The 55,903-nt window shown below is 72.0% G+C and carries 53 protein-coding genes (1 of these 53 only partly in view); 28 read left to right on the forward strand and 25 right to left on the reverse strand.

Features of this window, described 5'->3' with window-relative positions:
* Nucleotides 1–378 precede the first annotated feature (378 nt).
* The 9 genes from ACIGXO_RS05030 (at nucleotide 379) to ACIGXO_RS05070 (ending at nucleotide 10,948) form a co-directional block, all read left to right on the forward strand.
* Nucleotides 379–909 (forward strand): EF-hand domain-containing protein, encoded by a 531-nt coding sequence (locus ACIGXO_RS05030; protein ID WP_399780405.1) that lies wholly within the window; start codon nucleotides 379–381, stop codon nucleotides 907–909.
* A gap of 194 nt (nucleotides 910–1,103) precedes the next feature.
* Entirely contained in the window at nucleotides 1,104–2,252 is a 1,149-nt protein-coding gene (locus ACIGXO_RS05035; protein WP_399780408.1) for a DegT/DnrJ/EryC1/StrS family aminotransferase, read from the forward strand.
* Nucleotides 2,249–3,373 carry a DegT/DnrJ/EryC1/StrS family aminotransferase gene (locus ACIGXO_RS05040; protein WP_399780411.1) on the forward strand — a complete coding sequence of 375 codons (1,125 nt, stop codon included), beginning with the start codon at nucleotides 2,249–2,251 and terminating at the stop codon, nucleotides 3,371–3,373. The genes ACIGXO_RS05035 and ACIGXO_RS05040 overlap by 4 nt, the downstream gene beginning before the upstream one ends.
* Nucleotides 3,370–4,347, forward strand: coding sequence for a UbiA family prenyltransferase (locus ACIGXO_RS05045; protein WP_399780414.1), 978 nt, complete (start codon nucleotides 3,370–3,372; stop codon nucleotides 4,345–4,347). The genes ACIGXO_RS05040 and ACIGXO_RS05045 overlap by 4 nt, the downstream gene beginning before the upstream one ends.
* A complete protein-coding gene (locus tag ACIGXO_RS05050) occupies nucleotides 4,344–5,702 on the forward strand; it encodes a protoporphyrinogen/coproporphyrinogen oxidase (RefSeq protein WP_399780417.1) in 1,359 nt (452 codons plus the stop codon). The genes ACIGXO_RS05045 and ACIGXO_RS05050 overlap by 4 nt, the downstream gene beginning before the upstream one ends.
* Nucleotides 5,695–6,663: a class I SAM-dependent methyltransferase gene (locus ACIGXO_RS05055; RefSeq protein ID WP_399780420.1), complete on the forward strand. Its 969-nt coding sequence runs from the start codon at nucleotides 5,695–5,697 to the stop codon at nucleotides 6,661–6,663. Before ACIGXO_RS05050 ends, ACIGXO_RS05055 begins: the two co-directional genes overlap by 8 nt.
* Nucleotides 6,660–8,294, forward strand: coding sequence for a class I adenylate-forming enzyme family protein (locus tag ACIGXO_RS05060; protein ID WP_399780423.1), 1,635 nt, complete (start codon nucleotides 6,660–6,662; stop codon nucleotides 8,292–8,294). Before ACIGXO_RS05055 ends, ACIGXO_RS05060 begins: the two co-directional genes overlap by 4 nt.
* 13 nt (nucleotides 8,295–8,307) lie before the next feature.
* Nucleotides 8,308–9,681: an NAD(P)/FAD-dependent oxidoreductase gene (locus ACIGXO_RS05065; RefSeq protein WP_399780426.1), complete on the forward strand. Its 1,374-nt coding sequence runs from the start codon at nucleotides 8,308–8,310 to the stop codon at nucleotides 9,679–9,681.
* 10 nt (nucleotides 9,682–9,691) lie between these two features.
* Nucleotides 9,692–10,948 carry a nucleotide sugar dehydrogenase gene (locus ACIGXO_RS05070; RefSeq protein WP_399780429.1) on the forward strand — a complete coding sequence of 419 codons (1,257 nt, stop codon included), beginning with the start codon at nucleotides 9,692–9,694 and terminating at the stop codon, nucleotides 10,946–10,948.
* Here the strand turns inward: ACIGXO_RS05070 and ACIGXO_RS05075 are convergent.
* The 3 genes from ACIGXO_RS05075 to ACIGXO_RS05085 form a co-directional block, all read right to left on the reverse strand.
* Nucleotides 10,939–11,994, reverse strand: coding sequence for an FAD-dependent oxidoreductase (locus ACIGXO_RS05075; protein WP_399780432.1), 1,056 nt, complete (start codon nucleotides 11,992–11,994; stop codon nucleotides 10,939–10,941). The two genes, ACIGXO_RS05070 and ACIGXO_RS05075, sit on opposite strands and share 10 nt — an antisense overlap.
* A 274-nt stretch (nucleotides 11,995–12,268) precedes the next feature.
* Entirely contained in the window at nucleotides 12,269–13,069 is an 801-nt protein-coding gene (locus ACIGXO_RS05080; protein ID WP_399780434.1) for a thioesterase family protein, read from the reverse strand.
* Between the two features lie 58 nt (nucleotides 13,070–13,127).
* Nucleotides 13,128–13,787: a TetR/AcrR family transcriptional regulator gene (locus ACIGXO_RS05085; protein WP_399780437.1), complete on the reverse strand. Its 660-nt coding sequence runs from the start codon at nucleotides 13,785–13,787 to the stop codon at nucleotides 13,128–13,130.
* Nucleotides 13,788–13,991: 204 nt separating this feature from the next.
* Here ACIGXO_RS05085 and ACIGXO_RS05090 point away from each other — a divergent pair, with 204 nt between their 5' ends.
* The 5 genes from ACIGXO_RS05090 (at nucleotide 13,992) to ACIGXO_RS05110 (ending at nucleotide 20,321) form a co-directional block, all read left to right on the forward strand.
* Complete coding sequence (locus ACIGXO_RS05090; protein ID WP_399780439.1) at nucleotides 13,992–15,191, forward strand: acyl-CoA dehydrogenase family protein; 1,200 nt, start codon at nucleotides 13,992–13,994, stop codon at nucleotides 15,189–15,191.
* A complete protein-coding gene (locus tag ACIGXO_RS05095; RefSeq protein WP_399780443.1) occupies nucleotides 15,188–16,339 on the forward strand; it encodes an acetyl-CoA acetyltransferase in 1,152 nt (383 codons plus the stop codon). The genes ACIGXO_RS05090 and ACIGXO_RS05095 overlap by 4 nt, the downstream gene beginning before the upstream one ends.
* A 5-nt stretch (nucleotides 16,340–16,344) precedes the next feature.
* Nucleotides 16,345–16,755, forward strand: coding sequence for a Zn-ribbon domain-containing OB-fold protein (locus tag ACIGXO_RS05100; RefSeq protein ID WP_399780445.1), 411 nt, complete (start codon nucleotides 16,345–16,347; stop codon nucleotides 16,753–16,755).
* A complete protein-coding gene (locus ACIGXO_RS05105; protein ID WP_399780447.1) occupies nucleotides 16,752–18,881 on the forward strand; it encodes an acetate--CoA ligase family protein in 2,130 nt (709 codons plus the stop codon). Before ACIGXO_RS05100 ends, ACIGXO_RS05105 begins: the two co-directional genes overlap by 4 nt.
* An 87-nt stretch (nucleotides 18,882–18,968) precedes the next feature.
* Nucleotides 18,969–20,321, forward strand: a complete 1,353-nt coding sequence (locus tag ACIGXO_RS05110; protein ID WP_399780450.1) for an MFS transporter — start codon at nucleotides 18,969–18,971, stop codon at nucleotides 20,319–20,321.
* A gap of 5 nt (nucleotides 20,322–20,326) precedes the next feature.
* Here the strand turns inward: ACIGXO_RS05110 and ACIGXO_RS05115 are convergent, their stop codons facing one another.
* From ACIGXO_RS05115 to ACIGXO_RS05130, 4 genes are all read right to left on the reverse strand, one after another.
* Nucleotides 20,327–20,830 (reverse strand): nucleoside deaminase, encoded by a 504-nt coding sequence (locus tag ACIGXO_RS05115; protein ID WP_399780453.1) that lies wholly within the window; start codon nucleotides 20,828–20,830, stop codon nucleotides 20,327–20,329.
* A gap of 218 nt (nucleotides 20,831–21,048) precedes the next feature.
* A complete protein-coding gene (xdhC, locus tag ACIGXO_RS05120) occupies nucleotides 21,049–21,855 on the reverse strand; it encodes a xanthine dehydrogenase accessory protein XdhC (protein ID WP_399780456.1) in 807 nt (268 codons plus the stop codon).
* 1 nt (nucleotide 21,856) lies between these two features.
* Nucleotides 21,857–24,247, reverse strand: coding sequence for a xanthine dehydrogenase molybdopterin binding subunit (gene xdhB, locus ACIGXO_RS05125; RefSeq protein ID WP_399780459.1), 2,391 nt, complete (start codon nucleotides 24,245–24,247; stop codon nucleotides 21,857–21,859).
* Complete coding sequence (locus ACIGXO_RS05130) at nucleotides 24,244–25,731, reverse strand: xanthine dehydrogenase small subunit (protein ID WP_399780462.1); 1,488 nt, start codon at nucleotides 25,729–25,731, stop codon at nucleotides 24,244–24,246. Before ACIGXO_RS05130 ends, xdhB begins: the two co-directional genes overlap by 4 nt.
* Nucleotides 25,732–26,483: 752 nt before the next feature.
* Here ACIGXO_RS05130 and ACIGXO_RS05135 point away from each other — a divergent pair.
* On the forward strand, nucleotides 26,484–28,310 hold the full coding sequence (locus tag ACIGXO_RS05135) for an AMP-dependent synthetase/ligase (protein ID WP_399780465.1): 1,827 nt from the start codon (nucleotides 26,484–26,486) through the stop codon (nucleotides 28,308–28,310).
* A 172-nt stretch (nucleotides 28,311–28,482) separates the two neighbouring features.
* Nucleotides 28,483–29,316: an aldo/keto reductase gene (locus ACIGXO_RS05140; protein ID WP_399780467.1), complete on the forward strand. Its 834-nt coding sequence runs from the start codon at nucleotides 28,483–28,485 to the stop codon at nucleotides 29,314–29,316.
* Between the two features lie 139 nt (nucleotides 29,317–29,455).
* Here the strand turns inward: ACIGXO_RS05140 and ACIGXO_RS05145 are convergent, their stop codons facing one another.
* The 6 genes from ACIGXO_RS05145 to ACIGXO_RS05170 form a co-directional block, all read right to left on the reverse strand.
* Nucleotides 29,456–29,647 carry an antitoxin gene (locus ACIGXO_RS05145; RefSeq protein ID WP_399780470.1) on the reverse strand — a complete coding sequence of 64 codons (192 nt, stop codon included), beginning with the start codon at nucleotides 29,645–29,647 and terminating at the stop codon, nucleotides 29,456–29,458.
* 97 nt (nucleotides 29,648–29,744) lie between these two features.
* Complete coding sequence (locus tag ACIGXO_RS05150; protein WP_399780473.1) at nucleotides 29,745–30,077, reverse strand: hypothetical protein; 333 nt, start codon at nucleotides 30,075–30,077, stop codon at nucleotides 29,745–29,747.
* Between the two features lie 578 nt (nucleotides 30,078–30,655).
* Complete coding sequence (locus ACIGXO_RS05155) at nucleotides 30,656–31,603, reverse strand: class I SAM-dependent methyltransferase (protein ID WP_399780476.1); 948 nt, start codon at nucleotides 31,601–31,603, stop codon at nucleotides 30,656–30,658.
* 14 nt (nucleotides 31,604–31,617) lie between these two features.
* Complete coding sequence (locus tag ACIGXO_RS05160) at nucleotides 31,618–32,040, reverse strand: hypothetical protein (protein ID WP_399780478.1); 423 nt, start codon at nucleotides 32,038–32,040, stop codon at nucleotides 31,618–31,620.
* Entirely contained in the window at nucleotides 32,037–32,648 is a 612-nt protein-coding gene (locus tag ACIGXO_RS05165; RefSeq protein ID WP_399780481.1) for an Asp23/Gls24 family envelope stress response protein, read from the reverse strand. The genes ACIGXO_RS05160 and ACIGXO_RS05165 overlap by 4 nt, the downstream gene beginning before the upstream one ends.
* Entirely contained in the window at nucleotides 32,639–33,184 is a 546-nt protein-coding gene (locus tag ACIGXO_RS05170) for an RNA polymerase sigma factor (protein WP_399780484.1), read from the reverse strand. The genes ACIGXO_RS05165 and ACIGXO_RS05170 overlap by 10 nt, the downstream gene beginning before the upstream one ends.
* Nucleotides 33,185–33,432: 248 nt before the next feature.
* Here ACIGXO_RS05170 and ACIGXO_RS05175 point away from each other — a divergent pair, with 248 nt between their 5' ends.
* Entirely contained in the window at nucleotides 33,433–34,455 is a 1,023-nt protein-coding gene (locus tag ACIGXO_RS05175; protein WP_399780487.1) for a YihY/virulence factor BrkB family protein, read from the forward strand.
* Here ACIGXO_RS05175 and ACIGXO_RS05180 read toward each other — a convergent pair.
* From ACIGXO_RS05180 to ACIGXO_RS05195, 4 genes are all read right to left on the reverse strand, one after another.
* Nucleotides 34,388–34,699 carry a 4a-hydroxytetrahydrobiopterin dehydratase gene (locus tag ACIGXO_RS05180; protein WP_399780490.1) on the reverse strand — a complete coding sequence of 104 codons (312 nt, stop codon included), beginning with the start codon at nucleotides 34,697–34,699 and terminating at the stop codon, nucleotides 34,388–34,390. The two genes, ACIGXO_RS05175 and ACIGXO_RS05180, sit on opposite strands and share 68 nt — an antisense overlap.
* Before the next feature lie 156 nt (nucleotides 34,700–34,855).
* Nucleotides 34,856–35,326: a type II 3-dehydroquinate dehydratase gene (gene aroQ, locus ACIGXO_RS05185; protein WP_399780493.1), complete on the reverse strand. Its 471-nt coding sequence runs from the start codon at nucleotides 35,324–35,326 to the stop codon at nucleotides 34,856–34,858.
* Nucleotides 35,327–35,390: 64 nt separating this feature from the next.
* Nucleotides 35,391–36,752, reverse strand: a complete 1,362-nt coding sequence (locus ACIGXO_RS05190; RefSeq protein WP_399780496.1) for an amino acid permease — start codon at nucleotides 36,750–36,752, stop codon at nucleotides 35,391–35,393.
* Between the two features lie 191 nt (nucleotides 36,753–36,943).
* Entirely contained in the window at nucleotides 36,944–39,199 is a 2,256-nt protein-coding gene (locus tag ACIGXO_RS05195) for a phage holin family protein (protein WP_399780499.1), read from the reverse strand.
* A gap of 213 nt (nucleotides 39,200–39,412) precedes the next feature.
* Between ACIGXO_RS05195 and ACIGXO_RS05200 the strand changes: the two genes are divergently transcribed.
* Entirely contained in the window at nucleotides 39,413–39,943 is a 531-nt protein-coding gene (locus tag ACIGXO_RS05200; protein WP_399780502.1) for a GNAT family N-acetyltransferase, read from the forward strand.
* On the opposite strand, the gene ACIGXO_RS05205 is transcribed toward ACIGXO_RS05200, so the two are convergent.
* Nucleotides 39,940–41,136, reverse strand: coding sequence for an MFS transporter (locus tag ACIGXO_RS05205; protein WP_399780505.1), 1,197 nt, complete (start codon nucleotides 41,134–41,136; stop codon nucleotides 39,940–39,942). The two genes, ACIGXO_RS05200 and ACIGXO_RS05205, sit on opposite strands and share 4 nt — an antisense overlap.
* A gap of 55 nt (nucleotides 41,137–41,191) precedes the next feature.
* Here ACIGXO_RS05205 and ACIGXO_RS05210 point away from each other — a divergent pair, with 55 nt between their 5' ends.
* Nucleotides 41,192–41,938 (forward strand): AraC family transcriptional regulator, encoded by a 747-nt coding sequence (locus ACIGXO_RS05210; RefSeq protein ID WP_399780507.1) that lies wholly within the window; start codon nucleotides 41,192–41,194, stop codon nucleotides 41,936–41,938.
* Here the strand turns inward: ACIGXO_RS05210 and ACIGXO_RS05215 are convergent.
* Nucleotides 41,935–42,354, reverse strand: coding sequence for an ATP-binding protein (locus ACIGXO_RS05215; RefSeq protein WP_399780510.1), 420 nt, complete (start codon nucleotides 42,352–42,354; stop codon nucleotides 41,935–41,937). The genes ACIGXO_RS05210 and ACIGXO_RS05215 overlap by 4 nt on opposite strands.
* A 90-nt stretch (nucleotides 42,355–42,444) precedes the next feature.
* On the opposite strand from ACIGXO_RS05215, the gene ACIGXO_RS05220 reads away from it, so the two are divergent.
* The 4 genes from ACIGXO_RS05220 to ACIGXO_RS05235 are packed head-to-tail and all read left to right on the forward strand — an operon-like array spanning nucleotide 42,445 to nucleotide 44,948.
* Nucleotides 42,445–43,263 carry a Scr1 family TA system antitoxin-like transcriptional regulator gene (locus ACIGXO_RS05220; RefSeq protein WP_399780513.1) on the forward strand — a complete coding sequence of 273 codons (819 nt, stop codon included), beginning with the start codon at nucleotides 42,445–42,447 and terminating at the stop codon, nucleotides 43,261–43,263.
* Nucleotides 43,260–43,445: a DUF397 domain-containing protein gene (locus ACIGXO_RS05225; RefSeq protein ID WP_399780516.1), complete on the forward strand. Its 186-nt coding sequence runs from the start codon at nucleotides 43,260–43,262 to the stop codon at nucleotides 43,443–43,445. The genes ACIGXO_RS05220 and ACIGXO_RS05225 overlap by 4 nt, the downstream gene beginning before the upstream one ends.
* Nucleotides 43,446–43,488: 43 nt before the next feature.
* Nucleotides 43,489–44,271 (forward strand): MBL fold metallo-hydrolase, encoded by a 783-nt coding sequence (locus ACIGXO_RS05230; RefSeq protein ID WP_399780519.1) that lies wholly within the window; start codon nucleotides 43,489–43,491, stop codon nucleotides 44,269–44,271.
* A 20-nt stretch (nucleotides 44,272–44,291) separates the two neighbouring features.
* A complete protein-coding gene (locus ACIGXO_RS05235) occupies nucleotides 44,292–44,948 on the forward strand; it encodes a DedA family protein (RefSeq protein WP_399780521.1) in 657 nt (218 codons plus the stop codon).
* A 45-nt stretch (nucleotides 44,949–44,993) separates the two neighbouring features.
* On the opposite strand, the gene ACIGXO_RS05240 is transcribed toward ACIGXO_RS05235, so the two are convergent.
* Nucleotides 44,994–46,199, reverse strand: coding sequence for an aminotransferase class I/II-fold pyridoxal phosphate-dependent enzyme (locus ACIGXO_RS05240; protein WP_399780524.1), 1,206 nt, complete (start codon nucleotides 46,197–46,199; stop codon nucleotides 44,994–44,996).
* 227 nt (nucleotides 46,200–46,426) lie between these two features.
* On the reverse strand, nucleotides 46,427–47,203 hold the full coding sequence (locus ACIGXO_RS05245; protein ID WP_399780528.1) for an ANTAR domain-containing response regulator: 777 nt from the start codon (nucleotides 47,201–47,203) through the stop codon (nucleotides 46,427–46,429).
* A gap of 314 nt (nucleotides 47,204–47,517) precedes the next feature.
* Here ACIGXO_RS05245 and ACIGXO_RS05250 point away from each other — a divergent pair, with 314 nt between their 5' ends.
* Complete coding sequence (locus tag ACIGXO_RS05250) at nucleotides 47,518–48,771, forward strand: PAS domain-containing protein (RefSeq protein WP_399780531.1); 1,254 nt, start codon at nucleotides 47,518–47,520, stop codon at nucleotides 48,769–48,771.
* Between the two features lie 261 nt (nucleotides 48,772–49,032).
* Here ACIGXO_RS05250 and ACIGXO_RS05255 read toward each other — a convergent pair whose 3' ends face one another.
* Nucleotides 49,033–49,995, reverse strand: a complete 963-nt coding sequence (locus ACIGXO_RS05255; RefSeq protein ID WP_399781914.1) for a SigB/SigF/SigG family RNA polymerase sigma factor — start codon at nucleotides 49,993–49,995, stop codon at nucleotides 49,033–49,035.
* Between the two features lie 325 nt (nucleotides 49,996–50,320).
* Nucleotides 50,321–50,803, reverse strand: a complete 483-nt coding sequence (locus tag ACIGXO_RS05260) for a GNAT family N-acetyltransferase (RefSeq protein WP_399780535.1) — start codon at nucleotides 50,801–50,803, stop codon at nucleotides 50,321–50,323.
* Nucleotides 50,804–50,918: 115 nt separating this feature from the next.
* Here ACIGXO_RS05260 and ACIGXO_RS05265 point away from each other — a divergent pair, with 115 nt between their 5' ends.
* The 4 genes from ACIGXO_RS05265 (at nucleotide 50,919) to ACIGXO_RS05280 (ending at nucleotide 54,276) form a co-directional block, all read left to right on the forward strand.
* A complete protein-coding gene (locus ACIGXO_RS05265; protein ID WP_399780537.1) occupies nucleotides 50,919–51,353 on the forward strand; it encodes a CBS domain-containing protein in 435 nt (144 codons plus the stop codon).
* 77 nt (nucleotides 51,354–51,430) lie between these two features.
* Nucleotides 51,431–52,912: a bifunctional phosphatase PAP2/diacylglycerol kinase family protein gene (locus tag ACIGXO_RS05270; protein WP_399780540.1), complete on the forward strand. Its 1,482-nt coding sequence runs from the start codon at nucleotides 51,431–51,433 to the stop codon at nucleotides 52,910–52,912.
* Nucleotides 52,913–53,031: 119 nt separating this feature from the next.
* Nucleotides 53,032–53,847: a class I SAM-dependent methyltransferase gene (locus ACIGXO_RS05275; RefSeq protein WP_399780543.1), complete on the forward strand. Its 816-nt coding sequence runs from the start codon at nucleotides 53,032–53,034 to the stop codon at nucleotides 53,845–53,847.
* 75 nt (nucleotides 53,848–53,922) lie between these two features.
* Nucleotides 53,923–54,276, forward strand: coding sequence for a VOC family protein (locus ACIGXO_RS05280; RefSeq protein ID WP_399780546.1), 354 nt, complete (start codon nucleotides 53,923–53,925; stop codon nucleotides 54,274–54,276).
* A 128-nt stretch (nucleotides 54,277–54,404) separates the two neighbouring features.
* Here the strand turns inward: ACIGXO_RS05280 and ACIGXO_RS05285 are convergent, their stop codons facing one another.
* Both ACIGXO_RS05285 and ACIGXO_RS05290 read right to left on the reverse strand, forming a co-directional pair.
* Nucleotides 54,405–55,328, reverse strand: coding sequence for an NADP-dependent oxidoreductase (locus ACIGXO_RS05285; protein WP_399780549.1), 924 nt, complete (start codon nucleotides 55,326–55,328; stop codon nucleotides 54,405–54,407).
* Between the two features lie 103 nt (nucleotides 55,329–55,431).
* Nucleotides 55,432–55,903, reverse strand: partial view of a DUF5107 domain-containing protein gene (locus ACIGXO_RS05290; protein ID WP_399780552.1) — the end only. Its footprint extends 1,586 nt past the window's final position; the window shows 472 of its 2,058 coding nt (coding positions 1,587–2,058); its start codon lies off the right edge, out of view; it ends in the stop codon at nucleotides 55,432–55,434.

Here is a 55,903-nt window from a genome sequence, read left to right on the forward strand (position 1 = left end):
GAAGTGCCGTGTCACCGACCGGACTTGCTGATTCCCAACGGTCCGCATGACCTATTGGCGGGGACGCGTCCCGCCAGGTGAGCGCCGGTCCAAGCGGCGCGGCACGCCCCCGTCGTACGCCTTTGTACGCCCGGGTGCGACCGAACTGCTTGGCGATTTTTACTCGTCAGGTTCAAGCGGAACCATCTCGTTGGGCGGCCCACCGTTGACGGGGCGCGAGGGCGACAAGTACGTTGATCGCGCATTTGGTGATTGACGCCCCGGGGACGCCCCGCGGAACACGCCTCGAATATTTCTACTTCGCGACCGCGTTACCTCTTTCTCTCTCTGCCAATTTTCCCCACGGTATTTCACCAATCAAGGAAGAGAGGAACAGCCATGCCCACCAACGTGCAGGAACAGCGGCTGCGTCGCCGTTTCGAAATGTGGGACCGGGACCACGACGGCCGTATCGAGCGCAGCGACTGGGAAAGCGAAGTGGAGCGTCTCCTGCGCGCGTTCAACCAGCCCGCCGACAGCAAGAAGGGCAAGGACCTCCGCTCGGCGTACCTGGGGATGTGGGACAACCTGGCCAGGCAGGCCGGCGTCAAGTCCGGCGACTCGGTGGACTTTGAACAGTTCAAGAGCGCGACGGCGAAGCAGATGCTCGACCAGGGGCAGACCGGCTTCGACAAGGTGCTGCGCCCCACGATCCAGGCGATCCTCAACCTGGCCGACACCGACGGTGACGGGCAGGTGAGCCGCGAGGAGTTCCGCACCTGGATCAAGGCCGCGGGCGGCGACGAGTCCAAGGCCGACGAGGCTTTCCAGCGCATCGACACGAACGGCAACGGCCAGCTGTCGGTGGAGGAACTCATCACCGCGGTGCACAAGTTCCACACCGGCGACCTGGACGTCTCGCTCTTCTGACCACGGACGGTCCGCCGGCGTCCCGGGCGCCGGCGGGCCGCACCGGTCGGCAAAAACGTTCTCTCTCCCCCCTGTTCGACGGTTGCCGCACCCTCGGCCACCTCGTGAGAGGAAACATGCGCGATATATCTTTCGATCAGAGGTGTGGCACAGCCGGTCAGAGGTGTGGCACAGCAGCCGGACCGTTCCAGCCGGTGCCCTTCTTCAGCCAGGCCAAGACCTTCGAGGCCCTGTGGCCGGACATCCGGTCCCGGGTGAGCGAGGTCCTCGACGACGGCAAGTTCTCGCACGGCAGGCAGGTCGCACTGTTCGAGACGGCCCTGGCGCGGTGGACGGGTGCGCGGTACGCGGTGGGGGTGAACAGCGGTACCGACGCGTTGGTACTGCTGCTGCGCGCATCCGGCCTGGAGCCCGGTGACGAGGTCGTCGTGCCCGCCTTCACCTTTGTGGCGTCGGCGTCCGCCGTCGTACTGGCCGGTGGCCGTCCGGTCTTCGCCGACATCGAGCCGGTCGGTTACGGCCTCGACCCGCGGTCCGCGGACCGTGCCGTCACACCGCGCACCCGGATGATCATGCCGGTCCACCTCTTCCATCAGATGGCCGACATGAGTGGGCTGGCGGACGTCGCCCGCCGCCACGGCCTGACCGTGGTGGAGGACAGCGCGGAGGCCATCGGGATGCGATGGGGTGGCGTGCACGCCGGGCTGCTGGGGGCCGGCGGGGTGTTGTCGTTCTTCCCCACCAAGACACTCGGCGCCATCGGCGACGCCGGTGCCGTACTGACCGACGACCCCGAACTGGCCGAGAGAACAGCGGCGTTGCGCCACCACGGGCGCTACGGACGGACGCTGGCCCACTTCCCCGGCATCGCGAACCGCACCGTGGAGAACGGCGTCAACAGCAAGATGGACGACCTCCAGGCGGCCGTGCTCCTCGCCAAGCTGACGCGGCTGGACCAGGACATCGCCCGGCGGGCCGAACTCGCCGCCGCCTACACCCAACGACTGGCCGGAGTGCCCGGCGTCCTGCGGCTGCCGACACTGGTGCGCCGCGACACCGCCACCCACCCCGTCTACTACGTCTATCTGATCGAGGCCGAGCACCGCGATGAACTGGCCGGTCACCTGGCCGGACACGGCGTGGGCACCGAGACGTACTACCCGGTCCCGCTCCATCTGCAGGCGTGCTTCGCCCACCTCGGCTACCGGCGCGGCGACTTCCCGCACGCCGAGGCGGCCTGCGCACGCACGCTGGCCCTCCCGTTCCATCCGGACCTGAGCATCGATGACATCGACTCGGTGTGCGGGCTCATCCGCCGCTTCTACACGGGGAGGCCGGAGTGACGATTCCCTTCTTCGCCCCGGATCTCTTCGAAGCGGACCGGGAGGTACTGCTCGATCTCGTCCAGGAGATCGGCACGGCGCCGGACCAGAAGTTCATCCTCGGGGAACGCACCGCCCGCTTCGAGGAGGCCCTGCGTACCTCGCTGGGCGCGGCCGACGTCGTGGCCTGCTCCAGCGGCACCTCGGCACTGACACTGGTACTGCACGCGATGGACGTGGGGCCGGGCGATGAGGTGGTGGTTCCGGCCTACGGCTGCGCTCCGCTGGCCAACACCGTGGCCAATCTCGGGGCGACGCCGGTGTTCGCCGACATCGACCCGCTGACCATGGTGGCCGACCCGGAGCGGATGGAACAGGCGGTCACCGGCCGGACCAAGGCCCTGATGCCCGCCCACATGTTCTCGGTGATGGCGGACATGCCCCGGATGCGGGGGATCGCGCAACGCCATGGCGTGCGGCTCGTCGAGGACTCGGCAGTGGCACAGGGCGGCGTTCTCGACGGTATCCCCGCCGGTACGTGGGGAGACGCCGGTGTGTTCTCCTTCGTCCAGGTCAAGACCTTCGGCACCGCCGGTGAGGGCGGGGCCGTCGTCACCATGGACCCCGGGCTCGGGCAGACGGTCCGGACGTTGCGCAACCACGGTCAGGACGCGCGCTTCATCTACGGGCGCACCGGCTACAACAGCCGGTTCGACGAGGTCCTCGCGGCCTTCCAGCTGCACCGGCTCCCCGGCTTCCCCGAGCGGCTGGAGCGCCGGGCCCGGATCGCCGAGTACTACACCGAACGCTTCACCCCGCTGCGCGACCGCGGTGTGACACCACCGCCGCCGGGCCGCAACGGGCGTTGTTACTACGTCTATTCGCTGCTGGCCGACGAGCGCGAGGCGTTGCGGGAGCACCTCGCCGCCCGGGGCGTCGCGAGCCATGTGCACTACCCACTCCCCCTGCCCCACCAGCCCGCCTTCGCCCGGTTCGCCGCCGGCGGCCGCGGCTGGCCGCACGCCGAGAGCGCGGCCCGGCGCCAACTGGCGATCCCCGTCCACCCGCACCTCACCGACGCCGAGGTGGAGCACATCGCGGACGCGGTCTGCGAGTTCGCCACCGGCAGGAGGGACCGATGACCAGCGATGTGGAGTTACCGGCCGGGGTGCGCCCCGCGCCGGCCGCAGCCAAAGTCCGTGCGTATGTGCGGCTGGCCAAGCTCGACATCATCGACTACTACCTGGCGCTGCCCGTCGCGCTGCTGCTGCTCGCGCCCGCGCAGCGGCTGACACCCGGCACTCTGCTGACGCTGGTGCTGTTCGGGCTCGGTGAGCTGTGCGTCATCGCCGCTTCCGTGGCCTTCGACGATGTCACGGGGTACCGCGACGGCAGCGACGCGGCCAACTACGGCCCCGACGCCCCACGCCGCCGCCTCGCCCGGAAACCCCTGCTCGCCGGGACGCTGACGCCCACGGAGGCCATTCGCTTCGGCTGGACCACGGCCGTTGCCGGTGCTCTGCTCTGGGCCGGCGCGGCGGCAGTGGCACCGCACCGGTCCGCCTGGACACTCGTCCTCGCGGCGCTCTGCCTGGTCACCGCCGTGCAGTACTCGTGGGGCCTGAAAATCAGCTATCGCGGCTGGCAGGAGGTCTTCCTCTGCGGCTTCGGTGTGGGCATGGTCCTGGTGCCGTACGGTCTGCTGTCCCCCTCGCTCAGTGGTTTCGCGGTCGTCCAGGCGGTGCTGTTCGGCGCCGGCCCCATGCTCTTCGGGCTGTACTCCAACACGCACGACATCGAGGGCGACGCCCGGGTGGGGCGGCCCACCGTCGCCGTGCTGACCTCCCCGCGCGGCAACGCGGCCTTCATCACCGCCATGACGCTCGCGCAGATCATGTTCGTCGTCGGGTCGGCGCTCGCGGGCGTGGCCCCTTGGTGGTTCCCCCTGGCCATGCTGCCGATGATCGCCCTGCGCGGCACCGAGCTGGACATCGCCTTCCGGCGACGCGACATCCTGCTGGCCCGCCGGACCGCGATCCGCAGCCACCGGGTCACCGTCGTCCTGCTGTGCGCGGTGAACCTCGCACTGCCGTTGCTGGAGAGTGGAAACCCATGACGACTGATCTCGATGTGGCCGTGGTCGGTGCCGGCGCCGCCGGTCTCGCCGTGGCGCACGCGCTGCGCAAGGCCGGACGTGGTGTGCAGGTGCTGGAGTCGTCCGATGCGGTCGGCGGGCGGATGCGTACGCTGCGCCAGGACGGCTATCTCATCGACGAGGGCGCCGAGATGCTCGCGCCCCGCGGCTACGGCGCGACCTGGCGGCTGATCCGCGAGACGGGGCTGACGCCCGCCGAGGTCCCGCGCGTCCCGCAGTCGATCGCCACCTGGCGGGACGGGCGGGTCCGCCCCGACACCGGCCGCGCACGCGGCCTGCTCACCGGGGGCGGCCTGTCCCTACGGGGGCGACTGAACCTCCTCCGGTTCCAGGCGGACACCGCCCGCCGCCGGAAGGAGTACGACCCGGACCACCCCGAACACACGCCCCTGGGCACCAGTACCGTCGCCCAGCTCGCCGACCGCTACGGCAATGACCTCGTCGACTCTCTCTTCCAGCCCCTGGCCAGCGGCTTCTGCGGCTGGGACGCCAACCGTTCGGCAGCGGGGCCGTTCGTCGCCCATCTCCTGGCCACCGGAAGCACCGCGGCCTGGCGTACCTACCGCGACGGCATGGACACCCTCACCCGCAGGCTCGCCGAACGGCTGGACGTGGTGACGGGGCTGCGGGTCGACCAGGTCACCCGGTACCCGGGCGGAGCCCGTCTGGAGTGCGGGGCCGCCACCCTCACGGCGCGCTCGGTGGTGCTGTGTATACCGGCGCCGGTCGCCGGCCGACTGTATCCGGACGCGCCCGAGGACGAACGCGACTACCTCCACGCATCCACCTACACCCCGATGCTGAAGGTGAGCTGCGCCCTCGACCGGCCGCTGTGGCTGCGCAGCCGCCGGCCCGTGTACGCGCTGATCATTCCCGCGGTCCACGACAGCGTGCTCAACGGGATCACCCTCGACCACGTCAAACACCCCGGCCGGGTCCCTCCCGGCGCCGGACTGGTGTCCCTGGTCGCCACGCCGGAGGTCACCCGGGAGCTGCTCGACGCCCCCGATGACCAGGTCATCAGCCGACTGCTGAAACGGGGCGAGCACTATCTTCCCGGCCTGGGCGAGGCGCTGCGGACCGCCCGGGTGCACCGGTTCCGGCACGGGCTGCCCGAAGCGACCCCGCGGGCCCTGCGGCTGCGGACGCCCTTCCTGCGCCGGCCCGCCCGCGCGGTGGAGTACGCCGGGGACTGGCTGATGCAACGCCCCAGCAGCGAGGGCGCCTTCCGGTCGGCGGAGTGGGCGGTGGACCGCGTCCTGGACCACGCGGGACACCCCGGCGTCGGCGCGCGGCCGGAGGTGCGGTATGGCTGAGGAACCGTGGCTGCCGGGCGCGCCCGGCGACGACCGGGATGCCGGTGACCGGTACGTCGGCAGCCGGTATGGCGGCAACCGGTATGGCGGCAGCCGGTATGGCGGCAACCGTCATGTCGGCAGCCGGTATGTCTTCGACACCTTCGACACCGGTTTCGCGAAGGAGGAGGAACGGCTCGCGCTCGGCGAGGCGCTCTGGGACCCGGGCACCACCGAGCGGCTGGCGGCCGCGGGAGTGACACCGGGTTGGCGCTGCCTGGAGGCCGGTGCCGGGCGCGGTTCGGTCGCCCGGTGGCTGGCCGACCGGGTCGGCCCCACCGGCGAGGTGCTCGCGACGGACCTGCGGGTGGACCGGCTGAAGTGGCTGACCGACCACGGAGTGACAGTACGTCAGCTCGATCTCGTCAGCGACGACCCGGACGACGAACTGCCCGCGGCGCACTATGACCTGATACACGCCCGGCTCGTACTGCAGCACATCACCGACCGGCAGAAGGCCGTCGACCGGCTGTGCCGCGCCCTGCGCCCGGGCGGACGCCTGGTCCTCGAAGACACGGACACGGCCGCGCTGTTCAGCCATCCGGAGCGCGCGGACTTCCTCCAGGAGGTCAAGCACGCGGCGTACGAGGTGATGTGCGCGGCCGGATACCACCCGCGCTGCGGCCTGCTCAACGTCGAGCTGGCAACGAGGGCCGGCCTGGTGGACGTACGCGCCGAGGGGCGCTCCACCGTCGTACGCGGCGGCACCGAGGCAGCACGCTGGTACATCCTGTGGATCGAGCATCTGCGCCCCGCGATGCTCGCCCGCGGTTCGGTCACCGACGACCGTATCCAGCAGGCGGTCGACAGTATGGCCGACCCGTCCCAGCACTGGCTCTCGCAGGTGATGGTCACCGTCACCGCCCGCCGGCCGGCAACGGACGCGGGCGGGAGCACCGCAGCCGCGGGGGTCCGCGCATGACCGCCCGGACCGGTGCCACCACACGACGAAAGCCTGCGAAGCCCCCCGAACTCGGCACGCTCTTCGACCTGTTGGCCGACCGCGGCAGCCCCACCACCGTGCACCTCAGCCGCCCCTTCGACATCTGTCCCGACGGCGGCGTCACCTTCGGTGTCGACCGCCTCGCCCGGCTCGTCACGGAGGCCGCCGGGTGGCTCGTTGCGGCCGGCACGCGGCCGGGCGACCGGGTGGCCGTCGTCAAGGCCAACCACTGGGACGTCGTGCTGCTGGCGTGCGCGGCGGCGCGCATGGGCGCCGTCCCCGCCCTGATCTCCGACGACCTTCCCGCAGCAGCGCTGCAGACGCTGCTCAAACGGCTGGAGCCGGCGCTGCTGGTCACGGACTCCCGGACGGTCGAAGCGGTACGCGACGCGGGGACCGAACCGGCGGTCTTCGCACGCCGGACGCTCACCCTGGACGGGAAAACGGCGGGCACGCTGGGGCTCGATGACGTACGCGGTCATCAGCCGCCGCCGGTACTGCGGCGCCACCCCGACGACACCCTGGTGGTGCACCACACCTCGGGGACCACCGGTGTGCCCAAGCTCGTCGCGCACACCACTCACACGATCATCCACCGGCTGGCGCACTTCGAGTGCCACCGCACGCCGGTCGTGGCAGTCCGGCGCGACGACACGGTGGCCGGCGCCGACCCGTTCGTGCACGGCCGGGCCATACCGTGGACCACCAGCGTGTTCCACCTCGAACCGCGCAAGGTGGTCATCCTCGCCGACACCGATCCGGCCGTCGTCGCACGCACCCTGACCGCGCATCCACCGACCACGGTCGAGACGTCACCCGCCACCTACGTGCGATGGCAGGGGCTGGCGGCCGGGCCCGGCAACCCGTTCCGCGCGGTACGCCTGTACATCAGTACCTTCGACTCGGTGCACCCGCCCACGGTGCGCGGCTACCTCAACGCCTCCCGGCGCCGGCATCCGGTATGGCTGCAGGGCTGGGGCCAGACGGAGACCGGGCCGCTGACCTTCCGCCTGCTCACCCGCAGGGCCCTCGCCGCCACCGGCCGGCGCCACCCGACGACCCGCAACCTCGGCCGGCCGGTCCCCGGCCGCACGCAACTGCGCGTCGTCGACCCGGACACCTTCCGCCCGGTCGGGCGCGGCAGGCCCGGCATCGTCCTGGCCCGGACCAAAGCCCGCTGCACCGGCTACGTGGGAGAGCAGGACCGCTGGTCCCGCAAGGCCCTCGGACCGTGGTGGAACACCGGGGACATCGGCTTCCTCACCCGCTCCGGCAGCCTGGTGCTGCTGGACCGGGAGGTCGACGCGGTGCCCGGCACGAGCTGCGTCGAGCTGGAGGACGTGATCGAGGACCGGCTGCCCGCCGTGCTGGAGTGCACCGTCCTGGGCGCGCCCGGACGCACCCTGCTGCCCGTCGTGGTGACGGCCGACGGGCGGCTCGACGCCGCTGCCTGGCGTGCGGCCGTACGGGATCTGCCACCGCTCGCCGAGCCCCTGGTCCGCGGCTGGGCGGAGATCCCCCGCACCGGCACCGGCAAGGTCCGGCGCCTCGAACTGCGCGCTCAACTCCTCCCGGAAGCCACCACTTTCGGTACGGGCCACTGGACGTGAACGGAAGGACAGCATGACCACGGGTACGCAACGGCGGGTCCTCGTCCTGGGCGGGGGAACGGCCGGCCTGCTGACGGCACACGTCCTGGCGGAGTACGCGGACTCGGTGACCGTACTGGAACGCGACGCGCTGCCACCGGGCCCGGAACACCGCCCCGGCGTGCCGCAGGGCCACCACCTCCACGTCGTACTGCCCGGCGGACAGCGGGCCCTGGACGAGCTGCTGCCCGGAGTGGTCCGGGAACTGTGCGCGCACGGGGCCTTCCGGATCGGTGTCCCGCGGGACGCGGTGCTGTGGTCGGCCGGCAGCTGGGCGCGCCGCTTCCCGGCCACCATGCACCTCCTTTCCTGTACGCGGCCGCTGCTCGACTGGGTCGTGCGCGAACGCGTGCGCAAGCACCGGCGGATCCGCCTCGTGGAGCGGACCGCGGCCGTCGCGTTGCTGGGCGACGCGACGCGCGTGAGCGGGGTGCGGGCAGCGCCTCGCGACACGGTTCCGCGAGACCCGTACGATCTGCGCGCGGCCCTGGTCGTCGATGCCACCGGGCGCTCCTCCGCGGCACCGGAGTGGCTGGCCGCGCTCGGCCGCGCCGCCCCGCCCGCCGAATGCGTGGACCCCGGGCTCGCCTACACCACACTGCAGTACAAGGGAGCGCCGGGGAATGACTCCCCGTACCAGGGCGTGCACATCCAGCCCGACCGGGACCATCCGCGCGGTGCCGCGCTCTTTCCGGTGGAAGCCGACCGCTGGCTGCTGACCGTCTACGGTATGCGCGGCCACGAACCGCCCACCGACGAGGCCGGTGTGCTGCGTTTCCTGGGCGGCCTGCCGGACCCGGTACTGCACGAGTGGGCGCGGCGCAACGGACCGGCGGCGCCGCCCCGCGGCTTCCGGGCCACGGCCAATCGCAGGTACCTGTACGAGCGTGCCGGCACAGCGCCGGCCGGCTTCCTCGCCGTGGGCGACGCCTGCTGCACCTTCAACCCCATCTACGCACAGGGCGTTTCGGTCGCGGCCCTCCAGGCCGTCGCCCTGCGCGCCGCCCTCTCCCGCAGTCGGCCGCGCGGGCGGACCACCACCCGTACGCTCCAGCGCGTACTGTCGACCGCCTCCCGTCCCGCCTGGCAACTGGCGACAGGAGCCGATCTACAGTATCCAGCGACCACGGGCAACCGCCCCGGCGTCACGGCCCTCCCCCAGCAGTGGTACCTCGACCGCATCCTGGCGCGGGCCAACGGCAACCGCGTGATCGGCGACGCGTTCCGCGACGTCATCGGACTCACCGCACCGCCGGCCCGGCTGTTCACCCCCAAGGTCGCGGCGGCCGCGCTCTTCGCCCCCGTACCGCAGGCCCTCACCGCACTCCCCCTGCACGCAGAGCCGTAAGGAGCACAATGTGACCAGCGTTGCTGTGATCGGGCTCGGCTACACGGGCCTTCCCCTCGCGCGCGAGGCGTGCCGCGCCGGAATGCGGGTCGTCGGCATCGACGAGAACCCCTCGTTGACCGATGCGCTGATGTCCGGCCGCTCCCATCTCCCCGATGTCACGGACGGCGATCTCACCGCCATGCTGGCCGCCGGGTTCCGGGCCTCCACCGACGTGAGCCTGCTGGCGGAGACCTCGGTGGCCGTGATCTGCGTACCCACTCCGCTGGGCGGGACGGGGCAGCCCGACCTGTCCCACGTCCGCCGGGCCGCCACCGCGCTGGGCGACCACCTCAAGCCGGGCAGTCTGCTCGTCCTGGAGTCCACCTCCTTCCCCGGCACCACGGACGACGTGGTCCGCAGAGCCGTGGAGCGGGCTTCCGGACTCACCGCCGGCACGGACTTCTCCCTCGCGTTCTCGCCGGAACGCATCGACCCGGGCAACGAAACGTTCGGCGTACGCAACACCCCCCGCGTCGTCGGCGGGTACACCCAACGGTGCACAACAGTCGCGGCCGAGTTCTTCCGGCAGCTCTGCGACGAGGTCGTGGAGGCCGCCTCAGCGCGCGAGGCCGAGCTGGCGAAGCTGCTGGAAAACACCTACCGCAGCGTGAACATCGCGCTGGTCAACGAGTTGGCGGTCACGGCGAGGTCGCTCGGCGTCAACGTCTGGGACGCCATCGACTGCGCACGCACCAAACCCTTCGGCTTCCAGTCCTTCCGCCCCGGCCCGGGCGTGGGCGGACACTGCATCCCCGTCGACCCCGCCTACCTCACCCACTGGGCACGCGACGCCGGAGCCCCGCTACGCCTGACCGAACTGGCACAACAGATCAACGCCGACATGCCCACCCACGTCGCCCACCGCGCCGAGACCCTGCTGCGCCACGCGGGAAAGCCTCTCCGCAACGCGCACATCCTCCTCATCGGAGTGACCTACAAACCCAACAGCCCGGACCTCCGCGCCACCCCGGCCGCCCCGCTCCTCCACCTCCTGCGCAACGCCGGCGCGCACGTGAAGTACCACGACCCGCTCGTCGACGCCTGGGCCCCGGACGGCGAACTGGTGGACCGGACCACCGACGTACTCTCCGCCGCCACCGCCGCCGATCTCACCATCCTCCTCCAGGACCACCGCACCATCCCGGTCGACGACCTCCCCGCGCACTCCCCCTTGCTCCTGGACACCCGGGGGCGGCTGCGGGGGACGGGGGCGCATCAACTGTGAAGGGTGGCGGCCTCGGCGCTGCGGGGGAACATGGCCTGCTCGTATGCGGTGAGCGCGGCCTCGGTGTCGTCGGGGTGTGCGGCGAGGGCCTTGCCGAGTTCGGCGCCGTCGAGCATGGCCAGGTTGGCGCCTTCGCCGTTCGGGGCGGAGAGGTGGGCGGCGTCGCCGAGCAGGGTCACGCCCGGCACGCGGTCCCACCGGTGCCCGGTCGGCAGGGCGTAGAGGGGGCGCAGGACCGGCGCGGTGTCGGCGTCGGTGATCAGCGCGGTGAGTTCCGGCGCCCAGCCGTTGAATTCCCGCGCGATCCGCGCGGTGGCCGCGGCTCCATCGGTGAAATCGATGGCGGCGAACCAGTCCTGCGGCTCGGACAGCCCCATGTAGGCGTGCAGTGTGTCGCCCTTTTCCCGGTGAGCGAAGATCTCCCTGCCCGGCGTGACCACGATCATCGACCCGCCGCCGACCGTCTTCGCGGCGGCCGGGTGCCGGGTGCCGGAGTCGAAGAGGTAGGTCTCGACGACCGACTTGCCGGTGTACTCGGGCGTCGCGGCGGAGAGCAGCGGCCGGACCCGTGACCACGCGCCGTCCGCGCCGACCAGCAGGCTCGTGACGAGGGTGCCGCCGTCGGCGAACGTCACCTCGTGGCGCCCCTCGCCGAGGGTGCGGGTGCCGCTGACCTTGTGCCCCCACCGGACGGTGCCGGCCGGGAGCGAGTCGAGCAGGATCTGCCGCAGCTCACCGCGCTGCACCTCGGGGCGTCCCCCCGTGCCGTCGTCGGCCTTGTCGAACAGGACGGTCCCGTCCGGGTCGAGGATCCGCATTGCCTGGCGGCCTTCGAGGATGAGGCCACGGAACTCGTCCATCAAGTCGGCTGCTTCTAGTGCGAGTTGGCCGTTGTAGTCGTGGATGTCGAGCATCCCGCCCTGCGGTCGCGCATGCGGGGAGGGCTCCGCCTCGTAGACGGTGGACGGTATTCCGTGGACGTGCAGGACGCGGGCGAGCGTGAGGCCGCCGAGACCGGCGCCGATGATCGTGATGTCAGTGGCCATGGGGGCTTCCTTCCGGGTCGTGGAGCTGGTGACCGGTGCCGTTGGTGATCGGCACCGGCCGGTTCCACTCTCCCGGCAGCCATCGACAGAGCACCGACAGAGCGCTGGCAGAGCCCGCCCACCGCCGACAATCAACTGACACTGCCGACAACCAACCGACACCGGAGCCCGGCCCCGGAGCCGCCCAGGGTGAGGCCGACCAGGTGGCGGACTCAGTGGCGGACTCAGGGGGCGTGCGCGGCTCGTCGCCGCGGCCACCCGCGGCCACCCGCGGTCACCGGCCCGGGGCCGGGTTCGCGAGCGCCGTGGTGGCGCAGTAGCCGATGGGGCCTGCGGTGTCGTACAGGGTGCAGTGGCCGACGGCGATGCCGTCCTCCGCGGTGTGTGCCGTGGCTTCCAGCCCGACCTCGTCGCTGAGCGGCAGCCGGCTCAGGCACAGGGTGTAGTCGGCGTTGATGTAGCCCAGGCCCTCATCGCTCGCATGGGCCAGCGGGCTGGCGGTGTCCCCGGCGAGTGCGACGCGCACGAGGGGCGACAGGGCCTCCCCGGCGACGAGGGGGTGGCGCTCGCGGATCCAGATCCGGCGCCGCCCCTGGCCCTGCCACTCCCGCACCGGCCGCAACTCCTCGTCGAACCGCCAGAATCCGGTCTTCTCCCCGTGCGGGGAGCGCAGTTCGTCCGGCGGGGGCGCGTCCCACGGGCCGGTCGAGGGGATCCGGCCGGGCGGCGGGGCGCTGGTGCGCAGCAGCACGGCACGTACCTGTACCACCGGTGTGCCGTCGGCGTGGACGACCGCGTCCGCGACGCGGATGCGCCGGCCCTCGCGCACCCGGCTCGTCTCGACCCGGACGGGGGCCTTGGGAGCGGCGCGGAACATGTCGACGGTGAGCCGGGCGAAGTGCAGCCCCTCGGCGGCGTGTTCGCGCTCCAGGGCCCGGGCCGCCAGGCCGCCGAGGAGACGGCTGTGCACCGTGCCGGGCACCCACCAGCCGCGGGCGTGCGGCGCGGGGACGAGGGTGTCGTGGTGGCGGGGATCGGGTGTGAAGTACGCCGTCCCTTCTTCGGTCTGGGCCACGGTTACCCCTTCCGGATCGTGCGGGTGCCGTACAGACAGCGCCGTACAGCCGTGGTGTTCAGCGGATGCCGAGCGGATCGAGTCTGCGGATGAGGGTGAGGGTCGTTTCGGTCAGCGCGTCGGCGTCGCGCTTGCGTGAGCAGGCGGCGATCTCCCGGCCGGCCTCGCCGGTGATCGAGGTCATCAGGCTCACGACGAGCCGGTCGGCGGGGGCGTCGCCCGCCTTGAGCAGAATGGCGTTCTGCCGGACCCACTCCCGGCCGCGCGCCCGGCGCATCAGTGTGAAGCCGGGCGGGGCGTCGCCGTCCATCCACAGCCGGACCAGGTCGCGCCGGCGCCAGCAGTCCTCCAGGAACGACCGGGTGCCGACGAGGAAGAGCTCCAGCGGGTCCGACTCCCCGGCCTTGCGGGCCCGTGCCACGGCGTCGGCGGCGTTGCGTTCGCGGCTGCTCTCGTAGTCGTCCCAGACGGCCACGAACAGCTCCGTCTTGCCGCCGAAGTGGTGGTAGAGGCTGCCCACGCTGGAGCCGGCCCGGCGCACCACGGCCGCGACGCTCGCCTCGGTGAAGCCCTGTTCGCAGAAGACCTCACGGGCGGCGTCGAGGAGCTCTCTGCGCGTCTGCGCCGTACGGCTCCACTGCCATGCGCCCTCCTTGGCCGGGCGCTGCTCCGCCTTGCGCGGCATCGGATCGTCCCCGCCTTCCGGAGTGCGTGCCACAAGTGAGTACTACAAGTGAGTGCCACAAGTGTGTGCCAAAACAGAATCAGATTTTAGAACTGTGCCCCGGCCGGCGCCATACCCAAGACAGAGCCCGTACCGCCTATTGACCGCCCGCAGCGGCGCATGCACATTGAGCCCATTCCTAGATTTCTGTTCTAGGAAGAGTGTGTGCACGCCCCAGCGCCCTGGACGGGCCGGTGCGTGCCCAGCGGCAGGAAGGGACAGACGATGGTCGACTTCTCGCTATCCACCGAAGAGCGCCAGATCCGGGACACCGTCCGGGCGTTCATCACCAAGGAGGTGATGCCGCTGGAGCAGGAGGTGCTGCGCAACGAGCGTGCGGGGCGGCCGGGCGTCGCCCCGGAGGTCATCGCCGAACTCCGCGCCAAGGCCCGCAGGTCGGGCTTCTGGGGTGTCAACACCCCGGAGGAGTACGGGGGTATGGACCTCGGCGCCGTGATGTCGGCGATCATCGCCATGGAGACCGGCCGGACCTTCGTCCCCTTCAGCTTCGGCGGCAGTGCCGACAACATCCTCTATGCCTGCACCGACGAGCAGAAGCGGCAGTACCTCCTGCCCACCATCGAGGGTGAGCGGCGTTCCTGCTTCGCCATCACCGAGCCCGGCGCCGGCTCCGACGCCCGCAACATCCGCACCCGCGCCGTGCGCGACGGCGACGACTGGCTGATCACCGGCGAGAAGACCTTCATCACCGGGGGCAACGAGGCCGACTTCGTGATGGTGTTCGCGGTCACCGACCCGGACAAGGGCGCCGACGGCGGCGTCACCTGCTTCCTCGTCGACCGCGACATGGGCTGGAAGTCCGAGCCGATCGCGACCATGGGCCAGTGGGGCCCGGCCTCGCTCGTCTTCGACGAGGTACGCGTGCCCGGCCGCAACGTCCTCGGCGAGGTCGGCAAGGGGTTCGCGCTCGCCATGCGGTGGATCGGCCAGGGCCGCTACCTCATCCCGGCCCGCGCGATCGGCTCCGCCGAGCGGATGCTGCAAATGGCGATCGACTACGCCCCGACCCGGCACTCCATGGGCCGGCCCATCGCCGACTACCAGGCGATCCAGTGGCAGATAGCCGACTCCCAGGTGGAGATCGAGTCCGCGAAGTGGCTCACCCTCTACGCCGCCTGGCGGGTCCAGCAGGGCCTCGACGCCCGGCACGCCTCCTCCATCGCCAAGCTCAACGGTGCCGTGATGGCCAACCAGGTCGTCGACCGGGTCCTGCAGATCCACGGCGGCATGGGCTACACCAAGGAGCTGCCCATCGAGCGCTGGTACCGCGAGCTGCGGCTGCTGCGGATCTTCGAGGGCACCGACGAGATCCAGCGGCGCACCATCGCCCGCAACCTCCTCAAGGGCCATGTGCGGCTGGGAGGCATCGGCGAATGAGCCCACGGCGCCGCGCGGCGATCGTCGGCGTCGCCGAGTCCGACCTCGGCAGGACGCCGCACCTGACGGTCCTCTCCCAGCAGGCGCAGGCCAGTAGAGCGGCGCTCGCCGAGGCGGGCCTGTCACCCGGCGACGTGGACGGGCTGTTCACGGCGGGGAACTGGTCCTGGGCCCCGGCCCTGACGCTCGCCGAGTACCTCGGTATGCACCCCGACCACCTCGACGGCACCAACATCGGCGGCTCCTCCTTCGAAGCCCACCTCGGTCACGCGACGGCGGCGATCGAGGCCGGACTCATCGACGTCGCGCTGATCACGTACGGGAGTACCCAGCGCAGCGACCGCTCGCGCGGACGTCCGCGGCCCGCGACGCTGACCGAGCAGTACGAGCAGCCGTTCGGCCTGCCGCAGCCCGTGGGCGCGTACGCACTCGCCGCCGCGCGCTACCTGTACGAGTACGGCGTGACCAGCGAGGAGCTGGCCGAGGTGGCCGTGAGCGCGCGGCAGTGGGCGGCCCTCAACCCGCGTGCGTACTACCGCGACCCGATCACCGTCGACGATGTCCTCGCCTCGCCGCTGATCGCCGAGCCACTGCACAAGCTCGACTGCTGCCTGGTCACCGATGGCGGCGGTGCGGTCGTGGTCGCCGCGGAGGACCGCTGGCAGGACGTGGCGACCCGCCCCGTCGTCGTCCGCGGCCACGCCGAGACCACCACCCACGCATCGATCTCTCAGATGCCGGACCTCACCGTCACCGGGGCCGCCCGCACCGGGCCCCTCGCACTGCGACGCGCCGGGATCACCCACGCCGATGTGGACCTGCTGGCGGTCTACGACTCCTTCACCATCACGGTGCTGCTCACTTTGGAGTCGTTGGGTTTCTGCAAGCCCGGCGAGGGCGGCCGCTTCGTCGCGGACGGCCGCACGGCACCCGGCGGCGAGCTGCCGATGAACACCAACGGCGGCGGCCTCTCGTACACCCACCCCGGCATGTACGGGATCTTCCTGCTCATCGAGGCCACCCGGCAGCTGCGCCACGACTACCGGGAGCAGCCGGGCCGCCAGGTCGACGGGGCGGAGCTGGCCCTCGTCCACGGCACCGGAGGCGTGCTCTCGTCCACCTCGACCGTCGTCCTCTCCAGGAGCTGAGGAGCATGCCGGATCTGCCGCCCCTTGTCATCGACGCGGAATCCAAGCCGTTCTGGGACGGTGTCGCGGTGGGCGAGCTGCGCCTGCAACGCTGCCGCGACTGCGCGCGTGCCGTCTTTCCCGCGCGGATCGTCTGCCCGCACTGCTTCGGCGAGGGGCTGGAGCCCCTGCTCGCGGCCGGCACCGGGACGGTGTACTCCAAGACCGTCGTCCACCGCGCCTTCGGGGCCTTCGCGGAGCGGACCCCGTTCACCATCGCTCTGATCGACCTCGACGAGGGAGTCCGGATGATGTCCAGGATCGTGGGCGAGACACCGGTGGCGATCGGCGACCGCGTACGCCTGCGGGTGACGCGGCTCGACGACGCGCCCGATGCGCCCCAACTTCCCTGTTTTTACGCGGAGGTCGGGGCATGACGGCCGGCGTGCGGCCCGGCAGAGCCACCTCGCTGCGGGGCCTGTTCGCCCCGCGGTCGATCGCGCTCGTCGGGGCGACCGACAAGTCCGGCTGGTCGCTGAGCACTTACCAGAACCTGCTCGGCCAGGGCTTCACCGGCCCCGTCCACCTCGTCAATCCCCGCGCACCCGAGGTGCACGGCCGCCCGGCGCACAAGAGCCTGAGCGCCATCGGCGAGCCGGTCGACCTGGCGTACGTCATGGTGCCGACACCGGCCGTGCTCGATGTGCTGCGCGAGGGCGCCGAGCTCGGCATCCGCAACTACGTCGTGCTCACCGCCGGGTTCGGCGAGACCGGCGCCGAAGGACGCAGGCGCGAGGAGGACCTGCACGCCTTCGTCTGGGAGAACGGCCTCAATGTGCTGGGGCCGAACGGGAACGGTTACGTCAACGCGGCCGCCGGCATCACCCCGTACGGCCTCGCCATCACCCAGCCGCCGCCGGCCGGGCCGGTCGGCGTGGTGCTGCAGAGCGGGGCGCTCGCCAGCGCCGTGCTCACCTTCATGCACGCCCGCAACGTCGGCCTGAGCCTGCTCACGTCGATGGGCAACGAGATGTCGCTCAGCGTCACGGACGTCGTCGACCACCTGGTCGACGATCCGGCGACCGAGGTCATCGCCCTCTTCCTCGAAACGGTGCGCCGCCCCGACGAGTTCGCCCGGGTCGCCCGCCGCGCGGCCGGGGCGGGCAAGCCGATCGTCGTGCTGAAGATCGGCGCCAGCCGCCTCGCCTCCCGTACGGCTCAGGCGCACACCGGTGCGCTCGTCGGCGACGACCGCGTCGTCGACGCTGCGTTCCGGCGGCTCGGCGTCCTCCGCGTCCACTCACTGGAGGAGCTGATCCTCACCGCCGGGCTGCTGGCGCACACCGGCCCGCTGCCGGGCGGACGGCTCGGCGTGGTCACCCCCTCCGGCGGTGCCTGCGAGATCATCGCCGACCGCGCCGAGCAGGAGGGGCTGGAGATCCCGCCGTTCGCGCCCGAGACCACGGCCCGGCTCAAGGAGGCCGTGCCGGACTTCGCCACGGTACAGAATCCGCTCGATGTGACCGGGTACGTACTGGTCGACCGCACCCTCCTCGCCCGCGCGCTGGAAACCGTCGCCGCCGATCCCGGCATCGACGCGGTGCTCGCGCTCGCCGACCTGCCCCGCGTTCCACCGGCCGACCCCGAGGCGGCCCGCGCGTACTTCGGGGCTTTCGCCGACCGTATACGGAATACCGACAAGCCGGTCGTGGTCAGCGGCAATGTACTCACCGACGTCACCGAGACCGGCCGCCGGCTGCAGGCGGAGACCGGCTTCCCGTACCTCGCCGGCGGGATCGACCACGCCATGAAGGCGCTGGGCGCGGCTGTGCGCTGGTCCCGGTCGCTGCCCGACGTGCTCCGCGCGGAGCCGCCCGCGCCCGCACCGGCGGACGTCACTCCCGGGCAGCCCGGGGAGGCATGGACGGAGCACCGGGCCGCGCAGCTCCTCGCCGATCACGGGATAGCCGTCGTCCCGTCCGCTCTCGCCGCCGACGAGCACGAAGCGGTCGCCGCCGCCGAGCGCCTGGGCTACCCCGTCGTCCTCAAGGCGGCGGCCGACGGCCTGCAGCACAAGAGCGACATCGGCGGCGTCCGGCTGGGCCTCGCCGGGCCCGATGCCGTACGCAACGCCTTCCGGGACGTGCGCGAGGCCCTCCGGCGCAGTGGTTATGAGGCCGCCCCGGCCGTCCTCGTCCAGCCGCAGCGGACGGGCGGGACGGAACTCCTCGTCGGCATCGTCCGCGACCCGACCTGGGGCCTCACCCTCGCCGTCGGACTCGGCGGCATCTGGGTCGAGGTCCTCGCGGACTCGGCGCTGCGCCTGCTGCCCGTCACGCCGGCGGACGTCCGGAGCGCCCTGGGCGAGCTGCGCGGAGCACGACTGCTCGAGGGCGCGCGCGGCACCGAACCCGCCGACCTCGACGCCGTCGCCGAGGTGGTGGTACGGATCGGCGAGCTCGCCAGGTCGATGGGCCCCCGCCTGGAGTCGCTCGAGGTCAACCCCCTGTGGATCCGCGGTTCACGGGTGGAGGCGCTGGACGCGCTGGTCACCTGGGCCTGAACCGGCCGCGTACCCCGCACCCGGCACACCCTCGTCACCCACCGAGGCGTTCTCGGAGGCCCCTTCACGGAAAGGGCGGGCAGAGCAATGAACCTCTTCCACGTGCGCGAACTCGACGAGTACCCGACCAGCGGCCGGCGGATGCGCATCCTCGCCATGGCGGTACTCGCCGTCCTGATCGCTTCCTACGAGGGGCAGATCGCCCCGGTGGTGCCGCTGCTCCTCGAAGACCTGGACATCTCGCTGAGCACCTACGGCGCGGTCTCGGCGACGGCACTCGTCGCCGGGGCCGTCGCCTCGGTGGTGGGCGGGCGGCTCACGGACGCGGTGGGCCGGGTCCGGCTGATCGTGCCCCTGCTGATGGCCACCGCGGTGTGCTGCTTCCTGATGACCACGGTCCACTCCCCCGGTCAACTCCTCGCCGTGCGGGCCGTGTTGTCCGTCGTCGACGGCATGGCCATGGCCGGTACCGCGCCACTCGTCCGGGACTTCTCACCGCGGATGGGCCGTGCACAGGCATTCGGCTTCTGGACCTGGGGGCCGGTCGGGGCGAGCTTCCTGGCCGCGACGGTCGCAAGCCTCACACTGCCGCTCTTCCACGACTCCTGGCGTTCCCAGTTCGTCATCATGGGAGTGGTCTCGATCGTCCTCTCCGTGGTGATCGCCTTCAACATCGCGGACCTGTCGCCCGGACTCCGGGCACGCATCGTCCGGTCCGAGCGGGACGCGGTGAGCCGGGCAGCGGACCACTCCGCGCCGCCCCGCGCCCGCGACCTGTTCGCCCAACGCGCCATCTGGGCACACGTGGTGGGCATCTCCTGCTGGCTCGTGCTGTACATCACGCTCACCCTCTACGGGCAGACGATGCTCGCGGAGAGCTTCCACCTGGAGGCCGCGAGAGCCTCCCAGGTCATGTCGGCGTTCTGGGTACTGAACATCCTCACGCTCATCGTCGCCGGCCGCGTCTCGGACCGGCTGCAGCTGCGCAAGCCACTGTGCGTGGCCGGCACCGCGGCAGCCGCGGTCCTCGCCGGATACCTCGCGAGCCTCATCGGGCGTGAGGACGTCCCGCATTGGCACATCGCCGTCACCGGCGCGCTCATCGGCGGCGCCATGGGCTGCGCCTACGGGCCGTGGATGGCGAACTTCTCGGAGAACGCCGAGGACATCGACCCACGGCTGCAGGGCACCGCCTGGGGAGTGTTCAGCTTCCTGACCAAGGTCATGGCCGTCCTGGTGCTGCTGGTGGTCCCCCACGTGGTCGAGGCGTCCGGCTGGCGGGCCTGGCTGTTCGTCGCGGTGTGCTGCATGGCCCTCTTCGTACCCGCGTCCCTGCTCTTCCGCGGACCGTGGCGCCGCCCGAAGACGGCGCCCCACCCCCTGCACACCGCGACCACCGAACCTCCCGCCGCGCCGGCCCGCCCCGGCGCCACGGACTGACCTCGTCAGTACGCGATGCGGTCGGCCTTGGCCAGCCACGCGTCGAACGGCGCCGTGCGGTTGGGCAGGTCCAGCCGCTGGACCTCCATGGGCCACGACGAGGACGGCTTCTTCTCGAACAGGTCGTAGAACTTGCGGTCGTCGAAACCGGCCACCGCGGCGTCGTGCCGGTCGGCTGCATACACAATGCGGTCGACGCGCGCCCACAGCGAGGAGGACAGACACATCGGGCACGGCTCGCACGAGGTGACCAGGGTGCAGCCTTCGAGGGAGAAGGTGTTCAGCTCCTTGCAGGCGGCACGCAGAGCGGTGACCTCGGCGTGCGCCACGGGGTCCAGGGTCGCGGTGACCTGGTTGTTGCCGGTGGCGATGACCTCGCCGCCCTTGGCGACCAGGGCGCCGAACGGGCCGCCGCCGTTGGACACGCTGGTGGTGGCCAGCAGGATCGCCTGCTGCATCCAGGTGTTCTCGAGGTCCTGGATGCCGGCTTCCTGGGCGTGAGCGGTCATGGTGGTACTCCTTCGCGGAGAGATGAGGAGGGGGTGTGGGGAGCCGGGCGTTCACGCCCGTACCGCCTCGCGACTTGACGCCAAGTACACAGCCGGCGGACAGAACCAGCCAGGCATGGAAGGCATGAAAGTGCGAGGCGGCCGAAATGCGATCTTCGTAGCTTCCCACAAGAACCGGCCGGGGCCCACGACGTGCGGAAACGCCACTGGGCCCCGCTTCAGCGCTCCTCTTCGAAGGTCCGGAGCAGGTCCGCCGCGACGCTCACCGCGATCGTGGCGGGTTCCTTGCCGGTGATGTCGGGCAGCCCGATCGGGGTCTTGATCCGGTCGATGGCGGCATCGTCGTGGCCGCCCTCGGTGGCCAGGCGCTTGCGGAACCGCGCCCATTTGGCGGCCGAGCCGATCAGCCCGATCGAGCCGAGACCGGTGGTGCGCAAGGCGGCGTCGCACAGTGCGGCGTCCTCGGCGTGATCGTGCGTCATGATCAGGATGTGGGTGCCGGGTGCCAGCTCCTCCAGCACCTCCTCCGGCAGCAGCGGGGTGTGGTGCACATGCACCTCCGCCACCGCGTCCGAGAGCGGCGCCAGCCGCTCGTCGGTGAGCATGTCGGGACGCGAGTCGATCAGGTGCAGGTCGATTTCGTGCCGGGCCAGGATGCGGGCCAGTTCGAAGCCGACGTGTCCGACGCCGAAGACCGCGACCGCCGGGACCACCGGCAGCGGCTCCAGCAGTACGGAGACGGTGCCGCCGCAGCACTGCACGCCGTGCTGGTTGCTGACCTTGTCGTTGAGGGCGAAATCCATCAGCTCCGGCTCCGCCCCGGACGAACCGATCAGCTCGCGGGCCCGGTCGATCGCGACGGCCTCGATGTTGCCGCCGCCGATGGACCCCCAGGTCTCGGTCCGCCCCACCACGAGCTTGGCACCGGCCTTGCGGGGCGCATGACCGCGCACGGTCGCGACGGTCACGAGCACGCCGGTCTCCCGGCGAGCCCGCAACCGCGCGACCGCGGCAACCCACGTCATGTCAGGCATTGCTCAATGCGCTTGCCGCGTCGGCGGCCGGCTCGCCGCCTTCGTTGGTACGAGCACTGCGAGCCGCCTCGATGGCCCAGTACACGGCCTCCGGCGTGGCGGGCGAGGCGAGCTCCACGCTGACTCCGGCCGGTCCGAACGCCGCGGCGGCCTGCCGCAGCGCCTCCCGCACCGAGAACGCCAGCATCAGCGGGGGCTCACCGACCGCCTTGGAGCCGTACACCGCGCCCTCTTCGGTGGCGTTCTCCAGCAGCGTGACGTGGAACTCCTCGGGCATCTCCGAGAAGCTCGGCAGCTTGTACGTGCTCGCGGCCTGGGTCAGCAGCCGGCCGCGGTTCGGCCCGTCACTGGTGTCCCAGCGCAGGTCCTCCAGCGTCAGCCAGCCCGCGCCCTGCACGAAACCGCCCTCGACCTGACCGATGTCGATCATCGGGGACAGGCTGTCGCCGACGTCGTGCACGATGTCGACGCGGCGGATGCGGTACGCACCCGTGAAGCCGTCCACCTCGACCTCGGTCGCGGCGGCGCCGTACGCGAAGTACTTGAACGGCGAGCCGCGGAAGGACTTGGCGTCCCAGTGCAGCCCCTCGGTCCGGTAGTAGCCGGCCGCCGACAGCTGGACGCGCTGGAAGTACGCGGTGCGCACCAGGTCGTCCCAGGCCAGCTCCTTGTCGCTGCCCAGGGCGCGCGCGACGCCCTCGACGATGCGCACGTCGGAGGCGTTCGCCCCCAGCTGGCTGCCCGCCACCTGCAGCAGCCGCTCGCGCAGCTGCTCACAGGCGTTCTTGATCGCCCCGCCATTGAGGTCCGCGCCGGAACTGGCCGCGGTGGCAGAGGTGTTGGGCACCTTGTCGGTACGCGTGGGGGCCAGCCGCACCTTGTGCAGCGGGATACCCAACGTGGTCGCGGCCACCTGCAGCATCTTGGTGTGCAGGCCCTGGCCCATCTCCGTACCGCCGTGGTTGATCAGGACGGAGCCGTCCTTGTAGATCAGCACCAGCGCGCCGCCCTGGTTGAAGGCGGTGAGGTTGAAGGAGATGCCGAACTTGATGCCCGTGATCGCCAGCGCCCGCTTGGTGTTCGGGTGCGCGGCGTTGAAGGCGGCGATCTCGCGCTTGCGGTCGGCGATGCCGCCGTTCTCCTCCACCTGCTGCCAGGTGACGGCGATCCGCTCGGGGTGGTTGACCGGCTGGCCGTACGGGGTCTCCTGGCCCTGGCCAGGCTGGTAGAAGTTGCGCTTGCGCAGCTCCATCGGGTCCAGGCCGAGCTTCGGCGCGACCCGGCCGAGGATGTCCTCGATCACCAGCATGCCCTGGGGTCCGCCGAAGCCGCGGAAGGCGGTGTTGGAGACCGTGTTGGTCTTGGCGATGCGGCCGGCGACGCGCGCGTTGGGAATCCAGTACGTGTTGTCGATGTGGCACAGCGCGCGGGCCAGCACCGGCTCGGACAGGTCCAGGCTCCAGCCGCCGTCGGCGGTCAGGGTGGCGTCGAGGGCCTGGATGCGGCCCTCGGCGTCGAAGCCGATCTTCCAGGTGGCGTTGAAGCCGTGCCGCTTGCCGGACATGGTCAGGTCCTGGGTCCGGTTGAGCCGGAACCGGACCGGGCGGCCGGTGAGCTTCGCGCCGAGCGCGGCGACGGCCGCGAAGCCGTGCGGCTGCATCTCCTTGCCGCCGAAGCCGCCGCCCATCCGCAGGCACTGCACCGTCACCTCGTGGCTCGGCACACCGAGCACGTGCGAGACGATTTCCTGGGTCTCCGACGGGTGCTGGGTGCTGCTCTGGATGAACACCTGCCCGTTCTCGTCGATCTGGGCCAGCGCCGCGTGCGTCTCGAGGTAGAAGTGCTCCTGACCCGCGAAGGTGAATTCGCCGGTGAAGACGTGCGCGGACTCGGCGAAGCCGGCGTCGATGTCGCCGGTCGTCATCAGCGGCTTGGCGCCGTGGTAGCTCTCGGCCGCGATCGCGTCCTGCAGCGTGATGAGGGACGGCAGCTCGTCGAGCTCCACCTCCACGGCCGCCGCACCGAGCCGGGCCGCCTCCAGGGTCTCGCCGAGCACCCAGGCGACCGCGTGGCCGTGGAACATGACCTCGTCGGGGAAGAGCGGCTCGTCGTGCTTCATGCCGGCGTCGTTGACGCCGGGCACGTCGGCGCCGGTCAGGACGCGGACCACACCGGGCACGGCGAGCGCGGGCTCGGTGCGCAGCGCGGTGATCCGGCCGTGCGCCTTCATGACCTGGACCGGGTAGGCGTGCAGTACGTCCTTGGTGCGGTGGACCAGGTCGTCGGTGTAGAGCGCGGTACCGGTGACGTGCAGGCCGGCGCTCTCGTGTGGCATCGAAACGCCGACAACGGGCTTCTCGGGGCGCTCGGACAGATGACTCATGACGACACCGCCTCGTTGGTTTGCGCGTACAACTTGAGCAGGCTCTGGCCGAGCATCGCGGAGCGGTACTCGGCACTGGCGCGGTGATCGTTCATCGGCGTGCCCTGGGCCCGCAGCTCCCGGGCCGCGGCCTCGACGGTCTCCGTCACCCACGGCTTGCCCTCCAGGGCCGCCTCGGCGGCCAGGGCGCGGATCGGGGTGGCGGCCACGCCGCCCAGGCCGATGCGTGCCTTGCGGACGATCCCGTCCTCGATGTCGAGCGCGAAGGCGACCGCCACGCTGGAGATGTCGTCGAAGCGCCGCTTGGCGATCTTGTGGAAGGCCGTGACCGGCGACAGCGGCAGCGGGATGCGTACCGCGCGGATCAGCTCGCCCGGGCGGCGCACGCTCTGCCGGTAGCCGGTGAAGTACTCCGCCAGCGGGACCTCTCGCTCACCGTCGGCGTCGGCGAGCACCAACGACGCCTCCAGCGCGAGCAGCACCGGCGGGCTGTCACCGATCGGGGAGCCGGTCCCCAGGTTGCCACCGAGGGTCGCACCGTTGCGGATGAGCCGGGAGGCGAACTGCGGGAACAGTTCGGCCAGCAGCGGCACGCTGCCGTCAAGACGGCGCTCGATCTCGGTGAGCGTCACCGCCGCACCGATCTCGATGTGATCGGACTCGACGCGCAGCTCCCGCAGTTCGGGCAGCCGGTCGATGGCGACCACGCAACTGTCGCGCCGGGAGCGGATGTTCACCTCGACGCCGTAGTCGGTGCTTCCGGCGACCACCACGGCCTCGGGCCGCTCGCGCAGCACTCGCAGCGCTTCGGCGAGGGTGCCCGGCCGCAGGAAGGTGCTGCCGTCCTGGGTGTATTCGGTGGCAACCGGCTCGGGCGGGGACTGCTCGCGACGCTGCGCCAGCGGGTCGTCCTCGGTGGGCTGCCCGACGGCGAACGCGGCATCGCGAATCGGCCGGTAACCGGTACAACGGCACAGGTTCCCACTCAGCGAGTGCAGGTCAAAACCGTTCGGCCCGTGCTCGGAGTCACCGCCATCGACCGAGTCCGCGTCTGCGTCCGCATCCGTCTGCGCGTGCGCACAACGGTCGGGCCGGTAGTACTCCGCAGCCATGCTGCAGATGAACCCCGGTGTGCAGTAACCGCATTGGGAGCCGCCGCAGACGGCCATCTCCTCCTGCACCGGGTGCAGCGTGGGCGGCGTGCCGGGCTCGCCGGCGGTGGCGAGACCTTCGGAGGTGATGACCTCCTGGCCGTCGAGCGCCGCGGCCGGGACGAGGCAGGCGTTGACCGCCACCCAGTCGGTGGGCTTGTTGACCCCGGGACGGGCCACCAGGACCGAACAGGCGCCGCACTCACCCTCGGCGCAGCCCTCCTTGGTGCCGGTGAGGCCACGCTCGCGCAGAAAATCCAGCACCGTGGTGTGGGGCGCGGCCGGTGAGAGCGGTGTTTCCTTACCGTTGACCGTGATCCGCGCCGCTACCATGGCAGATCCTCATTTCGGTGCGCGGTCGACATGATTGTCCTAGTCGCCATTTCAGGAGCTTTCTCTTTTTTGATGGCACAGCTCAAGAACCCGCGGCACGCATGGGAGCAGTCCGAGACCCGCAGCGGAAGCCGGTGCGGTCCGGGAGTGCGCAGCGCGCATCAGCACGCAACGACGTGCCGCAGGCAGTGACAGACGGAAAGTGCCGGGGCCACTAACGGGCACGCCGGGAAAAGGGCTGCTCAGCAGCCGTGTGCAACACGACCCGGGACCCAAGCGGTCCGGTGAGCGAGGCGATGCAGATCGAAGATGGCAGACATCCGACTGCGCCTCCTTCCAACAGCTCACGAGTCGGTGTGTTCGAAGCTACGTTGCGCCAGATCCCCCGGTCAAGACCCGATGACGGTTTTACCGGGCCGGCGGGGCGGGGCCGGTGGCGAGAGGGTCGCCGAGCCGGGGCCGAGCCGGGGCTCAACCGGTGCCGGGTCGGGGCTCAAGAGGGAAGTCGGCCACGCCGAGGGTTGCCGTGGCTGATTCCGATCGGAAAGATTTGGTGCAGAAACGGTCCCCGCGGCGTGATCGTTCGGCATGTTACTCGCGGGTTCATGTCCGGGGTTCTCCGAGAGTAGCCCGTTTTCGCCGGATGACCAGGGCCTATGGCAACGGTTCGGACGTTTGGCAGTCGCTGCCGTTCGGCCGCTCTCTTGGGGTACGGTCGCGGCGCTGCATGGAGCACCACGAGGAGCGGGTCATTGCGCGAGTACTCCGTCCCCCCACTGGCGACGGCGCCCCGGGTCGGCGGTCTGGCGGACGCCGTCTTCGAGAATGCCGAGTCCGGCCCCGACCAGGTCGCACTCTGCCGTAAGGACGACGCGGGACGCTGGGAGGACGTCAGCGCCGCGCAGTTCCGCGACGAGGTCATGGCGCTCGCCAAGGGGCTGCTGGCCCAGGGCGTGCGCTTCGGCGACCGCGTCGGCATCATGTCGCGGACGCGGTACGAATGGACGCTGTTCGATTTCGCCCTGTGGTCCGTGGGCGCGCAGCCGGTACCGCTGTACCCGACCTCCTCCGCCGAGCAGGTCTTCTGGATGCTGCACGACTCGGCCGTCTCCTCCTGTCTGGTCGAGCACGAGGACCACGCCATGACCATCGGGTCGGTCATCGGCCGGCTGCCGCATCTGCGCCTGCTGTGGCAGCTGGACGAGGACCCGGTGGCCGAGCTGGTCGAGGCCGGGCGGCACATCGAGGACGACGTCGTGCACCGGCACCGGATGGCGGTCACCCCCGACGCGCCCGCGACCGTCATCTACACCTCCGGCACCACCGGACGCCCCAAGGGCTGCGTGATCAGCCACGCCAACTTCATGGCCGAGGCCGACAACGTCGTCGCGCGGTACGAGAAGGTCTTCCACTCCAAGCCCGGCGACGAGGCGTCCACCCTGCTCTTCCTGCCACTGGCGCACGTCTTCGGGCGGATGGTGCAGGTCGCGGCGATCCGCGGCCGGGTGAAGCTCGGCCACCAGCCGAACCTCTCGGCCACCGCGCTCCTCCCCGACCTGCAGTCCTTCAAGCCGAGCTTCATCCTCGCGGTGCCCTACATCTTCGAGAAGGTGTTCGCGGCGGCGCGGCGGAAGGCCGAGGCGGAGGGCAAGCTCGGCCCCTTCGACAAGGCCGTCGACGTGGCGCGGCGGTACGCCGAGGCGCTGGAGCACAAGGCGTTCGGTACCGGCTCCGGCCCCGGCGCGGGCCTGCGCATGCAGCACCAGCTGTTCGACAAGCTCGTCTACAGCAAGGTCCGGGCGGCGATGGGCGGCCGGGTCCGGCACGCGATGTCGGGCGGCTCGGCCATGGAGCGCCGGCTCGGCCTCTTCTGGGAGGGCGCGGGCGTCACGATCTACGAGGGGTACGGCCTGACGGAGTCCACCGCCGCGGCCACCGCCAACCCGCCCGAGCAGACCCGCTTCGGCACGGTCGGACTGCCGATCCCCGGCACGACCGTGCACATCGCGGACGACAACGAGGTGTGGGTGCACGGCGGCCAGGTCTTCCAGGGCTACCTCAACGACCCCAAGGCCACCGACGCCGTACTGCACGACGGCTGGCTGGCCACCGGCGACCTCGGGCAGCTGGACGAGGACGGTTACCTCACGATCATCGGCCGCAAGAAGGAGATCCTGGTGACCTCCGGCGGCAAGACGATCTCGCCGGTACCGCTGGAGGAGCGGGTGCGGGCGCACCCGCTGGTCGCCCAGTGCATAGTGATCGGCAACGACCGGCCGTACGTCGCGGCCCTGGTCACGCTGGACGCGGAGGCCGTGACGCACTGGCTGCAGATGCGCGGCAAACCGTCCCTGCCGGCGACCGACCTGGTGCGCGACCCGGACCTGGAGACCGAGATCCGGCGGGCCGTGGTCGCCGCGAACACGCTCGTCTCGCAGGCCGAGTCGATCCGTACGTTCCGCATCCTGGCCAGCCAGTTCAGCGAGGAGCACGGCCTGCTGACGCCGTCACTGAAGCTGAAGCGGAAGGCGATCGAGACAGCGTACGAGGCCGAGGTGGCGGCGCTGTACGAGCGCTGACGCGGCGCTGCACGAGCGGTAACTCGGCAGCTCTCGAACGGTTGTACGGGTGGGACGGCGCGGTAGTCGCTCGTAACCCATCTCAGTCCGCCGACGTGCGCGGGAATGTGTGCCGTCGCATGATCGTTGAGTCTCGTAGTACCTGTACGTCGATCAAAGGACCGATTCGCTCGTGAGCAAGGTTCCCCACATCACCCTCAACAACGGCGTCACGATGCCGCAGCTCGGCTTCGGTGTCTGGCAGATCCCGGACGACGAGGCGTTCACCGCTGTCGGCCACGCCCTGGAGGCCGGGTACCGCAGCATCGACACCGCCGCGATCTACGGCAACGAGGAGGGCACGGGGAAGGCCCTCGCCGCTTCCGGCATCGCCCGTGACGAGCTGTTCGTGACGACGAAGCTGTGGAACACCGAGCAGGGTTATGACTCGACCCTGCGCGCGTTCGACGCTTCGCTCGCCAAGCTGGGCCTGGACTACGTCGACCTGTACCTGATCCACTGGCCGCTGCCGGCCCGTGACACCTACGTCGACACCTACAAGGCGTTCGAGAAGATCCAGGCGGACGGCCGCGCCAAGGCCATCGGCGTCTCCAACTTCCAGCCGCCGCACCTCCAGCGGCTGCTGAACGAGACCTCGGTCGTCCCCGCGGTCAACCAGATCGAGCTCCACCCCGAGCTGCAGCAGGCCGAGACCCGCGCCTTCCACGCCGAGCACGACATCGCCACCGAGGCGTGGTCGCCGCTCGGCCAGGGCAAGGGCCTCCTGGAGAACGCCACGATCGGCAAGCTCGCCGAGAAGCACGGCAAGACCCCGGCCCAGATCGTGCTGCGCTGGCACCTCCAGCTCGGCAACATCGTCATCCCCAAGTCCGCGACGCCGTCCCGGATCAAGGAGAACTTCGACGTCTTCGGCTTCGAGCTGACCGCCGAGGACCTCGAGACGATCGCCGGCCTCAACGCCGACAAGCGCCTGGGCCCGGACCCGGCCACGTTCGACGTGGCCTGAATCAGCCGGTTCTGAGCAACCGGTTCGACCGGTTCACCCGGTTCAGCCCGCATGGCGCCGCCGCTCACCTAGCGTGAGCGGCGGCGCCATCTCGTTGCTGGGGGTCAGGGCTTTCGGTGCTGGAGGGCAGGGTTGAGGATTACCGGTCCTCGGGCCGCTGCTGCCTGCCGGTGCCGGTCTGATCGTTCAGCCTGTCCTGAGCCTTGTCCACCTGGCTCTGGTACTTGTTGCCCGTCCGCGCGTCGAAGGCGTCGCCGGCCTTCTCCACGCCTTGCCGGGTCTGGTCCGGGTGGCCTTTCATCAGGCTCTTCAGCTTGTCAAGCATGGACATGGTTGCCTCCCTATATGGGGTGCCTGACGTCCCCAGGGTCTCCGCATTTCCCCCACACCGCAAACCCGACGCGGCAGCGCAGGGGGCATCCCTGCCCCTATGCGAACTCGATGGTGATCCGGCCGACGCCCTGGCCCGGAAGGTTGAAGGGGCAACTGGCGTTGGTGGTGGCCGTCTGGCCCGGGGCCAGGAGGACCCAGCTGGAGTACTGGTCGACCGCGAGGCCGCACACGACGTGCACTCTGAACTGGCCCGTCTCGGTCCCGTCATTCCGGCAGGTACCTTCGCCGGTCTCGCCACCGTGTGTGACGGCCGTCTGGCAGATGAAGGGCGGCGCGGCGTTCGCCGGTGCGGCGGCCGCGATCCCGGTGACCGCGGACCCCACGGCGAGAACGCCGGCCATCAATGCGGTGCGCGTGCGCTTACCCATGTTCAACCCCCGATTGCCGATTCTGGGTTCCACCTATGTGGACATGACATTTCATTGCGCTTCTCGAGTGTGCAAGCCCAACGAACCCGACCTCCAGCGCCCGCCGATACGTTTTCCCATCGGATTGATAAGCGATCCGCGATGAAGAGGGGGGTTCCGCTGAACTGGCCTACGATCGGCAGGAGTCGACTGCGGACGGTCGACGAGTGGCGGTCGACGGAGTAGGAGGAACGGTGTCGCGGCGGGGGAAGTGGTGGCTGGTTGCGGTGTGGGGTGTGTTGGTTTTGGGCGGGGGCGGGGTGACGTTGTGGCTCAATGGCGGGGGTGGCACGTCGACGCCGGAGCCTGAGTTCGGATGGTTTCCCCTGGGCTCCACGCCCACTCCGGGCACTCCGGGCACTCCGGGCGGTGAGTCGCCGTCGCCCTGTCCCGACGAGGCAGAGTTGCCGGAGGAATCGGGGAAACCGGGGGGATTGAGGGAACCGGGGGACTCGCGCCTGACGGTTATCGCTGTCGACTGCGCGGAGGGGTACGGCGACTGACGCGACGTCAGGGATGTTCAGCTGGTCACTCGGGCGTCACTCCACGCGTCCCGCGTGCACCGTTCGGGCCGTGAGGAGGAAGGCGTCCGGGCGGTGGGCGATGGATGTTTCGTCGGCTGGGTCGGTGAGGCGGGTGAGAGTCGCCCGGTCCGTTGTGTTCAGGAGGTCGCCGTATTGCTCGGCGGCGCGGGACAGGCGGGCTGTGATGTGGTCGCGGGCGGTGCCGTCCAGCGGGGCCGGCAGGTCGAGGAGGAAGGTGCGGCTGCTGGTGTCGGCCAGGCCCGCGGCCGTCAGTAGTGCGGGCCAGTCCTCGATGGTTTCCCGGTAACCCGGGAGGTCCGCCCGCATCTGTGCGAACCACTCCTCCTGGGCCGCGTCCAGCCTGGCCTGAAGGCCGGGGCGGCCGATGCCGATGTCGCGCGGCAGTACGCGGTCGGGCAGGCCGCCCTCGGCCACCGCCAGTACACCGCCGGGGCGCAGCCGCCCGGCCAGCAGGGCCACCGCGGCCCGCTGGTCGCCGACGTGGTGCAGCACCTTGCTGGTCCAGATGAGGTCGGCCGTGCCGAGCGCTTCGAGATCGTCGTCGGGCAGCTCGGCTTCGTGGGTACTGAACCGGTCGGCGAGGCCGAGTCGCGCGGCGCGGTCCCGGGCGCGGGCCAGCAGCGCCGGGGCCGGGTCCACCGCCACCACCTCCGCGTGCGGGAAGGCCCGCGCCAGCAGGCAGGTGACGACGCCGGGGCCGGAGCCGACGTCCCAGACGCGGCGTACGGATGCCTCGCCCGCGGCCCGTTCCTCGGCCCCGCCGAGCAGCGTGCGCAGCCAGTCGGCGGCCTGTTCGTACATCGGCGTGGCGAGTTCGGCTTCGCGCTCCAGGACTGGGGCCAGTTCTTCCCAGTCCACGTCCGTGGAGTGGGAGTGAGGGTGGGAGTTGGGATGAGGGTGGGAGTTGGAGTGAGGGTCGGAGTGGGAGTGTTTGTCGTTCATGGGGCGGTCTCCGGTCACGCCAGGTCCGTCACTGTCACCGTGACGGTGAGTGTCGCGACGCCGTGCTTGTCCGGCCCCTCCGGGCCGAACGCCCGTTGGACCGCCGCCGTTACCTCCGTGCGGACCGCGCGTACCACGTCCAGCGCCCGGTGGCCGCGGCGCACCGCGAGGTGGATGCGGAGCCGCCACAGGCCCGGTGCGTCGCCCGGTTCCGCGCGTACGCCGGTGACGCGCCGCTGTCCGTCGGCGGGCGCGAGCAGCGGGACCGTGCCGCGTACGAGATCGCCGAGGCCCGGGCGGAGGTACGCGACCCCGGTCGTGGCCCGTGCGGCCTCGGCCGCGGTGCGCTGCAGCAGCGCCCGCAGCTCGCGTTCCGCACTGCCACTGCCACTGCCACTGCCACTGCCGAGGCCCTCGGCCCGGTGCGTGTCGCTCATGCCCGCTCCTCCCCCGCGTCCGCTGCCACGTCCGGTTCCGCGTCGATGAGGTCCACGACCCTGACGTCGACTCCGGAGACGGTCATGCCGACCGCCTCGTCCGCCGCCGCGAGCACCCGCTCGCGGATCCGCTCCGCCAGTTCCGGCAGCGGCCACTCCAGGCCCGCCGCGACCTCCATGTTCACCGTCGCGGGCCCGTCGGGCGCCTCGAGGGTGACCTTGCAGCTGCCCGCGAACACCGTCGGCAGCGCCTCGGCCGCCGCGCGGAACGCCTTCGCGGCCGCCGCCTCGGTGATCCAGGCGTCGTCCGCCGGCTCGCCCAGCGGCAGCGTGCGGCCGGGCCGCAGGTCGGTCCTGACCAGGTCCATCACCCGCGCCGTGAGCCGGTCGGCGGCCGCCGCCTCGGCCACCGCGTCCACGTCGTCCTCCCGGGCCTCGCGCACGTAGTCGTCCAGCACGCCGAGCTGCGCCAGCGCTTCCTGGCAGTGTGGACAGCCGACTGTATGCGGGTCGTCCGGGGTCTCCTCCGCCGCCTCCCAGACCTCCGAGAGCGTGCGGCCGCAGGGCAGTGCCGGGTCCTCGCCCTCGTACGCGTCGCCTAGCGCCATGAGCTCATCGCCTCCGTCAGATAGCGGCGTGCCCGGAAAACCCGGCCGCGCACCGCCTGGTGCGTACTGCCGACGATCTCGGCGATCTCCTCGTACGGCAGCCCCTGCAGTTCGCGCAGGACCCAGCAGGCGCGCTGTTCGGGGGTGAGCCCCTGCATGGCGTCGCTCAGCGCGCGTACCGCCGCCTGCGACTCGGCCGCGCGGACCGGTGACGAGGCATGTTCGGGCGCGGGTGGTTCGGGGACCGAGCCGAGGTCCTGGGTGGGGCGGCGGGCCCGCAGGATGTTCAGGCAGCGGTTGGTGACGATGCGGTACATCCACGTCGAGAACGAGGCGTCACCGCGGAACTCCGGGATCCGCCGCCAGGCGTTGACGAACGCGTCCTGCACGGCGTCCTCCGCGTCCGTCCTGCTGCCCAGGAGCCGGGTCGCCAGGCGCAGCAGCGACGGGCCGTGCCGGCGTACGAGCATCTCGAACGCCCCCTCGTCCCCTTCTCCGGCCCGCACGGCCAGGAGGGCATCGCCGGGTTCGGGCACCCGTCCGCTCCTCTCGGTCAGCACCGCGGAACATGCGTGCCAGGCATCACTGCCCCGGTACCCATTGGGGCACGCTCCGGCCCCGATGTCCTGGTACGGCACGCGCAAAGCAGGGTGATTTTCCCGCTTTCCGATCATTCGCCGGAGCCACGGGGCACGGGGCCGGTACGGAAGGGCCCGCGGAACGGGGCAGGATGGGGCGCGGGCCGGTAAGCGGAACGGTCCGTACGGAAAGGAAGACCAGCACGATGGAGGTCGGCGATGACCGCCGGGTACCGGGACAGCAGACACCGGAGCGGGCCGGTCCGGTGCGCGGAGCGGTACAGGATGTCGTGCGCTCGCTGCCGGACTGGCGGCAGTGGCGGACCGCGCTGTGCCGTACGCCGCTGTCCGTATGGCGTGACGATCTGACGGACTGGGCGGCCAGCCTGACGTACTACTCGGTGCTGGCGCTGCTGCCTGCCATGATCGTGACGGTGTCGCTGATCGGGCTGGCCGACCCGCCCGCCACCGGTCAGCTGATCGAACACATCAGCGCGCTCGCCCCGGCCCAGTCCGGCGCCACACTGCACCGCGCGCTCATCTCCATGTCCCACCAGCGGACCGCGGCCTGGCTGGTGGTGGGCGGCGCGACGGTCAGCGCGGTGTGGTCCTCGTGCAGCTATCTCGCGGTGTTCCGGCGGGCGCTGCACGCCATGCACCGGGTCAAGGACGACCGGCCGCCGTGGAGCAAGGCGCCGCGCATCCTCGGTACGGCGCTGGTGCTGCTCGCCTCGCTCATCCTGAGCGCGGTGGCCCTGCTGGCCAGCGGGCCGCTGGCGCGCGCGATGGGGCGCGCCGTGGGCCTGGGCCGGGCCGCCGAGGTGACCTGGAGCGTGGTCAAGTGGCCGCTGTTGCTGTGCCTGGTGACCGTGCTGGTACTGGTCCTCTTCCGCTCGGGGCCGCCGGCCTCGCGCGGGGTGCGGCGCGGGGTGCCCGGCGGCGTCCTCGCGGTCCTGCTGTGGCTGGTCTCCTCGGCGGGCTTCGCGCTGTACGCGTCGTACGTCGGTACCTTCAACCGGCTGTACGGGTCGCTCGCCGGGCCCGTGGTCTTCCTGATCTGGCTGTGGTTCTCCCACCTGTCCCTGCTGACGGGCGCGCAGTTCAACGCGGAGCTGACGCGGGCGGCGCCGCGCGCCGGGCGTGGCCGGGCCGTGGAGCGGGTCAGCGGGCCCCGTGGCCCGCTGCGACGGCTTCGATCCGCTGCGCGAGGGCGAAGTCCCGTTCGGTGACGCGGCCGCCGGCGCTGTGGGTGTTCACCGCGATGGTCAGCTTGTTGTAGCTCAGCGTCTGGTCGGAGTGGTGGCCCAGTTCCTCCTGGATCTGGGCCACGTGGATGACCATCGCGGCCGCCGGGAAGTGGCTGTCGAAGCCGTACGTACGGGTCAGCTTGTCGTCGGCGACCGTCCAGCCGGGCAGCTCCGCCAGCCGGTCCTCGATCTCCTTGTCGGTGAGCGGATCCACCTGAGCGTTCATGCCGTCCCGCCTCTCAGCTCAGCCGTCGCGTGGGTATCTGGATTCCAGATTCCACCCACCTTCGCACGCCGAACCCGCTTTCGCGCCAATGTGCGGACGGGCGTGCCGCAATCCGCGGAGGGTCGTGCCGCGCGGGTTACCGGCGTGCCGCGCGGCTTACTGGTGCGCCGCGGCCACCAGCGCGGCCACCCGGTCGATCGCGAAGGCGTAGCCCTGGACGCCGCAGCCCGCGATGACGCCGTCGGCGCGGTGCGAGACGTAGGAGTGGTGCCGGACCTCCTCGCGCTGGTGGATGTTGGAGATGTGCACCTCCAGGACCGGCAGCCCGTCGCAGGTGTTGAGCGCGTCGAGGATCGCGACGGAGGTGTGGGAGTACGCGGCCGGGTTGATCACGATGCCCGCGTGGCTGAGCCGCGCCTCGTGGATCCAGTCGACGAGCTGCCCCTCGTGGTTCGACTGCCTGCAGTCGACCGTGCCCCCGTGCGCGGCCGCGGCCTTGGCGCACAGCGCCTCGACGTCGGCGAGGGTGTCGGAGCCGTAGATCTCCGGCTGCCGCTGGCCCAGGAGGTTCAGGTTCGGGCCGTTGAGGACGAGGATCGGGGCGGTGGCGAGGGTGCGGGCGGGCATGGGATCTCCTCCTGACGGGCGGCGGGTGGCAGCGGCCCGCGAGCCGCTGCCACCTGGAGGTTTATCACGGGGCCGGTACGAGCTCCGCCTCGGCCTCGGACGCCGCCTCCCGCTCCCGTGCCGTCCGCCGGGCCCGCATCCACGCGTACACCAGGATGCCCGCAAAGAGGAACAGGACGCCCTGGTAGATCGCCGCGTACCCGGCGCCCGCCACCAGCCAGAAGGTGAAGCCGAAGGCGGCCAGCGCGATGACCATGTCCCGGGCGAAGCGGCCGGGGCGCACCTCGTCGCGGCGCCCGGTGAGCAGGAAGTACACCTGCGCGCCGGCGGCGAGGAGGTAGGGCACGGTGGCCGAGAAGGTCGTGATCAGGACGAGGATCTCGAAGACGCCGGCGGCGCCGGAGACGTAGTTGCACACGGTGAGCGCCGAGGCCAGGACGGCGGAGGCCAGGACGCCGAAGGTCGGCACGCCGCGCCGCTTCTTCAGGAAGGCGGCCGGGAACAGGCCGTCCTGGGCGGCGACGTACGGGGACTGGGCGCTCATCAGCGTCCAGCCGTTCAGCGCGCCGAGGATGGAGATCACGGCGGCCGCCGCGATCAGCGCGCCGCCCCAGGTGCCGCCGAACATCGCGTTCATCGCGTCGGAGAACGGGGCCTGGGAGTTCACCAGCTTGTCGTGCGGGACGGTGCCGAAGACCGAGAGGGTGCCGAGGAGGTAGACCAGCGCGGCGCCGAGGACGCCGAGGACGGTGGCCCGGCCGACGTTGCGCTGCGGGTTGCGCACCTCGCCCGCGCTCATCGCGGCGGACTCCACACCGACGTAGCTGTACAGCAGGATCGCGGCGGCGGCCGAGAGCCCGCCGAGCGAGCTGCCGCCGCCCTCGTGGAAGGAGCCGAGGTTGTCCGGGTCGAAGAAGAAGAGCCCGGCGATCGCGATGAACAGGAGCGGCAGGAACTTCAGAACTGTGGAGATCAGCTGTACGGCGCCGACGTAGCGGGTGCCGGCGAAATTCGAGATCGCCGGGAGCCAGAGGGCGAGCAGCGCGACGGCCAGGTCGATGCCCTTGGAGTCGTGGCCGGGGAAGAGCACGTGGACGTAGCCGACGGCGGCCACGGCGAGGGCCGCGTTGCTGACCCAGGACATGGTCCAGTACGACCAGGCGGAGAGGAAGCCGGCGAAGTCGCCGAACGCCTCGCGCGCGTAGACGTACGGGCCTCCGGTGTCCGGATGCCGCTGGGCGAGGCGGCCGAAGACCAGGGCGAGCGCGAGGGCGCCGAGGGTCAGGACGCCGAAGGCGACGAGGCTGACGGTGCCGTAGGGGGCGACCGAGGCGGGGAGCAGGAAGATCCCGCCGCCGATGATGTTGCCCATCACCAGGGCGGTGGCGGTCCCCAGACCGAAGCGGCGGGTGTGCCGGTCGTGCATGGCGAGTGGTGGCTCTCTCTCGTGCTGCGTCCGAGCGCTTGTGCTCCGCGTCCGAGCGCTTGTGCTTCGCGTCCGAGGTCGCCGGACGCCGTGCGCGCCGGGCCTGCGTCAGGCTCCCGGCACGCGTCGCGCCCGGCCGGGTGGCTGCGGGCGCCCCACCATGGTCCGGGACCCCGGAGGCCGCCTCCAAATCAGCGCTGTTCCTCCTGCGAGGCGCCATCGGCAGGAGAAAAAGCTTCGGAAGTGGCACCCTGCGACCGTATTTCGTCCGCACCGGACCGCGTCCCGCCGGTGCTCGACGCTTCGTCCGTACCGGACGCGACCGGCGCTTCGTCCGTACCGGACGCGACCGGCGCTCCGTCCGTACTGGTCCGGGGCTCGCCGCCCACCGGCACCGCCGGGACGCCGCCCTCTCCCAGCCAGCGGCGGAACACCCGGTGGACGTGTTCGGCGCCGACCAGCTCCGTGCCCTCCCCCACCGGCGGGGTCAGGTCTTCGGGCCAGAGGAGGAACGGACGGGACTGCGGTCCGCCGAGTCCGCCGTGCGAGCCGATCTGTTCCTCGAAGGCGTGCACCTCGCCCGTCTCCGGGTCGCACGAGGAATTGATCATGATGTCGGCGACGTGCGGGAAACCGTCGGTACGGCGTACCGCGTCCGCCGCGCCCGGCCCGAACGGCGCCAGCGGGTCCTCGCCGACGATCCGCCCCGTATCGAGGTAGTGCGCGCCCCCGCGCGGCCCGAGCACGACCGCGCCGTGTTCCTCGGACCGTACGAGCACGAAGCCGATGCCCGGATGCTCGGCGAGGGTGCTCAGCAGCGCCGGATTGCGGCGGTCGATCTGCTCGCGCGTCGCCCGGCCGCCCGGCATCGAGGGCCCCGGTATCGAGGGCAGCGACACCAGACCGAGATTCCCGGAGGCCAGCACGATCGGCTCGGCGGCGCGGCGGGCGCGCCGCGTGGTCTCCTCCGGCTCCTCCTCGGGGCGGTGCAGCGCGGCCCGCGCGGTGTTCCTGGCCTCGGCACCCGTGGGGCTGCGCCGCGCCCGCCGGGACACCGGCAGTCCGCAGCCGGCCCGCACCAGGTCCTCCAGCGTCAGCCCGTACCGCCCGGCGAAGGTCTCGCCCGGACTCTGCCCGTGGTCGGAGAGGAGCACGATCCGGTACGGGCGCGGCGCGTGCGGGGCGATCTTGGCGATCAGCGCGAGCGAACGGTCCAGCCGCCGCAGCACCAGCCGCGCGTCCCGACTCTCCGGACCGGAGTGGTGCGCGACCTCGTCGTACGCGACCAGGTCGGCGTAGATCGCGGTCCGGCCGACCAGCATGTCGCCGATCACCGCGGCGACCACCACGTCCCGCTCGACGACCGTCGCGAACGCCCGCACGAAGGGATACAGCCCGCCGCGCTTGACCCGCGGCCCGTCCTCCCGGAAGCGCGCCCGCAGCGACTGCCCGATCTCCCGGCACACCTCCACCACGAAGGAGGCGGCGGTGCGGGTGGCGTTCGCCGGGTCGGAGAAGTACGCGAAGTACCCCGCCCGGGAGCGGTTGTGCCGGCCGCGGCGGGCGGCCACCGAGAGCACCAGCGCGAGCTGCGCCGCGCCGCCGCTGAAGAGGTTGCCCCGGCTCGCGCCGTCCACGGAGAGCAGGCCGCCGCTGCCGGTCCTGGCCATCGCGCGGCGCTGCAGCTCGGCGGCGCTGGTCGGGCGGTTGCTGACGATGACCTCGCCGGTCTCCTTCTCGTACCAGCGGAAGGCGGGCACGTCGTGGTTGGTGCCGTGCAGGATGCCGAGCTGGCTGGCGCCGGTCTGGCTGGACCAGTCGGTGCGCCAGGGAGTGAGCGTGTGAGTACTGCCGGCCCAGCCCGCGACGGTGGGCATGAGCGGGTCGGGGCCCGCCAGCGCGTCGACGAGCACGTCGTGCCCGACCCCGTCGAGCTGGAGGAAGACCGTGCCGGGCGGGGCGCCCGCCGGGTCCTGCACCACGGTGGTGCGCCGCCGGAGGGCCAGCCGGGCCAGCCGCCTGCGGTACGCGTCGTCGTCGCCGACCGCGAGTGCCGCGCCGGTCGCGGAGGACACCGCGGACATCACGGCGGCCACTACTACCGCTGTCTCCGGGGAGGCCGCGCCGCGTCCGTCGGGGATCAGCCAGAGCGCGACCAGCAGCAGCGAGCCGTTGAGCGCGAAGACGAGCAGGCCGAGCACGAGCGCGGGCACGAGCAGCAGGGTGCGTACGAGCAGCGGCCACACCAACGCGCCGAGCAGGCCGAAGGCGCCGGCGCCGAGCGCCGCGGTCACCGCGATCTGCGTGGCACTGTCGCCGTTCGCCGACTGCAGCCGGAAGTCGGGCAGCGCACCGGCCAGCACGAGCATCGCGACGGTCGAGACCGCCCAGACCGCGATCACTCGCAGCAGGGCACCGCCCGCGCTCCGCCATCGAGGTCGCCGCACGCCGCACTCACCCTTCCTCCGACATGTCCGGTACGTCTCACCGGTCCGCGCTTCAGCGTGCCACACGCCCCGCGACCGCCCGGGCCCCTGTGGATAACCACGACGACGGCCGGGCAATGGCCGGGGCGACGGCAGGGGAATGTCAGAGGGAGCGGTCGGCGGGAAACAGCTTCCCGCGGGGTGGCCCGGTCACCGGATTTGGCAGGATGAAGCGTGATCACTTTGCATACGCAGCGGCTCACGTTGCGCCGCTGGCTCCCCGGGGACCTTCAGCCGATGGCAGCCGTGAACGCCGATCCCGAAGTGATGCGCTGGATCGGGAGCGGCGCGACGCGCAGCCTCACGCAGACCGCCTCCGGCATTTCCTCCTGGGAACAGGAGTGGGACATCGAGGGCTTCGGACTGTTCGCGGTCGAGCTGCGCGCCTCGGGGGAGCTGGCCGGGTTCGTCGGACTGTCCGTACCGCACTTCCTGCCGGAGGTGCTGCCCGCCGTGGAGATCGGCTGGCGGCTGGGCCGGCCGTACTGGGGACGGGGCATCGCCACGGAGGCGGCGCGGGCCGCGCTGGACTACGGGTTCCGCGAGCGCGGCCTGGAGCGGATCATCAGCATCGCGCAGCGCGGCAACGACGCCTCCGAACGCATCATGCGCAAGCTCGGCATGCGGCTGGACCGCGAGACGGTGGACCCCACGTGCGGCCGCGCGGTCCGGGTGTACGTGATCGACAGCCCCGAGCTCCGCTAGGTCGTGTCCCCCGCCGTACCCGTCAGCTCGCCCCGACGGACGACAGGATCCGGCTCGGGGGTGGCGGGTTCGGGCAGGGCGCGGAAGAGGAGCCAGCTCAGGGCGGGCATGGCGATCAGAGGGGTGAGGGCCGTCCGCAGGGAGGTGGAGTCGGCCAGGTGTCCCAGTAGGGGGCTGATGAGGCCGCCGGCGCTGACGGTGAGGCCGAGGGTGACGCCGCTTGCGGTGCCGATGCGGGAGGGAAGGTAGTCCTGGCCGAGCGTGACCTGGAGGGAGAAGGGGACGTACAGGCCGGCGGAGGTGAGGGCCACGAAGAGGAACATGGCCGGGCCGGGCATGTGGATCACTCCGGCGACGGCGGCGATCGAGAGCAGATAGGACCAGCGGGACACACGGACGCGGTCATAGCGTTCGGCCAGGGACCCGCCCAGTACCGAACCGACGGCTCCACCCAGGAACAGCAGGAACAGGGCGAGGGTTCCCGCGGTGGTGCTGCCCTGCATGCGCTGCTGGGCGTAGAGGGAGACGAAGGTGCTCAGGCCGGTGAAGACGATGGAGCGGAAGACGACCGCCAGGGACAGCTTCACGAACGAGGCCACATCGTCAGCGCCCCTGGGCGTCGCCGTCCTGGAGGTACCGGCCCGTGGCCGGGCGAGTATCCGGAGGACGGGCACGCACAGGGCGGCGCCGGCCAGCGCGGGCAGGACCAGGACCGGTGTCCAGCGCAGTGAGCCGTGTCCGATCACGGTCGACACCATGAGCGGGGCGAGCGCGAAGCCGATGTTGCCGCCGAGGGAGAACCAGCTCATCGCGCTGTGACTGCCCCGGCTCGCCAGCCGGGCCACGCGGGCGGCCTCCGGGTGGTAGGCGGCCACGCCGATCCCGGAGACGGCGACGAAGACCAGGGCGAGTCCGTAAGAGCCGCTCAGACCGCTCAACGCGATGCCCACGCCGCCCAGCAAGGTGCTGACCGGCAGCAGCCACGGCATCGCCCACCGGTCGGTGAGCGCCCCGAACACCGGCTGGGCCACCGACGACAGCAGGGACGCGGCCAGCACGATGCCGGAGGCCACCGCGTAGGTGTAGTCCCGTTCGGCCACGAAGAACGGGATCAGCGCCGCGACGGCGCCCTGGTAGATGTCGACGCAGGCGTGTCCCACGGCCAGCAGGGAGATCGATGTATTCCTTCGCACCCGTCCCATGCTGGGAGAACCACCCGGTGTCCCGCTTTCGATAGATTGACAGGTGATGCAGGAAATCCGCCACATGTCTGTCGCGCCGACCCGGACCCAACGTCTCGCGTCCGGCGGTGAGATCGACGCGCACCGCCATGACGACCACCAGATCGCCTACGCCGGCCAGGGCACCATCGCGGTGACCACCGACGCCGGCTCCTGGGTAGCCCCCGCCACCCGCGCGATCTGGATTCCCGCCGGCACCGTCCACCAGCACCAGGCCCACGGCGAACTCGACCTCCACCTCGTCGGTCTGCCCGCCACCGAGAATCCCCTCGGCCTCGACAAACCGGCCGTCCTCGCCGTCAGCCCCCTCCTGCGCGAACTCATCGTCTCCTATACGCGCGCCCCCGAGGACGACAGCCCGCCCCGCCTTCGCCTGCGCGCCGTCCTGCTCGACCAGCTCGCCATGTCCCGCGAGCAGCCGCTGCACCTGCCGATTCCCACCAGCCCCCTGCTCCGGGAGCTGCACGACATCCTGCGCGCCGACCCGGCGGACAACCGCTCCCTCGACGACCTCGGCCGGCAGATCGGCGCCAGCGCCCGCACCCTCTCCCGCCGCCTCCGGGACGACCTCGGCCTCACCTACCCCCAGTGGCGCACCCAGGTCAGACTCCACCACGCCCTGATCCTCCTCGCCGACGACACCCCCGTCACCACCGTCGCCCACCGATGCGGCTGGTCATCCGCCAGCACCTTCATCGACGTCTTCCGCCGCACCTTCGGCCACACCCCCGGCTCCCGCCCCGCCACGTCCTAGCGGCCGACCCGCGCCCACACGGTCTTGCCGATCTGCGTCTTGCCGATCTGCCGGTCCCGCACGCCCCAAGCGGTGGCCAGCGCCGCGACGAGCAGCAGCCCGCGGCCGGATTCCGCGTTCGCGGTGGGCCCTTGTAGCGCGGGGCGGGCGTCGCCCGCGTCCGACACCTCCACGGTGATCTCCTTGTCCTCGCCCTCTTCGCCCAGGTCGATACGGACCTCGAAGAGCCGCCCGGGGACATGGCCGTGCCGGGCCGCGTTCGCGGCGAGTTCGGAGACGACGAGCACGACCGTGTCGGCCGTGTCCGGCGCGACGCCGTGCGCGAGCAGCACCGCGCGGACGGCCCGCCGGGCCCGGCCCACGGACTGGGGAACGGAAGTGAACCGTGCACACCAGGGGTGACTTTCTGCGTTCATGGGGTCCACTGTCAGTGGTGGTGGCTACGCTCGGTAGTGGTTGCACGTGGACCGTTGACCGACCGTTGAACCACGTTGAGGGGGGCTGCAATGGCGCAGCCGAAGAAGAAGGCCCTGAGCCCGGCACAGCAGTACTTGGCGGAGGTACTGCGCCTCCTGCGCACGGCCCGCGGCCTGTCGCAGACGGAGCTGGGCTCGCTGATGAACTACACGGGCGCGGCGGTGAGCGCGGTGGAGACGTGCGCGAAACCGGCGACGGATGAGTTCCTGGAGAGCGCGGAGGGGGCGTTGGAGGCGGGCGGGGTGATCGCCGCCGCAGCCAAGTACCTACGGTTGGAGCGATACCCCGCGTACTTCCGGGGGTTCGTTCAGCTGGAGCAGGCGGCGCTGAGCGTGTCCACGTACTGCACGCAGCTGATCTACGGCCTGTTGCAGACCGAGGAGTACACCCGTGCGCTGCTGGGGTGCGGCTTCCCGCCGTGGGACGAGGAGGAGATCGAGAAGCTGACCATGGCCCGGATGGAGCGCAAGGCGCTCCTCGACCGCAAGCCCGTGTGCTGCATCAACGTCATCCACGAGGAGGCGGCACTGCGGCGGCGGATCGGCGGCCTGGACGTCATGCGGCGTCAGTACGCGTACCTCGTCGAGTGCGCTCAGCGCCCGAATGTCGTGCTCCAAGTGATGCCGATGAGCCGGGGCGAGCATGCGGGACTCCTCGGTCCGATGACCGTGATCGAGACCCCGGAAGACACGCCCCTGGTCTACATGGAAGGCAACGGGGAGAGCACACTGGTCAGCAAGCCGGACGACGTGGGGGTGCTCACGCGCCGCTATGCCATGATCAGGAGCCAGGCTCTCCGGCCGGACGAATCCGTGAAGCTGATCGAGCAGTTGAGGGATGAGCTATGACTGATCTGCAGTGGTTCAAGAGCAGCTACAGCGATGCGGGCGGCGGTGAGTGCGTCGAGGTCGCCGTCTCCCCCACCCCCACCACCATCCACATCCGGGACTCCAAAGACCCCGACGGGCCCACCCTCGATGTGCGGCAGGACGCGTTTGCCGCGTTCATAACCTTCGCGGCTCGGGCGTAGGGTCGAGGAACGGAGTGGAAGGCGCGCGTATGGAGGTCCAGCGGTGTCGGTGGAGGTCACGTGGTGGGGGCATGCCACCGCTACGGTCGAGGACTCCGGGACCCGGCTGCTGACCGATCCGCTGTTCGTACGGCGCCTGGCGCACCTGCGGCGGCGCCGGGGTGCCATGCCCGGTGACAGCGCCACCGTCGCGGACGCGGTACTGATCTCGCATCTGCACGCCGACCACCTCCACCTGCCCTCGCTCGCGCGCCTCGCGCCCGGTACGCGGCTGATCGTGCCGCGCGGCGCGCCCGCCGCACTGCCCGGGCTGCGCCGTACCGCGGCCGCCCGCGACCTGCCCGTGACGGAGCTCGGTGTCGGAGAGAAGACCGAGGTCGGCGCGGTCACCGTACGGGCGGTCACCGCGGCGCACGACGGGCGGCGGCTGCCGTACGGGCCGCACCGGGTGCCCGCCCTCGGGTACGTGATGCGGGGCGCGGCGACGACGTACTTCGCGGGTGACACCGGGCTGTTCGACGACATGGCGGACGAGGTCGGGGCGTGCGACGTGGCGCTGCTGCCGGTGGGCGGCTGGGGCCCGTTCCTCGGGCACGGGCATCTGGACGCGCGCCGCGCGGCAGAGGCGGCGGCCCGGCTCGCGCCGCGCGATGCCGTGCCGGTGCACTACGGCACGTACTGGCCGATCGGCATGGACGCCGTGCGGCCGCACGAATTCCACGCGCCGGGGCAGGAGTTCGTACGGCAGTCGGCGCTGGTGGCGCCCGACGTGACCGTGCACGTGCTGGAGCACGGCGCCTCCGTGCGACTGGCGGCGGGCCGGTGAGCGCTCCCTGGACACCCGCCGTGACATTGGCCGTGACACCGGCCGTGACACCGGCCCTCGCGCTGGCTGCCGTGGTCCCGCCGGAGTCCACGCAGCAGGCGGCCGGTTACCCGTCGCTCTTCGTCCTCGTGGTGCTCGGCTCGCTGGTGCCGGTCGTGCCGACCGGGGCGCTGGTCAGCTCGGCGGCGGCCGTGGCGTTCCACCACACCGCGCCGTTCTCGCTGCTGCTGGTCTTCCTCGTGGCGTCGGCCGCCGCGTTCCTCGGCGACCTGACGCTGTACTGGCTCGGTGCGCGCGGGGTGCGGTCCAAGAACGGCTCGCGGTGGCTGGAGCGGCTGCGCGAGCGGTCGGCGCCGGAGCGGCTGGCGCAGGCCCGGACGCGGCTGGACGAGCACGGGGTCCAGGTGCTCGTGCTGTCCCGGCTGGTGCCGGCCGGGCGTATCCCGATCATGCTGGCGTGTCTGCTGGCGAAGCAGCCGGTCCGGTGGTTCGCCCGGGGCGACCTGCCGGCCTGTCTGGCCTGGGCGGCGACGTACCAGCTCATCGGCATACTGGGCGGCTCGCTCTTCAGCGAGCCGTGGCAGGGCGTGGCCGCGGCGGTCGGGCTGACGGTCCTGCTCAGCGCGGCCCCGGCGGCCTGGCGCAGGATCCGCCGCCCGCACGACCGCTCGGCCTGACGCGGCCCGACCGGCCATGACGCACCCGGCCGGACTGACGGGCCGTCAGTCCGCTGCTCCCCTCGCCATCCCCAGCGTCTCGGCCAGCGCGCGGAGTTCCTCCGTCACCGCGGGGATGTCGAGCGGATCGGGGGCAGCCAGGAGGCGTCTGCGGCGGTCCGGGTCCGGGTCGAACAACGCCTCCGTGCTGAGGCGGACGCGCAGCGCCTTGGGGTCGTCGCCGAAGCGGTGGCCGCCGCGGGCCGCCCAGCGGGCCAGCGCCCGTTCCAGCGCGGCCGGTCCCGTGACGCCGCGGGCGGCGAAGGCGGGGCGGAGCGGTTCGAGGTCGGCGTAGAGGTGGCTGCCGGCGTGCGGCGGGCGGCAGAGCGCACCGGCGGCGGTGAGCGTGTGGTGCAGCCCGGCGGCGAGCCGGCCGTGCAGCCGTGCCGCCGCGGTGATCCGTTCCCGTACGACGGCGGGCTCGCCCAGCGCGTGGCCGACGGCGGCGGCGAGCGGGCCGGGCAGCGGGGTGGCGAGACCGGTCAGCGCGTCGAGCGCGGCGGCGCGCAGCACCTCACCGGGGTCGGTGGCGGGGAAGCGGGCGAGCGCGGCGGGCCAGGAGGCCGGTACGAGCGTGGCCCGCAGGTCGGCGAGGACGACGACGCTGCCGGGCAGCATCTCGGCGGGGCTGAGCACCACCGTGTCGTGCGGGTCGTGCAGCAGGTCGCGGCGGGTCTCGTCGCTGATGACCCACAGCCCCTCGCCGGCCGCCACCTCGCACACCTCGTGCAGCTGCTCGGGCGGCGGGCAGGTGCCGGTGGGGTCGTCGGCGACGGACACCAGCAGCACCCGGGGGTCGCCGCCGGTGTCCCGGGCGCGGTGCACGGTCTCCAGGAGCGTGAAGGGGTCCGGTACTCCCCCGGACTCGGCCGGTACCGGCGCAGGGTGCACGGCGCGGCCCAGCAGCCGGGCCTGCGGGGCGTACCACGCGGCGCACGGGCGGGGCAGTACGACGTCGCCGCCGGTCGCGGCGAGCAGCGCGAGCAGCAGGGCGGGCGCGCCGGGACCGGCCAGCACGCTCTCGGCGGCGGTCCCCAGGCCGCGGCGCTCGAAGTAGCCGCAGGCGGCGGCGCGCAGGGGCAGGGAGCCGCCGGGCGGTTCGGGCTCTGTGCGGTCGGCCGCCGCGGCGAGGTGCGCGGCCAGTTCCGGGAGGATGGGCAGACCCATGGGCGGGTCCGGATCCGGGTGCGGCTCCAGGGCGCTCGGCTGCATCCGTACCTCCACTGTCCACGGCAGGTGGTCGGGGGCCCCCCCGCCGGGGGGGCCCCCCCCCCCCCGCCCCCCCGCCGGGGGCGGCCCCCCCCCCCCCCCCCCGGCCCCCGCGGGGGGGGGGGGGCCCCCGCGGGGGGGCCCCCCCCGACCACCCTTGCAGATCAAGGAGGTGCCGCGCGGGACGACACGTCAGCGGCCGTCCGGGCGCCGCGGGCTCCCGTGGCCCTCTAGACGCCGCGGGCCTCGCGTCCGCGGCCGCCGTTCTCGCGTCCGCGGCCGCCGTTCTCCTCGCGCAGCCCGCGCAGCTCCCGCTCCACGCCGCGGCCGCGGGTCTCGACGACGGCGGCGGCGAGGTCGTGGAGCTTGCGGTTGGTGTGCTGGGAGAGCCGGCGCAGCATTCCGAACGCCTCGTCCGCGTCACAACCCAGCACGTACATCATGATTCCGCACGCCTGGTCGACGATCGGGCGGGAGCGGAGCGCGGCGTCCAGCCGGCCGACCTCCGCCAGCGCCCGGCGGTAGTTCCGGTCGCGGACCAGGCCCGTGGCGGCGAGGTCCCCGAGCGCGGCGGCCGCGCAGTCCCCGGGGTCCGCGGTGAGGCCGGGGCGGAAGCTGTAGACGGTGACGGTGACCGCCAGCCCGTCGCGCAGGTACGGCAGCGTGGTACTGGAGCGTACGCCGGCCTCCAGCGCCTCGGTGCGGTAGGCGGGCCATCGGTCGTCGTGCAGCAGGTCGCCGGAGCTGACGGGACGTCCGGAGGCCAGGGCGGCCTGGATGGGCCCTTCGCCGGACTCCCACTGGACGCTGACCAGCGAGGTCAGGTCGGGATGGGTGACGGCGGCGGGCGGGTCGGCGGCCGCTTCGCCGGTGGTCACGGTCGCGGTGGCGCCGCAGCTGTCCGGTGTGCACCGCGCGGCAACGTCCGCGAGGTTCACCAGGCTCCGGGCGGACGAACCCCGCGCGTCGCCGGATTCGTCCACCGGGCAGAGGTTGTGGGTCGCCATTGCTTGTCAGTCCCTCGGTCCTTGTAGGTCCTCGGTCGGTGCTCCGGGCCGGCGGTGCGGCGGCGCAGCTCAGCAGAGGTCCGCCGCGGTCGGCCGCATATGTCGGAGGCCCGGCCCGTAGGGAGTCGGATGCCCGGCGGGCGGGCACGGAAAACGCTGCTATCCCGTCGTTCCGGAGACGGGCTCCGCAGCCCGGCCCCCACGTCCCGTTCTGCACCTATGACCTCCGTTCTCGCCGGACGACGGGGGTGTTCTTCCGGACGTGATGGGTTCCGGGCGGAGCCGGTACCGGCCGGTCCGGATACGGTGTGGGCATGGCCGGGGTAGAACAGTCAGCGGGCGGGGATCTCACGGATTTCCGCAAGCGCGTGGAGGAGTTGCGGAGCGCGCGGGCGCTGCCGTCGCAGGAGCAGCAGCCGATGCTGGACGCTGCCCTTTTCGAGCTGCAGCACGTCGTCGACGTACTGCTGCCGCGGTACGAGGGGCTGGCGGCGGCCGGCCGCAACAACGGCTCGCGGGCGGGGACGGAGGAGCAGCAGCTGCTGCGGGCGCTGTTCCAGCGGACGCCCTGCGTGGTCGCGCTGCTGGACCCGGACACGGTCGTGCGGCGGCTGAACTTCGCCGGGACGATCCTCTTCGGGATGCGCGCGGGGTACGCCACGGGGCGCCCGCTCACCGGCTCGATGGCGCCCGAGATCCGCGCGGCCTTCCGGTCGCAGGTCGCCGCCGTGGCCCGTAACGAAGGCGACCGCAGCATGGTCGTACGGCTGCTCCGTACGCCCGACGGGCCCGGTGAGCCGCTGCGCGTGACGATGACGGCGCTGCGCCCGCCGGGGGAGCCGGGCACGGCCGTCCTCACGGTTTTCCACACCGGGGGCGGTGCGTTCCCTTCGCACGAAATACCATCAATTAACGGGACTTGGCTGGGGGATGAACAGCAGGGGGACCACGGGGAGGACCAGCGCGCGCACCTCGCGGAGGCGAAGCAGGGCGCCGAGCTGATGGATCTGCTCGACGCCACGACCACCGCGCTGCTGGCCGGGCAGCCGGCGGGCGTGGCGGTGAAGGCGGACGGGCCGCCGGCCGCGGTGGAGCGGGCTTTGCGGGAGCTGAGCGGCCGGTTCGCCGACTGGGTGGTACTCGACGAGACGATGCCGGCGGAGGGATACGGGCCGGAGGGGTACGGACCGGACGGGTCCGGTGCCCTGCGCCGCACCCTGGTCCTCGGCCCGGACGACAGCGAGGACCTCACCGCGGCGCTCGCCGGGCAGTGCCCGGCGCGGTGCCCGCTCGCCGAGGACGTGGCCCGCACGGGCAGCTCAGCGCTCCAGGTGCGGCCCGACGACGTGGCGGCCTTTGGCCACGACGCGCAGGGGGCACCCCTGCTGGTCCGCGCCTCGGTCACCTCCCTGCTGTGCGTGCCGCTGCGGGAGGCGGGCGGCCCCGTACGGGGCGTGCTCACGCTCTTCCGTACGGGGGCCCGACGGGCGTTCAGCCTCCCGGAGGCCGGGATCGTGGACCGGGTGTCGCGGCACCTGGCGCTGGCGCTGCGCGGCACCCGGCCCTGAGAGCACCGCCCGACGGCGAGAGCACTGCTCGACCGCGGAAGCAGTGCTCGGCCGCGCGAGCGGCGCTCGGCCAGAGGCCCGGCGCCCGGCCGCGAGAGCAGGTGAGAGCGGTACGGGCGCCGGGCTCCGGCGGTTCGGGCGGTACAGCCGGTCCGGGTTCAGGCGGTTCGGCCGGTCCGGGCTCCAGCGGTTCGGCCGGTCCGGGTTCCGGCGGTTCGGCCGGTCCGGGTTCCGGCGGTTCGGCCGGTCCGGGTTCCGGCGTCAGGTGGCCGCGTACTCGTCCTGACGGCCGCCGACCTGGTCGGCAAGGCGGCGGCAGGTCCGGCTGATGATCCGCGAGACGTGCATCTGGGAGATGCCGAGCCGGTCCGCGATCCGGCTCTGGGTCATGTCGCAGAAGAACCGCATGTAGAGGATCTCCCGCTCGCGCTCCGGCAGATTGCGCAGCTTGGGCTTGACCGCCTCGCGGTCCAGGACGAGGTCGAAGCCGGCCTCGGGAGCGCCGAGCGTGTCGGCGAGCGAGTAGCCGTCGTCGGCACCGGGCAGTTCGGCGTCCAGGGACAGCGTGGTGAAGCTCTCCAGCGCCTGGCTGCCGAGCAGTACCTCTTCCAGCGCCATGCCGGTGTGCTCGGCGATCTCCTCCGGGGTGGGCCCGCGGTCGTCCACGCTGCGGGTCAGCTCCTGGCGCGCGGCGCGCACACGGTTGCGCAGCTCCTGCACCCGGCGCGGTACGTGCAGCCCCCACATGTGGTCGCGGAAGTGCCGCTTGACCTCGCCGACGATGGTCGGCACGGCGAAGCTCTCGAACGCGCAGCCGCGCTCGGGGTCGTACCGGTCCACGGCCTTCACCAGGCCGAGCGCCGCGACCTGCTGGAGGTCCTCGGCGGCCTCGCCGCGGTTGCGGAAGCGCAGCGCGAGCCGCTCGGACATGGGCAGCCACGCGCAGACGACGCGGCGCCGCAGCTCGTCGCGCTCGGGGCCTTCGGGGAGGGCGGACAGCCGCTCGAAGTCGGCGGCGGTGTCGGGGGCGTCGTGGTGGGAATGGCGGGCCCGTGCCCGGCCACCGCCCGGCGGGGCCTTGCTCGACGTGACGCGACGCGACCGGGTGCGGCGTACGGGTTTGCCGGGCGGCCGGCTCGGTGCCTGGTCGGGCCGCCGGCGCGCGGCGCGCTGCTCGGGCGTGCGTTCAGTAGTGGTGTGCTGTTCTTCGGCCTTGGATGCCATGGGCATGGTCTGGGCTCCCTGATCCGTCGACTCAGAGTCCGTCAGATCCCGTGGAAGCGCGGCCAGGCAGGCGCGCCCGCGAAGCGTGACACCACTTCCACGGGCGTGCCTCCGGTCCGAAGCACGGTTAGTCGCGTGCCCGGCAGCCTCTTCAGTAAACCCGTTGCCGGTCAAGCGAGTTCGGGCCGCGCGGTGCCGCGCCCGGACCGGACGAGCCGCCGACCGGCCGTGCCCGGCGCCCAGGTAACCGCCCGCGCGGAACGCACACCACGCACTCCGTACGGTTTTCGCCCGCGGGCCACTCCCCCACCGAGGCGGACCGTTGTCAGCCCTCCGTCCGGCGCCCGGTCGGCGGCGCTTCGTAGTGCTGTGCTGTGGGCGCTTCGTAGTGCCGCACGGTGACCGGATCCGGGCCGCCCCAGTCCTGCCGTTCGGTGCGCACCGGCCGCCAGCCCCTGCGTTCGTACAGGGCGATGGCCGCGGTGTCCGTGGCATTGACGGCCAGCACGGGCCGCAGCCCGCCCGCCGCCGCCTCCTCGGTCACGTGGCGCAGCAGCCGGCCGCCCAGGCCCCGGCCGCGCGCCGCGGGCGCGACGAAGAGCCGGTTCACCTCGCGCCCGCACAGCGCGACATGGCCCGCGACGCGGCCGTCCGCGTCCTCGGCGACCCAGGCCCCGGTCAGCCCCTCCGGAGTCAGCCAGCCCGCCGGGTCCGCGGGCCAGGCGTACGGATAGCCACTGTGCAGGTGCACCGCGCGCAGCAGATGTACACACGCGGGCAGGTCCCGTGCGTCACGAGGTCTGATCACCGGCTCATCGAAGCACGCGACGGGCATGGCCGGAGGCGTCTTGGGTACTGCTGCCAGCACTCCCCCTGCAGGAGGCCGGCCGTGAGAGCAGGACAAGGAAGAAGGCGATCAGGCAATGGCACAGTTGGTACGGGAAGTCATGACGCCGGCCGTCACTGCCGTCCACCCAGACGCTTCACTGGTCGAGGCGGCACAGCTCATGCGCGCGCACGACATCGGAGACGTCCTGGTGGCGGAGGACGGCAAGCTGGTGGGCGTGGTCACCGACCGGGACATCGTGCTGCGCGCCGTGGCGGACGGAGTGGACCCGTTCAGCGTGCAGTGCCATTCGGTGTGCACCCCGGAACCGGTCACGGTCGGCCCGGAAGAGCCGGTCTCGACCGCGGTGACGCTGCTGCGCCGGAACGCGGTGCGGCGGCTGCCGGTGGTCCAGGACGGCGCGCCGGTGGGCATGGTCAGCATCGGTGACCTGGCGCGGGACCAGGACCCCGACTCGACCCTGGCGGACATCAGCCGGGCCGCGCCGGACGGATCGCCGGGTCGGTGGTGATCCGTCCGGCAGACGGTCCGTTACCGTCTGCCGGCCCGTTGCCGTCTGCGGTGGTCCCGCTGGGGTACATGTGGCTCATGCGCACTGTACTGAGCACGTGGGACCGCAGGACGTTCAACGGGGTCGCGACCCGGCACTGGCCCGGCGCCGAGCGCGTGCTGCCCAAACTGAGCCGCGCCGCCGACCACGGGCTGCTGTGGCTGGGCGCGGCGGCGGGCGCGGCGGCGCTGGGCGGACGGCCCGCACGCCGGGCCGCGCTGCGCGGCGTCGCCTCGCTGGCGGTGGCGTCCCTGACCGTGAACACGCTGGGCAAGCGCTCGGTACGCCGGGAGCGGCCGATCCTGGACGCGGTACCGGTGATACGGCAGCTCACCCGGCAGCCCTTCACGACGTCCTTCCCGTCCGGGCACGCCGCGTCGGCCGCGGCCTTCGCGACCGGCGTGGCCTTCGAGAACAAGTGGTGGGGGCTGGCGCTGGCGCCGCTGGCCGCCTCGGTCGCCTTCTCCCGGGTCTACACCGGCGTGCACTATCCGGGTGATGTGCTGGCGGGCGCCGCGCTCGGCGCGGGCGCGGCCTTCGCGGTGCGCGGCTTCGCGCCGACCCGCGCGCAGATGGCGCCGCCCGCCCGGCCGCGCGCCGACGCGCCCGCGCTGCCGGACGGCGACGGGCTGTTCGTCGTCACCAACCAGGGCTCGGGCCAGCGCACCGGCTCGCACAGCGACCAGACGCAGGTCATCCACGACGTACTGCCGCAGGCCGAGGTGACCGAGTGCGGCCACCAGGGCGCGGCGCCGCTGGACAAGGCGCTGCAGGCCGCGGCCGAGCGGGCCGCCGAGCGCGGCGGCGCGCTCGGCGTGCTGGGCGGCGACGGCACGATCAACGCCGCGGCGGCGGTCGCGGCACGGCACGGCGTACCGCTCGCGGTGCTGCCGGGCGGCACGCACAACCACTTCGCGTACGACCTGGGCGTGGAGACCGTGGCCGAGGCGGCCCGGGCGGTGGAGACCGGCGAGGCGGTCGCGGTGGACCTCGCCCGGTTCCGCACGGGTCGGGGGCAGGAGCCGACGTACTTCCTCAACACCTTCTCGATCGGGGCCTACCCGGAGCTGGTGCGGATCAGGGAGGAGTGGGCCGGGAAGATCGGCGCCTGGCCGGCCGGGGTGCTGGCCGCGTGGCAGGTGCTGCGCACCGCCGAGCCGGTGACGGTGGAGGTCAACGGCCGGCGGCGCGAGCTGTGGACGCTGTTCGTGGGCAACTGCGCGTACCGGGGGCTCGGTTCGGCTCCGGTGCGGCGGCACGATCTGGCGGACGGCGTGCTGGACGTACGGATGGTGCGCGCCGGCCGGCTGGCCCGCACCCGGCTGCTCACCGCGGCGCTCACGGGGGCGCTGCGGCACTCCCCGGTGCTCAGCGAGGCGCGGCTGCGGACGCTGCGGATCGGTGGACTGGCGCCTGGTACGGATCTCGCTTATGACGGCGAAGTCACCGCGGCGGGCGAGGAGTTGACGATCGACAAGGAGAACGAGGCGTTGGTCGTGTACCGGCTGCTTCCCGAGTGACGCATTCACCTGCGTCCATACTGCGAGACGGGACTCTCATAGTTCGAGATGGCGGCGTACGGTGTGGATCACGGCGCGGCAGCGCGCCGTGACCGCATCGAGCATGCGAAGGAGCAGCCATGTCGCAGGAATCCGCCGTCTACACCCACGGTCACCACGAGTCCGTACTGCGCTCGCACACCTGGCGCACAGCCGCCAACTCCGCGGCCTACCTGCTGGATTCGCTCAAGCCGCACATGAAGATCCTGGACATCGGCTGCGGCCCCGGCACCATCACCGCCGACCTGGCGGCGCTGGTGCCGGACGGCTCGGTGACCGGTCTGGAGCACGCGCCGGGCGTCCTGGAGCAGGCACGGGGCGTGGCGGCGGAACGCGGCCTGACCAACGTCCAGTTCGCGGTCGGTGATGTCCACGCACTGGACTACCCGGACGACACCTTCTGCGTCACGCACGCCCACCAGGTACTGCAGCACGTCGGCGACCCGGTACAGGCGCTGCGCGAGATGCGGCGGGTCACCGCGCCGGGCGGGATCGTCGCGGTGCGGGACGCGGACTACGGCACGATGACGTGGTTCCCGGACGTCGACGGCATGGACGCCTGGCTGGACCTGTACCAGCGGGTCGCGGTGGCCAACGGGGGCGCGCCGGACGGCGGGCGCCGGCTGCGGTCCTGGGCGCTGGCGGCCGGGTTCGCGCCGGACGCGGTGACCTCTTCGGTGAGCGGATGGTGCTACGCCACCGACGAGGAACGTGCCTGGTGGAGCGGCCTGTGGGCGGACCGCACGCTGGCCTCGACCTACGCGCGGCGGGCCATCGAGGGCGGGCACGCCACCGAGGCGGAGCTGCACGCGATCAGCGCCGCCTGGCGCGAGTGGGGCGCCCAGGAGGACGGCTGGTTCGGGATGGTGCACGGAGAAATCCTGTGCCGCGTGTGAGGGCCTTCCGGAGGTCCTTCTGGCGACTCCGTCGGATGATCGCGTTGTCGGGCCGCGCCAACTAGGCTCCTCCGCATGGACATTCTCGGTACCTCCCTGCGGGTGTGCGTCGACGACCTGGACACCGCGATTCCCGTGTACGAACGGCTGACGGGCGCGCAGGCGCAGCGCTTCCAGCGCGGCGGCGTGTCCGTCGCCGCGGTCGGCTGCTTCTTCCTGATGAGCGGCCCCGAGGCGGAGCTGTCCGTACTCCGCAAGATCACCGCGACGATCGCGGTGTCGAACGTGGACCAGGCGGTGGACGACCTGAAGGCGGTGGGCGGGCAGGTCATCGCGGGCCCGCTCGCCAGCCCCGCCGGCCGCAACATGGTGGCCCGCCACCCGGACGGCTCGATCTTCGAGTACGTGGACCGGGTGGCGATCAGCTGACGGGGCTTCAGGGCGGCTTTCAGGAAGGCTCAGGGACTGGGTCTTGCGCGGGCTCTATGGAACTGGGCCTGCATGGAGCTGAGCCTGCATGGAGCTGAGCCTGCATGGAGCTGGGCCTGCGCGGGTCCTCAGGACACGTCGAGCACGATCTTGCCGCGGGCCCGGCCCGACTGGCTGCGGCGGAACGCCTCGGCGGCCTGGGCCAGCGGCAGCGCCGTGTCGATGTTGACGGTGAGCCTGCCGGCCTCGGCGAGGTCGGCGAGCGCGGTCAGGTCGGCGCTGTCGGGCCGCACCCACACCAGGTGGCCGCCCTTGCCGACGACCTCGTTGTCGACGACCGACGCCACCCGCTTCGGGTCCTTGAGCACCTGCTGGGAGACGTCGACCGCCTCGCCGCCGACGAAGTCCGCCGCCGCGTCCACGCCCTCGGGGGCCAGCGCGCGCACCCGGTCGGCGAGACCGTCCCCGTACGTCACCGGCTCGGCGCCCAGCGAGCGCAGGAAGTCGTGGTTGTGCTCGCTCGCCGTGCCGATGACGCGGGCGCCCCACGCGACCGCGATCTGCACGGCGAACGCGCCGACGCCGCCCGCCGCGGCGTGCACCAGCACGGTGTCACCGCTGCCCACGCCCAGCCGCTTCAGCGCCTGGTACGCGGTCAGCCCGGCCAGCGGCACGCCGGCCGCCTGCTGCCAGTCCAGCGCCGCGGGCTTGCGCGCAAGGGTGCGCACCGGCGCCGCGACCAGCTCGGCGAACGTGCCGTGCTGGACCTCGTCCTTGCGTACGTAGCCGAACACCTCGTCCCCGACGGCGTACTCCGTCGCGTCCATGCCGACCGCCTCGATGACACCGGAGACGTCCCACCCGGGGATCAGCGGGAAGTGCACGTGCATGATCGGGTCGAGATAGCCGGCGAGGATCTTCCAGTCGACCGGATTGACGCCCGCCGCCTTCACCCGGATCAGGACGGAGTCGGGCGCCACCTTCGGGTCGGGCTGGTCGGTGAGTTCGAGGACGTCGGGGTCGCCGTAGCTGTTCGCGGTGATTGCCTTCATGTTGCGGTGAACGAATGTCCCCGCCTGATCATTCCGTTCGTCGCTCGTACGGGTGAAGTCGGGGCCGGGCGTCGGGGCGGACACCCGGCTCGGGCGCCGGCTCTCAGGTGGGCCGCATCCGGTACTCGTACCGCTCCGGGAGCGGATGGGCGGCGCGGGCCCGGGCGCGTACCTCGTCCGTGACCGGGCCGTCGCCCGCGACGAGCCGTTCGGCGATCGCGTACCAGGTGTCGCTGAGGGTCTCGTCGCCCTCGCGGAGGTCCGCGACTTCGAAGCCCTCGTCGAAGACCGCGCGGGCGGCGGGGGCGTCGCCCTGGGCAAGGAGGACCTGCGCCGCCAGCAGGCGGAAGCGGCCGCGGGTGCGGTCGGCTGGGTGCAGGCGGGCGAGAACGGCGGCCGCGTCGTCGGCGCGGTTCGCCGCGATCAGGGCGGGCACCGCCTCGCGGGCGAGCGCGGGCAGCACGGTGCGGCGCACCTCGCCGGTCGCCTCGTTTGTCTCTTTGTCGGCTGCCTCTCCTGTCTCTTTGTCGGCTGCCTCCGCCGCGCACGCGACCGCTTCGGCGTACCGCTGTGCC

Source organism: Streptomyces sp. NPDC053542, assembly GCF_044544685.1.
GTDB lineage: Bacteria > Actinomycetota > Actinomycetes > Streptomycetales > Streptomycetaceae > Streptomyces.

Coding starts and splice junctions, on each gene's coding strand:
- ACIGXO_RS05030 (WP_399780405.1), top strand. CDS start 379: ATGCCCACCAACGTGCAGGAACAGCGGCTGCGTCGCCGTTTCGAAATG.
- ACIGXO_RS05045 (WP_399780414.1), top strand. CDS start 3,370: ATGACCAGCGATGTGGAGTTACCGGCCGGGGTGCGCCCCGCGCCGGCC.
- ACIGXO_RS05050 (WP_399780417.1), top strand. CDS start 4,344: ATGACGACTGATCTCGATGTGGCCGTGGTCGGTGCCGGCGCCGCCGGT.
- ACIGXO_RS05055 (WP_399780420.1), top strand. CDS start 5,695: ATGGCTGAGGAACCGTGGCTGCCGGGCGCGCCCGGCGACGACCGGGAT.
- ACIGXO_RS05060 (WP_399780423.1), top strand. CDS start 6,660: ATGACCGCCCGGACCGGTGCCACCACACGACGAAAGCCTGCGAAGCCC.
- ACIGXO_RS05065 (WP_399780426.1), top strand. CDS start 8,308: ATGACCACGGGTACGCAACGGCGGGTCCTCGTCCTGGGCGGGGGAACG.
- ACIGXO_RS05075 (WP_399780432.1), bottom strand. CDS start 11,994: ATGGCCACTGACATCACGATCATCGGCGCCGGTCTCGGCGGCCTCACG.
- ACIGXO_RS05095 (WP_399780443.1), top strand. CDS start 15,188: ATGAGCCCACGGCGCCGCGCGGCGATCGTCGGCGTCGCCGAGTCCGAC.
- ACIGXO_RS05100 (WP_399780445.1), top strand. CDS start 16,345: ATGCCGGATCTGCCGCCCCTTGTCATCGACGCGGAATCCAAGCCGTTC.
- ACIGXO_RS05105 (WP_399780447.1), top strand. CDS start 16,752: ATGACGGCCGGCGTGCGGCCCGGCAGAGCCACCTCGCTGCGGGGCCTG.
- ACIGXO_RS05110 (WP_399780450.1), top strand. CDS start 18,969: ATGAACCTCTTCCACGTGCGCGAACTCGACGAGTACCCGACCAGCGGC.
- ACIGXO_RS05115 (WP_399780453.1), bottom strand. CDS start 20,830: ATGACCGCTCACGCCCAGGAAGCCGGCATCCAGGACCTCGAGAACACC.
- xdhC (WP_399780456.1), bottom strand. CDS start 21,855: ATGACGTGGGTTGCCGCGGTCGCGCGGTTGCGGGCTCGCCGGGAGACC.
- xdhB (WP_399780459.1), bottom strand. CDS start 24,247: ATGAGTCATCTGTCCGAGCGCCCCGAGAAGCCCGTTGTCGGCGTTTCG.
- ACIGXO_RS05130 (WP_399780462.1), bottom strand. CDS start 25,731: ATGGTAGCGGCGCGGATCACGGTCAACGGTAAGGAAACACCGCTCTCA.
- ACIGXO_RS05145 (WP_399780470.1), bottom strand. CDS start 29,647: ATGTCCATGCTTGACAAGCTGAAGAGCCTGATGAAAGGCCACCCGGAC.
- ACIGXO_RS05150 (WP_399780473.1), bottom strand. CDS start 30,077: ATGGGTAAGCGCACGCGCACCGCATTGATGGCCGGCGTTCTCGCCGTG.
- ACIGXO_RS05155 (WP_399780476.1), bottom strand. CDS start 31,603: ATGAACGACAAACACTCCCACTCCGACCCTCACTCCAACTCCCACCCT.
- ACIGXO_RS05160 (WP_399780478.1), bottom strand. CDS start 32,040: ATGAGCGACACGCACCGGGCCGAGGGCCTCGGCAGTGGCAGTGGCAGT.
- ACIGXO_RS05165 (WP_399780481.1), bottom strand. CDS start 32,648: ATGGCGCTAGGCGACGCGTACGAGGGCGAGGACCCGGCACTGCCCTGC.
- ACIGXO_RS05175 (WP_399780487.1), top strand. CDS start 33,433: ATGGAGGTCGGCGATGACCGCCGGGTACCGGGACAGCAGACACCGGAG.
- ACIGXO_RS05180 (WP_399780490.1), bottom strand. CDS start 34,699: ATGAACGCTCAGGTGGATCCGCTCACCGACAAGGAGATCGAGGACCGG.
- aroQ (WP_399780493.1), bottom strand. CDS start 35,326: ATGCCCGCCCGCACCCTCGCCACCGCCCCGATCCTCGTCCTCAACGGC.
- ACIGXO_RS05190 (WP_399780496.1), bottom strand. CDS start 36,752: ATGCACGACCGGCACACCCGCCGCTTCGGTCTGGGGACCGCCACCGCC.
- ACIGXO_RS05210 (WP_399780507.1), top strand. CDS start 41,192: ATGCAGGAAATCCGCCACATGTCTGTCGCGCCGACCCGGACCCAACGT.
- ACIGXO_RS05215 (WP_399780510.1), bottom strand. CDS start 42,354: ATGAACGCAGAAAGTCACCCCTGGTGTGCACGGTTCACTTCCGTTCCC.
- ACIGXO_RS05220 (WP_399780513.1), top strand. CDS start 42,445: ATGGCGCAGCCGAAGAAGAAGGCCCTGAGCCCGGCACAGCAGTACTTG.
- ACIGXO_RS05225 (WP_399780516.1), top strand. CDS start 43,260: ATGACTGATCTGCAGTGGTTCAAGAGCAGCTACAGCGATGCGGGCGGC.
- ACIGXO_RS05240 (WP_399780524.1), bottom strand. CDS start 46,199: ATGCAGCCGAGCGCCCTGGAGCCGCACCCGGATCCGGACCCGCCCATG.
- ACIGXO_RS05245 (WP_399780528.1), bottom strand. CDS start 47,203: ATGGCGACCCACAACCTCTGCCCGGTGGACGAATCCGGCGACGCGCGG.
- ACIGXO_RS05250 (WP_399780531.1), top strand. CDS start 47,518: ATGGCCGGGGTAGAACAGTCAGCGGGCGGGGATCTCACGGATTTCCGC.
- ACIGXO_RS05255 (WP_399781914.1), bottom strand. CDS start 49,995: ATGGCATCCAAGGCCGAAGAACAGCACACCACTACTGAACGCACGCCC.
- ACIGXO_RS05265 (WP_399780537.1), top strand. CDS start 50,919: ATGGCACAGTTGGTACGGGAAGTCATGACGCCGGCCGTCACTGCCGTC.
- ACIGXO_RS05270 (WP_399780540.1), top strand. CDS start 51,431: ATGCGCACTGTACTGAGCACGTGGGACCGCAGGACGTTCAACGGGGTC.
- ACIGXO_RS05275 (WP_399780543.1), top strand. CDS start 53,032: ATGTCGCAGGAATCCGCCGTCTACACCCACGGTCACCACGAGTCCGTA.
- ACIGXO_RS05280 (WP_399780546.1), top strand. CDS start 53,923: ATGGACATTCTCGGTACCTCCCTGCGGGTGTGCGTCGACGACCTGGAC.
- ACIGXO_RS05285 (WP_399780549.1), bottom strand. CDS start 55,328: ATGAAGGCAATCACCGCGAACAGCTACGGCGACCCCGACGTCCTCGAA.